Origin of the sequence: Macellibacteroides fermentans (assembly GCF_013409575.1) — a bacterium.
GTDB lineage: Bacteria > Bacteroidota > Bacteroidia > Bacteroidales > Tannerellaceae > Macellibacteroides > Macellibacteroides fermentans.
On sequence record NZ_JACCCY010000006.1, the window covers coordinates 1 to 57,671 of the forward strand.

General features: G+C 40.4%; 46 protein-coding genes and 1 pseudogene (1 of these 47 running past the window's edge). 21 read left to right on the plus strand and 26 right to left on the minus strand.

The window, feature by feature from the left end; genetic code table 11:
• Positions 1 to 90: 90 nt before the first annotated feature.
• The 4 genes from F5613_RS14930 to F5613_RS14945 are packed head-to-tail and all read right to left on the minus strand — an operon-like array spanning position 91 to position 2,533.
• On the minus strand, positions 91 to 840 hold the full coding sequence (locus F5613_RS14930) for a DUF4122 family protein (RefSeq protein WP_179400362.1): 750 nt from the start codon (positions 838 to 840) through the stop codon (positions 91 to 93).
• A 1-nt stretch (position 841) separates the two neighbouring features.
• On the minus strand, positions 842 to 1,291 hold the full coding sequence (locus F5613_RS14935; protein ID WP_179400363.1) for a DUF3408 domain-containing protein: 450 nt from the start codon (positions 1,289 to 1,291) through the stop codon (positions 842 to 844).
• 18 nt (positions 1,292 to 1,309) lie between these two features.
• Positions 1,310 to 1,774 (minus strand): DUF3408 domain-containing protein, encoded by a 465-nt coding sequence (locus F5613_RS14940; protein WP_179400364.1) that lies wholly within the window; start codon positions 1,772 to 1,774, stop codon positions 1,310 to 1,312.
• Positions 1,775 to 1,780: 6 nt separating this feature from the next.
• Positions 1,781 to 2,533: a ParA family protein gene (locus F5613_RS14945; RefSeq protein ID WP_179400365.1), complete on the minus strand. Its 753-nt coding sequence runs from the start codon at positions 2,531 to 2,533 to the stop codon at positions 1,781 to 1,783.
• A gap of 706 nt (positions 2,534 to 3,239) precedes the next feature.
• Here F5613_RS14945 and mobA point away from each other — a divergent pair.
• Both mobA and mobB read left to right on the plus strand, forming a co-directional pair.
• Positions 3,240 to 3,677: a conjugal transfer protein MobA gene (gene mobA / locus F5613_RS14950; RefSeq protein WP_179400366.1), complete on the plus strand. Its 438-nt coding sequence runs from the start codon at positions 3,240 to 3,242 to the stop codon at positions 3,675 to 3,677.
• On the plus strand, positions 3,662 to 4,924 hold the full coding sequence (gene mobB, locus F5613_RS14955; protein WP_179400367.1) for a conjugal transfer protein MobB: 1,263 nt from the start codon (positions 3,662 to 3,664) through the stop codon (positions 4,922 to 4,924). Before mobA ends, mobB begins: the two co-directional genes overlap by 16 nt.
• Positions 4,925 to 4,987: 63 nt before the next feature.
• On the opposite strand, the gene F5613_RS14960 is transcribed toward mobB, so the two are convergent.
• Genes F5613_RS14960 through F5613_RS14970 form a run of 3 tightly spaced genes read right to left on the minus strand, consistent with a single transcriptional unit; the run spans position 4,988 to position 9,303 of the window.
• On the minus strand, positions 4,988 to 5,821 hold the full coding sequence (locus F5613_RS14960) for a tetratricopeptide repeat protein (protein WP_129593957.1): 834 nt from the start codon (positions 5,819 to 5,821) through the stop codon (positions 4,988 to 4,990).
• Positions 5,822 to 5,840: 19 nt separating this feature from the next.
• A complete protein-coding gene (locus F5613_RS14965) occupies positions 5,841 to 7,526 on the minus strand; it encodes an ATP-dependent helicase (protein ID WP_129593956.1) in 1,686 nt (561 codons plus the stop codon).
• Positions 7,527 to 7,530: 4 nt separating this feature from the next.
• Entirely contained in the window at positions 7,531 to 9,303 is a 1,773-nt protein-coding gene (locus F5613_RS14970) for an ATP-dependent nuclease (protein ID WP_179400368.1), read from the minus strand.
• A gap of 214 nt (positions 9,304 to 9,517) precedes the next feature.
• Here F5613_RS14970 and mobC point away from each other — a divergent pair, with 214 nt between their 5' ends.
• The 7 genes and pseudogenes from mobC (at position 9,518) to F5613_RS15005 (ending at position 25,406) form a co-directional block, all read left to right on the plus strand.
• The gene (mobC, locus tag F5613_RS14975; RefSeq protein WP_179400369.1) at positions 9,518 to 11,527 is read left to right on the plus strand and encodes a conjugal transfer protein MobC; all 2,010 of its coding nucleotides are present in this window, start codon (positions 9,518 to 9,520) and stop codon (positions 11,525 to 11,527) included.
• A gap of 69 nt (positions 11,528 to 11,596) precedes the next feature.
• Positions 11,597 to 13,450, plus strand: coding sequence for a DUF6035 family protein (locus F5613_RS14980; RefSeq protein WP_179400370.1), 1,854 nt, complete (start codon positions 11,597 to 11,599; stop codon positions 13,448 to 13,450).
• 196 nt (positions 13,451 to 13,646) lie between these two features.
• Positions 13,647 to 15,296, plus strand: a pseudogene (locus F5613_RS14985) (IS1182 family transposase).
• Positions 15,297 to 15,480: 184 nt separating this feature from the next.
• Entirely contained in the window at positions 15,481 to 16,965 is a 1,485-nt protein-coding gene (locus F5613_RS14990; protein WP_179400371.1) for a DUF3945 domain-containing protein, read from the plus strand.
• 30 nt (positions 16,966 to 16,995) lie between these two features.
• Entirely contained in the window at positions 16,996 to 19,086 is a 2,091-nt protein-coding gene (gene topB, locus F5613_RS14995) for a type IA DNA topoisomerase (RefSeq protein ID WP_179400372.1), read from the plus strand.
• Between the two features lie 163 nt (positions 19,087 to 19,249).
• The gene (locus F5613_RS15000; RefSeq protein ID WP_179400373.1) at positions 19,250 to 19,696 is read left to right on the plus strand and encodes a DUF1896 family protein; all 447 of its coding nucleotides are present in this window, start codon (positions 19,250 to 19,252) and stop codon (positions 19,694 to 19,696) included.
• Positions 19,683 to 25,406, plus strand: a complete 5,724-nt coding sequence (locus tag F5613_RS15005) for an N-6 DNA methylase (RefSeq protein WP_179400374.1) — start codon at positions 19,683 to 19,685, stop codon at positions 25,404 to 25,406. Before F5613_RS15000 ends, F5613_RS15005 begins: the two co-directional genes overlap by 14 nt.
• Positions 25,407 to 25,444: 38 nt before the next feature.
• Here F5613_RS15005 and F5613_RS15010 read toward each other — a convergent pair whose 3' ends face one another.
• The 14 genes from F5613_RS15010 to F5613_RS15075 form a co-directional block, all read right to left on the minus strand.
• On the minus strand, positions 25,445 to 26,521 hold the full coding sequence (locus F5613_RS15010) for a nucleotidyl transferase AbiEii/AbiGii toxin family protein (RefSeq protein WP_179400375.1): 1,077 nt from the start codon (positions 26,519 to 26,521) through the stop codon (positions 25,445 to 25,447).
• 29 nt (positions 26,522 to 26,550) lie between these two features.
• Entirely contained in the window at positions 26,551 to 27,270 is a 720-nt protein-coding gene (locus F5613_RS15015) for a DUF6577 family protein (protein WP_179400376.1), read from the minus strand.
• A 163-nt stretch (positions 27,271 to 27,433) separates the two neighbouring features.
• On the minus strand, positions 27,434 to 27,748 hold the full coding sequence (locus F5613_RS15020; RefSeq protein WP_179400377.1) for a helix-turn-helix domain-containing protein: 315 nt from the start codon (positions 27,746 to 27,748) through the stop codon (positions 27,434 to 27,436).
• A gap of 14 nt (positions 27,749 to 27,762) precedes the next feature.
• Entirely contained in the window at positions 27,763 to 29,805 is a 2,043-nt protein-coding gene (locus F5613_RS15025) for an AAA family ATPase (protein ID WP_179400378.1), read from the minus strand.
• Positions 29,768 to 30,127, minus strand: a complete 360-nt coding sequence (locus F5613_RS15030) for a helix-turn-helix domain-containing protein (RefSeq protein ID WP_179400379.1) — start codon at positions 30,125 to 30,127, stop codon at positions 29,768 to 29,770. The genes F5613_RS15025 and F5613_RS15030 overlap by 38 nt, the downstream gene beginning before the upstream one ends.
• Positions 30,128 to 30,247: 120 nt before the next feature.
• Positions 30,248 to 30,616, minus strand: coding sequence for an RteC domain-containing protein (locus F5613_RS15035; protein WP_246303435.1), 369 nt, complete (start codon positions 30,614 to 30,616; stop codon positions 30,248 to 30,250).
• Between the two features lie 43 nt (positions 30,617 to 30,659).
• Positions 30,660 to 30,887, minus strand: coding sequence for a hypothetical protein (locus F5613_RS15040; RefSeq protein ID WP_246303436.1), 228 nt, complete (start codon positions 30,885 to 30,887; stop codon positions 30,660 to 30,662).
• Between the two features lie 75 nt (positions 30,888 to 30,962).
• Positions 30,963 to 34,016, minus strand: coding sequence for a type III restriction-modification system endonuclease (locus F5613_RS15045; RefSeq protein WP_218858949.1), 3,054 nt, complete (start codon positions 34,014 to 34,016; stop codon positions 30,963 to 30,965).
• Between the two features lie 14 nt (positions 34,017 to 34,030).
• A complete protein-coding gene (locus F5613_RS15050) occupies positions 34,031 to 35,899 on the minus strand; it encodes a site-specific DNA-methyltransferase (RefSeq protein ID WP_179400382.1) in 1,869 nt (622 codons plus the stop codon).
• Between the two features lie 2 nt (positions 35,900 to 35,901).
• The gene (locus F5613_RS15055; RefSeq protein ID WP_179398204.1) at positions 35,902 to 36,645 is read right to left on the minus strand and encodes a DUF4391 domain-containing protein; all 744 of its coding nucleotides are present in this window, start codon (positions 36,643 to 36,645) and stop codon (positions 35,902 to 35,904) included.
• Entirely contained in the window at positions 36,645 to 37,682 is a 1,038-nt protein-coding gene (locus tag F5613_RS15060) for a nucleotidyl transferase AbiEii/AbiGii toxin family protein (protein ID WP_246303299.1), read from the minus strand. The genes F5613_RS15055 and F5613_RS15060 overlap by 1 nt, the downstream gene beginning before the upstream one ends.
• Positions 37,634 to 38,251 (minus strand): DUF6088 family protein, encoded by a 618-nt coding sequence (locus tag F5613_RS15065; protein WP_179398205.1) that lies wholly within the window; start codon positions 38,249 to 38,251, stop codon positions 37,634 to 37,636. The genes F5613_RS15060 and F5613_RS15065 overlap by 49 nt, the downstream gene beginning before the upstream one ends.
• A gap of 59 nt (positions 38,252 to 38,310) precedes the next feature.
• The gene (locus F5613_RS15070; RefSeq protein ID WP_179398206.1) at positions 38,311 to 41,511 is read right to left on the minus strand and encodes a helicase-related protein; all 3,201 of its coding nucleotides are present in this window, start codon (positions 41,509 to 41,511) and stop codon (positions 38,311 to 38,313) included.
• Positions 41,512 to 41,524: 13 nt separating this feature from the next.
• Complete coding sequence (locus F5613_RS15075; protein WP_179398207.1) at positions 41,525 to 41,737, minus strand: helix-turn-helix transcriptional regulator; 213 nt, start codon at positions 41,735 to 41,737, stop codon at positions 41,525 to 41,527.
• 1,094 nt (positions 41,738 to 42,831) lie between these two features.
• Between F5613_RS15075 and F5613_RS15080 the strand changes: the two genes are divergently transcribed.
• Positions 42,832 to 43,077 carry a hypothetical protein gene (locus tag F5613_RS15080; RefSeq protein WP_068184918.1) on the plus strand — a complete coding sequence of 82 codons (246 nt, stop codon included), beginning with the start codon at positions 42,832 to 42,834 and terminating at the stop codon, positions 43,075 to 43,077.
• Between the two features lies 1 nt (position 43,078).
• Positions 43,079 to 43,390 carry a nitrous oxide-stimulated promoter family protein gene (locus tag F5613_RS15085; RefSeq protein WP_179400383.1) on the plus strand — a complete coding sequence of 104 codons (312 nt, stop codon included), beginning with the start codon at positions 43,079 to 43,081 and terminating at the stop codon, positions 43,388 to 43,390.
• A gap of 56 nt (positions 43,391 to 43,446) precedes the next feature.
• Here F5613_RS15085 and F5613_RS15090 read toward each other — a convergent pair whose 3' ends face one another.
• Positions 43,447 to 43,773, minus strand: a complete 327-nt coding sequence (locus F5613_RS15090) for a zinc ribbon domain-containing protein YjdM (protein WP_179400384.1) — start codon at positions 43,771 to 43,773, stop codon at positions 43,447 to 43,449.
• A 186-nt stretch (positions 43,774 to 43,959) separates the two neighbouring features.
• Here F5613_RS15090 and F5613_RS15095 point away from each other — a divergent pair, with 186 nt between their 5' ends.
• On the plus strand, positions 43,960 to 45,060 hold the full coding sequence (locus F5613_RS15095; protein WP_179400385.1) for a hypothetical protein: 1,101 nt from the start codon (positions 43,960 to 43,962) through the stop codon (positions 45,058 to 45,060).
• A gap of 306 nt (positions 45,061 to 45,366) precedes the next feature.
• Entirely contained in the window at positions 45,367 to 46,041 is a 675-nt protein-coding gene (locus tag F5613_RS15100; RefSeq protein WP_179400386.1) for a porin family protein, read from the plus strand.
• Between the two features lie 148 nt (positions 46,042 to 46,189).
• Here F5613_RS15100 and F5613_RS15105 read toward each other — a convergent pair whose 3' ends face one another.
• Positions 46,190 to 46,564, minus strand: a complete 375-nt coding sequence (locus F5613_RS15105) for a hypothetical protein (protein WP_179400387.1) — start codon at positions 46,562 to 46,564, stop codon at positions 46,190 to 46,192.
• A 166-nt stretch (positions 46,565 to 46,730) separates the two neighbouring features.
• Here F5613_RS15105 and F5613_RS15110 point away from each other — a divergent pair, with 166 nt between their 5' ends.
• From F5613_RS15110 to F5613_RS15130, 5 genes are all read left to right on the plus strand, one after another.
• On the plus strand, positions 46,731 to 47,357 hold the full coding sequence (locus tag F5613_RS15110; RefSeq protein WP_179400388.1) for a porin family protein: 627 nt from the start codon (positions 46,731 to 46,733) through the stop codon (positions 47,355 to 47,357).
• 360 nt (positions 47,358 to 47,717) lie between these two features.
• On the plus strand, positions 47,718 to 48,815 hold the full coding sequence (locus F5613_RS15115) for a DUF4848 domain-containing protein (RefSeq protein WP_179400389.1): 1,098 nt from the start codon (positions 47,718 to 47,720) through the stop codon (positions 48,813 to 48,815).
• Between the two features lie 45 nt (positions 48,816 to 48,860).
• Positions 48,861 to 49,493 (plus strand): porin family protein, encoded by a 633-nt coding sequence (locus F5613_RS15120; protein WP_179400390.1) that lies wholly within the window; start codon positions 48,861 to 48,863, stop codon positions 49,491 to 49,493.
• Positions 49,494 to 49,687: 194 nt separating this feature from the next.
• Positions 49,688 to 50,053, plus strand: a complete 366-nt coding sequence (locus F5613_RS15125) for a NifB/NifX family molybdenum-iron cluster-binding protein (RefSeq protein ID WP_179400391.1) — start codon at positions 49,688 to 49,690, stop codon at positions 50,051 to 50,053.
• A 13-nt stretch (positions 50,054 to 50,066) separates the two neighbouring features.
• The gene (locus F5613_RS15130) at positions 50,067 to 50,468 is read left to right on the plus strand and encodes an FKBP-type peptidyl-prolyl cis-trans isomerase (protein WP_179400392.1); all 402 of its coding nucleotides are present in this window, start codon (positions 50,067 to 50,069) and stop codon (positions 50,466 to 50,468) included.
• A 22-nt stretch (positions 50,469 to 50,490) separates the two neighbouring features.
• Here the strand turns inward: F5613_RS15130 and hemH are convergent, their stop codons facing one another.
• The 3 genes from hemH to F5613_RS15145 are packed head-to-tail and all read right to left on the minus strand — an operon-like array spanning position 50,491 to position 53,573.
• Positions 50,491 to 51,507, minus strand: a complete 1,017-nt coding sequence (gene hemH / locus F5613_RS15135; RefSeq protein ID WP_218858950.1) for a ferrochelatase — start codon at positions 51,505 to 51,507, stop codon at positions 50,491 to 50,493.
• Positions 51,508 to 51,542: 35 nt separating this feature from the next.
• Complete coding sequence (locus F5613_RS15140) at positions 51,543 to 52,310, minus strand: TIGR03915 family putative DNA repair protein (protein ID WP_179400393.1); 768 nt, start codon at positions 52,308 to 52,310, stop codon at positions 51,543 to 51,545.
• Positions 52,311 to 52,313: 3 nt separating this feature from the next.
• Complete coding sequence (locus tag F5613_RS15145) at positions 52,314 to 53,573, minus strand: putative DNA modification/repair radical SAM protein (RefSeq protein WP_179400394.1); 1,260 nt, start codon at positions 53,571 to 53,573, stop codon at positions 52,314 to 52,316.
• A gap of 246 nt (positions 53,574 to 53,819) precedes the next feature.
• Between F5613_RS15145 and F5613_RS15150 the strand changes: the two genes are divergently transcribed.
• From F5613_RS15150 to F5613_RS15160, 3 genes are all read left to right on the plus strand, one after another.
• Entirely contained in the window at positions 53,820 to 54,620 is an 801-nt protein-coding gene (locus F5613_RS15150; protein ID WP_179400395.1) for an ADP-ribosylglycohydrolase family protein, read from the plus strand.
• A gap of 92 nt (positions 54,621 to 54,712) precedes the next feature.
• Positions 54,713 to 56,776: a hybrid sensor histidine kinase/response regulator gene (locus F5613_RS15155; RefSeq protein WP_179400396.1), complete on the plus strand. Its 2,064-nt coding sequence runs from the start codon at positions 54,713 to 54,715 to the stop codon at positions 56,774 to 56,776.
• Between the two features lie 22 nt (positions 56,777 to 56,798).
• On the plus strand, positions 56,799 to 57,671 hold the 5' portion of the coding sequence (locus F5613_RS15160) for an iron-containing alcohol dehydrogenase (RefSeq protein ID WP_179400397.1). Its footprint extends 270 nt past the window's final position; the window shows 873 of its 1,143 coding nt (coding positions 1-873); its start codon is at positions 56,799 to 56,801; the stop codon falls past the right edge of the window.

A 57,671-nucleotide genomic window follows, 5' to 3' on the forward strand; every position in this document is an offset into this window, starting at 1 on the left:
CTATTGAATTTTTTAGTGGTGGCTATCGTCGTTAGCCGTAATCTCTTTCTTTCATCTTTTCTTCGTTTTACATTATTAATACTGTTCGCTCTATGCGAAATCTTTGATATTAAAGCTGTCGGGAGCTTTCTTTCCGCTTCCGGTAGTTCCGGCTTCCTTATCTTTCAATTCATAAAAAGCCGAAAGGCTCTCTGCCATGAGGTCGGAAACGATTTTCTTTGCATCGGGTTTACCTGAAACCACCTGTTCAAACATATCGGTCTGCCGTATATCCAACAGGGTATCGCCAGCCTTTTTCTTTTGTTCGGGAGTGGCTTCGTCGGTTTTATTTACTGTGCGAACCATATTTCCCAAATCATCAAACTGAACTCCTGAAGCAAGTGCGGCTTGTGCCGTGCCTTCGACTTCTTCTTCCTCGTTCTCCGGCTCATCTTCGTTGTCGTCCGCCCGTTCATATTCGAGCGGGACATCTATATCCATCGGCTCGTTATCTTCATCGGGCGGAGTGTCGGAAAATGTTTCGTCCAATTCTTCCTGCGGTACTTCTGCCGACGGTTTTACCTCGTTAGGCGGAACAAATGTATTGGGATTTCCTGTCGGATTTTCAGTTTTTGGCGAGCTGGCAGCAAGTGGCTCCGATTTGGCAGTAAGTGGCTTCGCTGCACTTAAATCGAACCTACTTTTTCCTACAATATCCGACTTCAATCGCCCTGTTTCTTGGATTGAAGAACCTTGTCCGACAATGTTCTTTCTTCGCCTTTTGCCTACTTTCAGTCGCAGAAGATAAATTCCGACGAAAAGGGCATACAGGATAACTACGGTTATAAATATCTTTTCCATCTTACTTATTGGGGCTTAAATAGTCATCGTCGCAACTCTTTTTGTATAGTTCTGAAATATCGTCTTGAAAGGTTTCAAAATGGTGCTTCAACACATTGTCTATGTAGCTAAAAATGGAAACTTCATTGTCGCCAATGGTCTTCACAATCTTTGAAATCCGATTGTGGTATTTTTGGCGGATAGCGACCTGTTTTCCGTTTCTTGTAGGTATGTTCGCATTTACAAGAAATCGTCTTTTATAGATGTCGGTAGATTTACGTTCTTCGCTTGGAATAACTATCATTTCTACTTCCTGTTCGCCCGGAACAACTTTTTCACTCTCGTTTTGTTTCACTTGTTTTCGGTGGCGTATTGCTTTGGGTATCATTACCGCAGCAAGCACCACGAGGCAACACACGATAAGACCTATCGTCATCGTGGTGTCATTGTAAAAAATCGGATTGGGTATCATACATTTGTTGTTTATGGATTAGAAAATTGATTCGTTATTTTTGTTGTACAGTTCCGTTATCTCATCCTGATAAGCGGCAAAATGTTGGGTCAGCACATTGTCAATGTAGCTGAACAAAGACACCTGATTTTTACTGATAACCTGAACTATCTTCGTTATCTTTTCGTGGTGTTCTTTGCGGATATAAACCGATTTTCCTGTACGTGCCGTAATCCCGACTTCCTGAATGAACAGGCTTTCGTAATCGGGCGATTTGCTTCGTTTGCGTTTCGGTTCTTCACGGGAAGTTTCTTCCTGAACGGTCGCAACGGGTTGTACCGTTTCTTCGGATTCTGCTTCCTGTTCCTGCTTTTTCTCGTATTCGGGAACTAATGCTCTGGGTATGGAACTCGGATTGTTTCGTCGTTCCTTATTTTTGAATGAGGATATGACAAAACTTGCGTCTATCTCATTCAAATTCACTTCTTCTTTCTTTTTTGCCATGACTGATTATTTTAGGGTTTCCAACATTTCATTTATCAGGGCATCGAGGTTGCTACCCCTTACCAGTGCTTTGTCCGCAGGGAATAGCGTAGAACGAAACAGGGCTTTGTGGTTTACCGATTGTTCTCGACGAAATCGCTTGCTGTCGGGCAGGAATGTTTTGAAAAGCGGGAAACCCAGTTTGTCAATCACATCCTCATATACTTCGTAGAGTTCCGTTTTTTCACGCCCATCGACAAGATTCCAAAGCAGGTACAATCCTTTGATTTTGGCTTTGCCCGGCGTAATCAGGGCATCATTGACCGTAATTACATATTGCAGGGTACTTTCCAATACCAAGCGGTCGGCGCTTATGGGAGCTATGATATAGTCCATAAGTGAAAGCGTATGTACCACCGCAGGATTGTTGATAGTTCCCGGCAGGTCGAAAAATACGAAGTCGGGCTTCAATTCTTCGATTACGTCCTGTGCATCTTCCATAGCGTTTTCGGGACTGCTCTCGATAACTTCGTAAGCCTTTTTCCCCAACGCGGAAAATTGCTCGTAAGCCATGAGTTTGTAATGCTCATCGTCCATTGTCATTTGCATATCACGCTCACGCATTTCTGCAATCGAATGTTGCGGAAAGTCGCAGTCAATCACGGCTACATTGTAGCCACGTACATAGTGCAGGTAGGAAGCTACCAACACCGTAAGAGTTGTTTTTCCGGCTCCGCCCTTTTGGGTGCTGAAAGCCACATTCAAAATTTTCTTTTCCATTGTCTGAAATTTTTAATTAATAAACATTGTTTGTATCTCTGGTCGGCTATACAGCTATCCGCCTGTTTAGCCATTCGTTTAATCATTTGTCTATCCGTTTATCCGTCCGCACGTTCGAGCGTTTGGCTGTTTAGCTGTTTGTCCGTCCCTCTGTTTAACCGTTGGAATGTTTAGCCGTTTAGCCAGCCGTTTGTTTGTTCAGCCATTTATTTGGCTCTATCTCCATACAGCCGACTGTATGTTTTTATATCCGTACAGCTATTCGTTGGGCTGTCCGTCTGTTTGTGCATACAGCCGTTTTTCTCTGCAAATAAAAACCTAAAATCTCGCCTGCACACTACTTTTTCACGAGGTGGCAGCAAGTGGCGTCGATTTGGCGGCAAGTGGCTTCTCTCGCTGGAATACAGCACGTTACTTTAGACTGTAACTTTGCAGCATGAAACGTCGGGAGGTATTCGACCGCCATTTTAGCTCGCTTGGCTCGCATTCATATCTGCCCCTGTTCAGGGCAGATTTTATTTGCGACATGGCAAATAGCAAGCTGTATTTTTTGCTGCACGGAAACCGTTTTGCTGCAAAAAATGCTTGCCCCACAAGGGGGACGCAAAACCTCCGAAGTCGGGTTGCTGATTGAATCATTTCGGGCAATGATTGTATGGCGTCGGATGCCGGAACGACGGATTGTAACACTAAAAAAATCCGACGTATGAATGAAAATGTGAAGAACTCCTCAAAAAAGGGAAAAGGGGGACGTCCCCCCAAGAATAACGCTGCCGCTTACCGATACTCGGTAAACTTCACGGCTACCGAACACGCCCGGTTTCTCTCCATGTTTGAGCAATCGGGAGTACAATCAATGGCACGTTTTATTGCTGCCCGTGTGTTCGGGGACGAGTTTCGGGTGGTAAAAATCGACCGTTCCGCTATGGAATACGTTACCAAACTCACTTCGCTTTACGCACAATTCCGTGCGGTGGGCGTGAATTACAACCAAGTTGTAAAGGAGTTGCACAGCAATTTTTCGGAGAAAAAAGCATTGGCTTTGCTCTATAAATTGGAAAAGGCAACCGTGGAACTGGCAGAAACGGGTAAGAAAATTCTGGAATTATCGGAAGAATTTAAGGAAAAATGGTTGCAAAAATAAATATCGGAAGCAACCTGTATGGTGCGTTGGCATACAATCAGGAGAAGGTGGACGAAGGTCTGGGGAAGATATTGGGAAGCAATCTGGTCTTTGAACCTGCCGACGGCCAGATCAATGTTGCAGAATGTATGAATGATTTTATGCAGTTTGTTCCGGCTCACTTTCGTACCGAAAAACCCGTTTTTCATGTATCACTCAATCCACATCCTGATGACCGCCTGACGGACGACCAACTGGCAGACATCGGACGGGAGTACATGGAGAAACTCGGATACGGCAATCAGCCTTATCTTATTTTCAAGCATGAAGACATCGGGCGGGAACACATACATATCGTTTCGCTCCGGGTGGATAGTGAGGGAAAGAAAATTGACGGTTACAAGGAACATGAGCGAAGCAAAGAGATAACCGAACAGTTGGAACGCAAGTATGACTTGCATCCTGCGGAGGGACAGAAACGCTCCGAAGGGTGGGAACTTTCGCCTGTCGATATTTCCAAAGGCGATTTGAAAAAGCAGATTGCTTCAGTTATCAAACCGCTGGCTTCGATGTACCATTTCCAGTCAATGGGCGAATACAAAGCCGTTCTTTCTCTGTATAATATAAATGTAGAGGAATTGAAAGGCGAAGCGAAAGGCAAACCATATCGGGGGTTGCTTTATTCGGCAATGGACAGCGAGGGTAACAAAGTCGGCAATCCGTTAAAATCTTCCATTTTCGGAAAGTCTGTCGGTTATGATGGACTTGAAAAACGTATGGAGAAATCGACCGAACGTATTAAAACCAAAAACCTGAAAGCACATACGTTAAAAGTGGTATCGGAAGCCAAACAGGGCAGCCAAAGTGAGAGCGAGTTCCGAGCGAAACTAAGGCAGCAGGGTATTGATGTTTTGTTCCGGCGGAATGACGAAGGACGTATTTATGGGGCAACATTTATCGACCATACCACTCGTACCGTTTTGAACGGTTCTCGGTTGGGCAAAGATTATTCCGCTAATGTATTCAATGGTTTGTACGGTGGGAATCAGCAGCAGATACAAGAGCCAATTCAAGATACCCGACTTTCCGATGTTTATAAAAATACCGAACAGTCAAGTAAGCACTATGAAAGTAGCCACAGTTCGGATAACGTAACAGGTGGGCTTTTCTCAATTCTTACTCCGGAGCCGGAGAATTATCCGAAAGATGATATGCCATTGCCACGCCGCAAGAAAAAGAAGAAACGGAGGTATGGGAGGCAGATGTAGTCGAAAATTAAAATTGCCCCGAAAGTTCATGTGGAATTATCAGGGCAAAACTATGGTTCTTTCTTATTTTATAGAACTGAAAAAGGCTTTAACTCGTTTGTCTGTTAATAAAGACTTATTGTTTTTCCAATATTCATATGCCTCTTGAATGGAACCCATAGGAATGCCTGCGTCAAAATACGGCTCGCCGGGAATCCTGAAAGGAAGAGGAGCAACGTGTTTACTCTTTGTGATTTCTTCGGGAACGAACTTATTTCGCTTTATTGCTTCCGCCAAAAGAGATTTCAATTTGCCATTCTCATTGTTTATGATTGCAAGCAGTAATCTTCCATAAACAAATTCAATACCCCAATCATCCTTATGCTTTCTCAATAATTTGGCAGCTGTTTCATAGTCTTTCAGAGCGAAATAACATTCCAATAACAAATATCTCACGCCTTGATGGTCATCTTCATTATAACCAAGTATTTCGGAATAGAGCAGTATTGCTTCCTCATATTGTTTTCTGTCCTGATGCTCCATTCCTAAAATGTGGCAAGACCGTAAAAATGGACGATTATCCAAGTTACTCCAACGTAGCTTATGTTTGGATTGCTTCAATTCTTTTGGGAAACACGATTTTCCGATAAGGTATGATTTTTCTGCTGTCAAGAAACTTTCAAAAGACTTTTTCTGATTCTTGAATGCAATGCTTAAATGATTGTAAGCGTCGATATGATATGGGTGCTTCTTGATAATTTTCTTGAAAATCTGCTCTGCCTCCACATCATTATAGTCTAACAACTCAACACCCTCATAATATTCATTATACGTTTCCTCATTGTCAATGGAGGGCGGAAATACAAATTCCCATTCGCTTTCGTGGAAATTGACTACCTTTGGTTTTTGCGCTACCATATTTGTTTTTATTTATATTTCAATTACGAACCAACTTATTTTCCCAAGCATTTTTGTTATCATCATTGGGAACTGCAATAACTAAGATTTTGCTTGGTCGTGTCATTCCAACGTATGCGATTCTTAATTCTTCGCTTGCCGAAATTGATATATTTTTATTGAGTAGTGTTTTATATGCACTACCAATGCCTTTAGTCTTTAATATTAAAAGAACAGCTTCAAATGTTTCTCCTTTCACACTATGCACCGTGCCATATCTGTAATTTTTCTCAATAATCTGTTTGTCTTCATTTAAAAATAATTGGGGAAACGAAAGGCGTAAGCCGTCTTTATGAACACGTAATTCAAAACCACAATTATTTTCTTTTAGAGCCTTGTTTGCTGCATCAACCCACTCTCCAATAGAAATATTTGTTCGAGGAAGCAGATTTATAAAAGCATGGATTTGGCTTTTAAAGGTAACAAATCCCATTTGAGCAATTGCATCATTAATATCATCCTCTGAACAATAAGATAAATTGCTCAAGGTTTTCAATAAGATTCGCTCCAATATTTTAAAGCCGTCTTTGAAACGCCCGTTATCATATAGGAATTTTCCTCTTGCAAATTCTCGCGTATGACTATCTACCCATACATTAGTACCAAAAGTAATTTCAGGAATGCCAAGAATTTCATTAACGATGCTTTTACTTCGATAAATTATCGCGGTAGATTCTTTAGACACATTGATTCCCTGTTGCTGGCATTCATCAATAAAGTCAGATACTATCTGAGGCAAATTGCTGTTATATGTAATTACTTTAGGTCGATGAGCAAATTCCCGGACTTGCTCGTTTACAGAAACAGAAGCATCACTCAAAGAAGAAATTCCAAAAGTGAAACCACAGATATTTTGCGAACTTCTTCGGTTTTCATTCAGTATAATGGAGTTTTCCCATTCGTCATATTTTTGAGTGAGTAATTCCGGTCTTGCGTCATTCCATTCAAAAATAGCTTGGTCTGGATCGCCGACAAGCATTATTTCACTCAATCCGTTTTCAATGAGTATATCAATTATTTTCATCTGAATATCAGATGTGTCTTGGGCTTCATCTACTATCAAATAAGGAAATCTGACGGCAATAGCTTTGGCGATTTGAGGATATTTTTCAAGGATTTTCATCGCAAAAAAGTTTGCATCATTTTGTGTGGCATACCCCGCTTTATTATAGCGCTTCTTTGCTCCTGTAATATATTTGTTTTGCTGCCAATTAGCATTCATTTTTGTTGCTTGAATGGCATACATACTACCATCAATAGCGTAACTTATATTGTCAAATAGAGTGCTACTAAAGTCTTTTCCACTCCAAGTCCCATGAGGTTCACCAACTAAAATAGGCCTTCCTTTACATCCTAAGATTAAATGCCCAAAGGGAAGGAAAATGTATTTGTTTACAAAGCTGTCGATAGTCCCAAGAAAATGGGGATATGCGATTTTACTAATACTAAATTTCTCGTTGCACTTTTTCTCTATTTCTTGCCATGCAACATTTGTAAAAGAAAGCACGGCTATTCCCTCATGTCTCTTTTTCCAATCATGGATTAATCGAGCTAATCTTGCACCTACACAATAAGTTTTTCCACTACCCGGACAGGCTCTCACAACAAATTTTCCTGATTTGTTGAATACAATTTCTCGTTGACTATCTGATAGCGTTCTAAACATTCGATTATTCTCCTTTCGTAGCGTATTTTATAGCATTTTGGAGATATGTAGGCACAACAAACGCATTTCTCGCATTTTCGTCCGAAGCCAATTTCACAGCCAATCTATGTGCTAATTCTGATTTTGCCTTATTTGAGATAACTTTCTCTAAGAAATTTGTCGCATGAATTTTTACGTCAGCATTTTCAATAATTCTACCCGCTGCGACAGGATGCATTTCCTTGAATATTTCTATGAGAATATCTTTGTTTCCTGCAATGAAAAGTTCAAATTCAAATGTTTGTTCTGCCAAAAACACTTTTAGATTCTTTCTTTCAAGTTCACTGGCTACCTTTGCTCTTGAAGCAATTTCGTCCGTTTCTTTATCTCTATCATCATCGGTAATCAAAGAGCATCTTGTTTTCAAATTTTTGTCATTATCATCATTGTTAAACAAATTAGCAAAATGAGAGAATGCGACACCATTTAAATTGACTAATTCAACTCCAGCACTTTCGATATCGTACTTTCCATTCTCTTCCATAATTTTGCTAAAAATCGGTAGAAGTAATGATTCCGAAATACCCTCAACTAAAATCACCCCATTAGAAAAGAATAGTTGCGACTTTGTTACATCTAAGAATTTATGCAAGTATTTTCGGTTATCTCCTGACAAGCCTGATTTGTCAAGAGATAAGGCAGACACTTTATTATCCTGATTCTGCAAAACCACAACGGACTTCAAATCTGACTTTGCTGTGATTGTCGGAGAGTGTGATGATATGAATATTTGAAATCCTTGCTCCGTATCAAGTTTATTCAGGTATTTAAAGAAAAGATTTTGTAGTTGCGGGTGTAGATGGGCTTCGGGTTCTTCTATAAGTAGGGCTGCATAACTTTCCTTGTTGAGTTCTTTTCGTTGTTTCAAATCCCCTAAAACAGTAGCTGTATAAATTAGGTTGTTATATCCAAGTCCGTTTTGATATAGTTCGAAATGCTTCTGCTTTGATGAATCGCCTTCAAGCAATTCATCAGTGTAGATAGGCATTTGAATTTTTAGATTATCTACTAATCGGTTAAAATCAAATGGGAGAAACAAAATTTCAACTTGCTGTTGTTTGCTCGCAAAGCTCGTTTCTCTCAAATGTTCGTTTATTTTTTCTTTCCCTTTGCCAATGTGTTGTGTCCAATCAGTATCACTATCAACTGCTTCACGAACCTTTTTTGCAATCTCTTTTTTCTTTTCTTTATCGGTTTCAGCGTTCGGATCAATTTGAATATTGGCATATAATTGCCCTAAACGGTTTCCCCTGATTGGGCGCAAATGATTTTCTGCATCTCGTAATGCGTCCAAATGAACATGATACAAAAGAAATAAGATCTCTGGAGCGATTGCCTGTCCTTCATTTGTTCCTCCCCATACCTTATACCTGATTCTTTCCTCTTCATCAAGATAATAGCGGAAATGTAATTGCAAATCCTGTGTCCCGTCTTCTTGAACACTCAATAAATCGTTGAACCAACCCGCTTCAGCTGGGTCTTCTATTTTAAAATGCAAGTGAAATTCTATATCGTTTAGGGTATCACTTATTTCGGTTTTTTCTATATGAAAGTCAGGATACGAGATATAAATGTCCCTTTTCTGATTACCGTAACTTAAACAGATGCGTAAAGCGTCAATAATCGCCGTTTTACTGGAGTTGTTTTCTCCGATAAGTACGTTTAGCCCTTTGCTAAAGTGAAGAGCTAAATCGGCAATTCCCCTAAAGTTTTTTATAATGAACTTTTCTATATACATAGTTTTATTGATGCTTATAAGTTGTTGATTATTCGTTAAACTTTAACACATCTGCAAAGATAAGGTATTTTATAGTATTCGGGGTTAATTTTCATATAGACAAGTGCCACAAGCAGCCAAACCGAAGCCACATACTGCCACCTAAAGCAAAACTGCATAAAACCTCACATATCCCCTATACTTTCGCTTCTTAAACAATTTAATTTTTAAGAAAATGCAACAAGAAGACGATTTAAGAGGACTTGCTAAAGTCATGGAGTTTATGCGGGCAATCAGTATTTTGTTCGTGGTTATGAACATATACTGGTTTTGCTATTATGCCATTCGAGAATGGGGAATCAACATCGGAGTAGTAGATAAGATACTCCTGAACTTCGACCGCACCGCTGGACTTTTCGGCTGTATCATTTACACCAAAATATTCGCCGTTGTTTTCCTTGCCCTGTCGTGCTTTGGAACAAAGGGCGTGAAAGAGGAAAAAATCACTTGGCCGAAAATTTATGTTTTTCTGACAATCGGTTTTATCCTGTTCTTTATGAACTGGTGGATACTCGACCTGCCATTACCCGCAGCAGCAATAACGGGGTTTTATGTTCTTACAATGACAACAGGTTATCTGTTCCTGTTGGTTGGAGGATTATGGATGAGCCGATTGCTGAAGAACAATCTTATGGACGACGTTTTCAATATGGAGAACGAATCGTTTATGCAGGAAACACGGCTATTACAGAGCGAATATTCCGTGAATTTGCCAACTAAGTTTTGGTATAAAAAGAAGCAATGGAAAGGTTGGATAAACGTAGTAAATCCGTTTAGAGCGAGCATTGTATTGGGAACGCCGGGTAGTGGTAAATCATACGCCGTTGTCAATCAATACATAAAACAACAGATTGAAAAAGGATTTTCAATGTACGTGTATGATTTCAAATTCCCAGACCTTTCCACAATAGCCTACAATCACTTGCTTAATAATCAATTAGGCTATAAAAAAGTGCCGACTTTCTTTGTGATTAACTTCGATGATCCGAGCCATTCGCACCGTTGCAACCCTATCAATCCGTCTTTCATGGAAGACATATCGGACGCATACGAATCGAGTTATACCATCATGCTCAATCTCAATAAAACGTGGGTGCAGAAACAGGGCGACTTCTTTGTAGAATCGCCGATTATCCTATTTGCTTCGATTATTTGGTATCTGCGTATATATAAAGAAGGGAAATTTTGTACATTCCCACATGCGATTGAATTCCTAAATAAAAGATACGAAGATATTTTCCCGATTTTGACTTCCTATCCCGAACTCGAAAACTATCTGAGTCCATTTATGGACGCATGGCTCGGTGGTGCAGCCGACCAATTAATGGGACAGATAGCGAGTGCTAAAATTCCGCTTTCGAGAATGATTTCGCCACAACTGTATTGGATAATGAGCGGGGACGAATTTACGCTTGATATAAACAATCCTGATGACCCGAAAGTGTTGGTGGTCGGTAACAATCCCGATAGACAAAATATTTACGGTGCAGCTCTCGGACTTTATAATTCACGCATTGTGAAACTTATAAACAAGAAAGGACAGCTAAAAAGTTCGGTCGTGATTGACGAGCTACCGACCATTTATTTCAAAGGCTTGGATAATCTGATTGCGACCGCCCGAAGCAATAAAGTAGCAGTATTATTGGGTTTTCAGGATTTCTCACAATTAACAAGGGATTACGGCGATAAAGAAGCCAAAGTCGTAATGAATACTGTTGGCAATATTTTCAGCGGTCAGGTGGTTGGAGATACTGCCAAAACGCTTTCCGACCGCTTCGGGAAAGTCTTACAGAAACGTCAGTCAATGACTATCAACCGCAACGATAAATCAACCTCTATCAGTACCCAAATGGATAGTCTTATTCCTGCTTCCAAAATCTCCAATCTGACACAGGGTATGTTCGTCGGTGCGATTGCCGATAATTTTGACGAGCGTATTGAGCAGAAGATTTTCCATTGCGAAATAGTGGTGGATAATGCGAAAGTCGCTGCCGAAACGAAGGCGTATCAATCCATTCCTGTGATTACCGACTTTACGGACGAAAACGGAGTTAATCGAATGAAAGATATGATTAAGGAAAATTACGACCGAATCAAAGCCGAAACCAAACAGATTGTTGCAGAGGAATTACAACGTATTAAAGACGACCCTGCATTGGTTCATTTGTTGCAGCAAGGGGAATAAAATCAGGTCTTAACTTTCTTATAAGGCGGAATAAAATCGTACCTTTGCAGCATTCAGATATTATATATATTGAACAATTTTAAAGATATACGAACAGTTGAAGATATTCTCAATTTAGAAACGGGCGAGAATATCAGTGCTTCCGCATTGCTTGGCAATATGGATAGCGATGATATTGTACTGCTAAGAAGGAAACTGCGTACTGCTAACAGAGAAGGAAAACCTATACTGGTTTGTGCCGAATGCTCAACCAAGTTAGAATTGAGATGCAATAAATTGAGTCGCGAAAGTAGAGGGAAAGATTTCTATTTCTTCAAGCATTATAAAGACGTTAATGAATGTTCCATTAAAACAAACTCTCGATTGCCTGTGGGTGTATTATTGGCTCGAAAATATGAAAATGTAAAAGAGAGCATTCCACATATAGATTTAAAGAATAGATTAGGATATATCATTGAACAATTTCATTCACCAAAACAAATCAGCATTGATGATAAATTTTACTTTGACAAGTCAGGTAATGGAGAAAGACGAAAACCAGACGTTTACGCTATTATTGATGATAAAGAATATGCATTTGAGATACAGTTGAACACAACGTTTCTTAGTGTAATTGAAGAAAGGGAGGTATTTTATGAAAGAAATGATGTTTCTATTCTATGGATTTTCAAGCATTTTCCTTTAGAAGATGGGCTTCAACGATTAACCCAAAAAGACATATACGTTCCTAATAGACTAAATGCTTTTGTGTTGGACGACGAAATGCTCGACTTATCTATTAAAGAAAAGGAATTACATTTAAGAGTTTACTATAAGACTTTTCATGTTGACGGGTGGGAAATTTACAGCCAGTGGGATACAGATGTTGCTACAATCAAGGATTTAAAATATGCTGAAAATTTCAAGCCCTTTTTCTATGATTCTTTTGCAGATAAAGAATATGCAAAACAAGAGTTGAAACAAAAAGAAGAAGAGTATAGATTAGAACAACGAAGAATTCAACGTATTCAACGACAGGAAGAGGAGCGATTGGCTGAGCAGGAACGAATAAAGCAACTTAAAGTATCAAGATGTAAAAGACTAATTAATTTTATACAATCTGATATTGACTGTTTAGAAGAAAAGCAATCTGAATTATTGATAGATAAAAAACAATTAGAGAATAAAGTTGACGAGCTTCAAATCAAGAATGAAGAAATATCTCAAATACAAAATGATATAATTGAAGTTGTGGAGAAAATGTACAACTATCTAAAAAAATATAACAATAAAGCATGGAGATATGACTCTAATCCCTTATATCGACATTGTGATATTTCTTCTATCAAAGACAAATACGAAGATCAAATAAGAGGATTCGAGAATGCCAAAAATGAAATTCAAACCAAATTAAGAACAGAAATTATTCCAAAAAAAACATTTATAAATGAATTTTTAACCTGCGATATTGGTGGAATAATATACTCTATAATTACGCCTGATAAAAAATATGAATGGCTTGTGGAAAAATTCCCAGGAGAAATTAAAGTGATAGGAACAAAGGATTTAGGTACGATATTCGCGGATAGTTGCATTAAAGATATTCCTAATGTTTCTTTTTTTCGTTGGAGCATTGGAATTAAAAATAACCAAAATACATTCTTAATGGATATGTCTTCAAGAAAAGCAGACACCATTTCTAAAGAAACGGAATTGAACAAACAACTTGATAAAATATCACACGACGAAAACAATTGTATTGCCGAATTAAAAAATGACACTATCAAATTATTAAACGACGAACAGAGCAAAAATACAGCTTTGATGAAAGAATGTAAAGATAAGGCAAATACAACTATGAACGCTCTTTTGGACAGTTCGGCAAGGACAGAGATTCTTATAAACAGGCTAAATATATGTCAGCAATACATGTATAACTTCTAAAAAAATAGTTCCAGTTTAGTCTGGTAATATTTAAAAAATATATTCTCTTGAAATAGAATTGGGAGTAATGAGGCTGTCTCAAAAGGGAGGCAGTCTCTTTTTTTTTTTTGCAATTTCATATAAAATATTCTTCCAAAAATTTTCTATTTTTACAATTTATTTGTATCTTTATGACTGTATATCAAACATATAAGATATGTCAAAACCAATATTTAAGTCATACAATCAAGGTCAAATAAGCCTGTTTCCCGCCAGTTTAGATGAGAAAATTCCACAAGACTCACCTGTACGCACAATCAATCAAATAGTTGACAATCTGGATATCACCAACGTATTCGATACTTATAAAGGTGGCGGCACCAGTGCATACCATCCCCGGATGATGCTTAAAGTGATATTATACAGCTACTTGAACAATATTTATTCGTGCCGTAAAATCGAACAGGCACTTTTAGATAGAGTTAGTTTTATGTGGTTAGCAAGCAATCAAACCCCTGATCACAATACGATTAATCGCTTTCGATCTTCTCATTTAAAGAATACGATACATCAGATCTTTACCCAGGTGGTGGTCATGCTGGTGGATATGGGCTATTTAAGTTTGGATGTGATTTATGTGGACGGGACTAAATTAGAATCACGTGCCAACCGTTATACTTTTGTATGGCGCAAATCTGTAGAAAAGAACAAAGCAAAGTTAGAAGCAAAAATCCGTAAAGTACTGGAAATGGTCGAAGAGGGTATTGCACAGGACAATCAACCGGACGATGAGCCTCCTACACCCATCAACAGTTAAGAATTAAAAAAACGGATTGCTCAGATAAATCAGGAGAACCGCTCGAAAGAAGAGAAAAAATCAATAAAAACGCTTGAAGATAAGTATTTGCCAAAACTTGAGGAATACGAAAAACACCTCAAAACGTTAGGCAGCCGAAATAGTTATTCTAAAACCGATCCGGATGCCACCTTTATGCGAATGAAGGAGGATCACATGATGAACGGTCAACTCAAACCGGCTTACAATGTTCAGATAGGAACAGAAAACCAGTTCTTTACTCATTATGATTTTTACCCTAATCCTACAGACACACTTACTTTTATTCCCTTTGTCAATGGGTTCAGCGAACGTTACGGTCTTCTTCCTGCCAAAACAGTAGCCGATTCGGGTTACGGCAGCGAGGAAAATTATGAGTTTATGGAAACAAATGAAATTGAACCGTTTGTAAAATACAACTATTTTCACAAGGAGCAGAAGAGGTCATTCAAAAACAATGGTTTTCTTGTTCAAAACCTGTATTACAATGCTCACGAGGATTACTTTGTGTGTCCCATGGGCCAACACATGGAAAAAACCGGAACTACGGAGAGAAAAACTGATAACGGATATATCTCGAAAATAAGTGTTTATGAGGCAAAAAACTGTCAGGATTGTCCACTGAGGTGTTTGTGCCACAAAGCGAAAGAAAATCGCAGGATAGAAGTTAACCATAATCTAAACCGACATAAGCACAAAGTCAGGGAGCTGCTAAACTCTGAGGAAGGGCTTTTACACAGAAGCCGAAGACCCATAGAGCCTGAGGCGGTATTTGGTCAGACTAAATCCAATAAACACTACAACCGGTTCAGGCATTTTGATAAAGACAAAGTTATGATGGACTTTGCTATATTTGCTATTGCATTCAATTTGGGGAAAATGTATCGAAAAACTGAAAATATCAACAAAAACACACCCAAAACCGTAAAAAACACTCAATTATGTGTTTTGATCTTTTTTGTGGTTCAGTACACAAAAAAAAGTGCTGAATTTACAAGAAATGATTTCTCAAATCCTGAAATTGCAGCATAAGAAAAAAAAAGAAAGAAGCTGCCCTTATGGGACAGCCTCATTACTATTTATTGCTTTCAACGCCACACATTACCAAACCGAAGCCACACACTACCACCTCACTAAAAACCAACCGCTAACACGCTGATTAATTCTACTTTTATTCTGCATTAATAGTGATGCAGAACAAAAAACAGTTTTAATCATGGATGAAAAATTAAATCCGAAAGACAAGGTTCTCCTTATGCGGGATGAAGGGGAAGGCAACAAACTCAAAGTTGTAAAAGGTATTGACAAGAAAGGAAAAATCAATGCCATTGATCCCATGAAGGCGAAAAATACCGATTTTCTAAAAATCGACAAACACGCCGACCCAATCGAAAACTTTTTCAAGAACTTCCTCAATCAAGCCAAAAATCCCTCGCATACGGGATTTTATGCTGTTACGGTTGATATGCTTGACAAAATACTGCATATCCAGGAAGAAGATTTGCAAAAGCACCGTATCAATCCGAAAGATTACCTGAACAACGAGCAGGAGCAATCTTCCAAACAATCAGAAAACAAAGTATCAACCACCGAAAAAGAGAAAAAAATGGAAACAACAACCGAACAGAAAACCGAATTTAAGCAATTCGACACAAGCCGTATCCATGAAAGCGAGTATCAAAAGTACGGCATCAACCCTGAAAATTTGGAAGGCGAACTCAAAGCGATGAGTTACGGCTATAAATCCCCGCATTTGGTAGATATTAACCCCAATATTGACGGAGTGGACTATCCGATGAAAGCCCGCCTGTCATTGGAAGAACAACCCGACGGAAGCCTGAAATTCATTCCGCATCCCCTTCAGCAACAGGTCGATTTGGATAAACCGTTTCAAGGAATTATGCTGCCAAATGATGTGAAAGAAAACCTGTTGGCAACAGGCAATGCCGGTCGTGTCGTAGAATTACAACCCAACGGCGAAAAAATACCGTCGTTGGTATCTATCGACAAACTGACCAACCGTTTGGAAGCCGTACCCCTTGACAAACTGACCGTTTCTCAAAACCTCAAAGGTGCGGAACTATCTCCCGAACAGCAACAGGCGCTCAAAGAGGGGAAGAAAGTATTGGTCGAAGAAATGACCTCTAAGAGTACTATCGGCACGGAGAACCCCCGAAAGTTCGATGCTTACGTTCAGTTCAACGCTGCCAAAGGTGGATACGATTTTTCTTACGACGGATTGGACCGTAATAAGTATAGACAAGAGAACAAACGTGAACAAAGTCAAAGTCAAAGTCAAAACGATGACCAGCAGAATAAAGTCCGTATTCCCAAAAAACTCTTAGGAGTAGATTTGGACGATAAACAACAAAACTCACTCCGTGAAGGTAAATCGGTCTATGTGCAGGGAATGTTGAAAGACGAAAAAGGCGAACCTTTTAACGCATACGTGAAAGTAAATCAGGAAAAAGGCAAACTTGACTTTTTCAAATGGAATCCCGATAGAGCCAAAAAGCAGGGAGCAGACATTAAAGTAGCCGAAGGAAACAAAACACAGGTGGCTGTTAATTCGCAAGGAAAAACCAATGAAGCGACCAAACATTCCAAAGAGCCCTTGAAACAAGGTCAGCAGCAACCGACCGAAAATCAGCAACAGAACAATCGACGAACTGTAAAGAAAAATACAGGACATAAAATGTAAAATCAACCACTAAAAAAATCCACATCAAAAATGAAAGTAATAATTGCAGAAAAACCAAGCGTAGCCCGTGATATAGCGGCTATCGTTGGTGCGAGTAACCGCAAGGACGGTTATTTGGAAGGTAACGGATATTGTGTTGCATGGGCATTCGGCCACCTCGTTGGATTGGCGATGCCGCAGGATTATGGTATCACAGGATTTCAGGCTGAAAACCTACCGATACTTCCGTCAGAATTTAAGTTGCTGCCCCGTCAAGTAAAGGACGGCAAGGAATACAAGCCCGATCCGGGAACGATGAAGCAACTAAAAGTTATCCGAGAACTATTCAATAAATGCGAGCGTATCGTGGTTGCAACCGATGCGGGTCGCGAAGGAGAGCTAATATTCAGATACATTTATAGTTATTTGGAGTGTAATAAACCTTTCGACCGTCTTTGGATAAGTTCGCTTACCGACCAAGCTATACGAAAAGGGCTGGAAAATCTTCGTCCGGGAAAAGAATATGACAACTTGTACGGTTCCGCCAAAGCACGCAGCCAAGCCGATTGGATTGTTGGAATAAACGCTTCGCAAGCCCTTTCCATATCAGCCGGACACGGCGTATGGTCGTTAGGCAGGGTACAAACGCCCACACTTGCGATGATATGCAGCCGATACCTCGAAAACAAGGAGTTCAAACCACAAACTTATTTTCAATTCAGATTGCACACAGCAAAAGATGAAATCCAATTTGCTGTAATTTCTACCGAACGGTACAATACGAAACAGGATGCAGACACAATCTTAGAGCGTATCCGCTCGTCAGAATCAGTCCGCATCGTCAATATGGAAACGAAACAAGGACGTCAGGAACCGACATTACTTTATGACCTGACCACCTTGCAGAAAGAAGCCAATAGCCGGCACGGTTTTTCGGCAGATAAAACCCTGTCGGTGGCACAATCGCTTTATGAAGCCAAGCTCATTTCTTATCCGAGAACCGGAAGCCGTTATATTTCCGATGACGTTTTTGCTGAAATACCGGCCCTAATCAGTATGCTTTCTAATCATTCTTCATTCGGCAACTATGCAAAAACATTGTCGGAAGCAAGTCTGAACAGGCGTTCAGTAAACGACAAGAAAGTTACCGACCACCACGCCCTGATAATTACCGAAAATACGCCGAAAGATATTTCAGCCGACCAGTGTATTATCTATGATATGATTGCTGCCCGGCTATTGGAAGCCTTTTCGGGTAAATGTACCAAAGAAAACACAAACGTTTCTTTGGATGCTGCGGGCGTTCCGTTTTCGGTTAAAGGCAGTGTTGTCCTTATTCCGGGTTGGAGAGCGGTATTGAATGCACCCGATGATGAGAAAGGCGAAGATGATGTTTCTACACTTCCTTTCTTATCCAATGGCGACGTACTTCCTATTAACGGAACGGATTTATTGGAGAAACAAACCAATCCCCGTCCGTTACACACGGAAAGCAGTCTATTGTCTTCAATGGAAACCTGCGGCAAAGATCTGACCGATGAAGCTGAGCGGGAAGCCATTAAAGAATCGGGTATCGGTACACCTGCTACACGAGCAAGTATTATTGAAACCTTATTTTCACGTGAGTATATCATAAGGGAGAAAAAATCCCTTGTGCCGACCAACAAAGGATTGGTGGTGTATTTAGCTGTCCGTGATAAAAAGATTGCGGATATCGGTATGACGGGCGAATGGGAAAGTGCCCTGAATGAGATAGCTTCGGGAGAAATGAATGCAGATACTTTCCACAGGGGGATTGCAGTGTATGCCGCGCAGATTACCACCGAACTGTTGGGAAGTAAAATTGAAGGCGGCAATACAAAAGAAAGTTGTCCGTGTCCCAAATGTAAAAACGGTCAGATCGTTTTCTACCCAAAAGTAGCCAAGTGTAATAACGAAGATTGCGGATTGACTGTGTTCCGGAACAAGTCGGGCAAGGACCTGACCGATGGACAACTGAAAGACCTGCTCACCAAAGGGAAAACAGGCATTATCAAAGGTTTTAAGAGCAAAAAAAATAAGTTTTTTGATGCTGCTATCGCTTTTGACGAAGCCTATAAAACAGTTTTTGAATTTCCTCCGAGAAACAAAAAACGGAAATAAAAGTAGTATCTTTACCGCTAAGAAAGTTCATACAGCCACAAGTTTGACGAGAAATTGTTGGATATGTACTGTTGGATTTTTTTAGTGGTGGCACTGGGGAGGGATACCCCGGTGCCTTTTGCATATCTACATCAACAATTTTACCACTAAAAAATTCATCAGTATGAAATACAATTCAAACTTAGAGCCTGCGGAAATGTCCTACTTCCGCCTTAATTTACTATCCTTTTTACGTGATTCCCACCCCGACAAAGCCAACGACCTTTCCTTTATTGCAGGACGTGGGGATATGGCAGCCGAAGCGTACAGCGAAGCCGTAAAAAGTGGTTTAGACCATATTCAGACAGCCGAAATTGCCAACGAAACCTTATTCAAAGGTTTGCATTTCTCTCCTTACAATGTGATTGTTGAAATTCTTTGGAACGAGTTCTTCGACGAAGTTTCTCCCAATGAAGCCCAAGCAAAGGCAAAAGAACTATTGCCCGAATGTCAAGCGGTATTTTCCAACTACAACCTGAATGATGATTTTGCCGAGACGACAGAGTACCAGTCGCTCTATACGGAGCTTGTCGGCACAATCCTGATTTTGCTCGAAAATGAGTTACAATAAGCGAACTCATTTGCGTCAGAACATTGATGCTGTCAAGTTGGCGTTAAGGCTCGACAAGGAACAGAAGAGAGCAACTCCCGAAGAGCGGGAAATACTCGCCAACTATTCAGGTTTCGGAGGAATTAAGGCAATTCTTAATCCTGCGGAAAAGCCCGAAGATATTGAGCGGTGGTCTAAATCCGAAATCGAGCTTTTTCCCTTAGTGCAGGAACTTCACGAGGTACTCCGTGAAAGTTCTCCCACACCGGAAGTTTACAAACGCTATGTCAGTTCCTTGAAAAGCTCTATCCTAACGGCATTTTATACGCCGAAGCCTGTTATTAACGCGTTGGCGGATGCCTTAAAAGATAGCGGTATCACACCGACTCGCTTCTTAGAACCCAGTGCCGGCACAGGTGCTTTTATTGCCTCTTTCAAAGAAATCGCACCCGAAGCCAAAGTAACCGGATTTGAAAAGGATTTGCTTACGGGAAAAATCCTCTCACACCTTTACCCGCAAGATAAAGTGCGGATTGAGGGTTACGAGAAAATGGAAGGACGTTACGCACAGCATTTTGATGTGATAGCATCCAATATTCCATTTGGCGATATTGCCGTATTTGACCCGCTGTTATCCACCCACGAGATACCGGCGGTCAAACAATCGACACAGGCTATCCACAACTACTTTTTTACCAAAAGCGTTATGACGGCAAGAGAGGGCGGAATAATCGCCTTTATCACTTCACAGGGCGTTCTTAATTCAGAGCAAAACAAGCCGATACGTGAATACCTGATGAGCACCTGCGATGTGGTTTCGGCTGTCCGCTTACCGAACAACCTCTTTACCGACCACGCCGGAACTGATGTCGGCAGCGATTTGATTATCCTGCAACGCAACAGTCAAAATACGGAATTGAACCAACGACAGCAGAATTTTATCGAATCCCGCAAGTTGTCAAACGATATTTCCATCAATAACCTGTTTCGTGATTTCGACAGGGTGGTGCAGACCGGTTCAAAGATAGATACCGACCCTTATGGCAAACCTGCCATTGTCTTTACACACGAGGGTGGAGTGGACGGTATTGCCAAAGACCTGCGTAAAATGCTGGATGAAGATTTTTCCCAACATTTGGATTTACAACGATACCAAAACTTTGCACAAGATGCTTCGGAACAAATAAAGTCTTTGCCCACCGAAGAAATAGAGTTGAAACCTGAATCAGAAGAAGCCGTATATGCCAACGACCTCAATCCCCTTTGGCAAACAGATGAGCTTGATCCTTTTTGGGAAGCACTTGAAGAACATTGGTTTTCTGATGAAAATATGCTTTCACAGAATACAAGAGAAACTGTTTCCATAGAACAATCGGTAAAAAATGAATCTGAAAAGCAAACCCTAAACAAGCCAACTTCGGGATTTGCAACTACTCTTTTCGATATGGACAACCCTGCCATTAAAAAAGAGCCGACTCCGGAGACAAAACCGAAGCCTGTTACAGAGCAACCATTAATTACGCTCTATGACCTCTTCGGATTTACCCAAGAGGAACGCAGTCAGGCAAATAAACCAAGAAAACGGAGCAAGAAGCCTCAAAAGCAGGAAAGCAAACCACAAGAACTTCCTTTTATGGATTGGCGGGAAGAATTGCAGTATGAAGCCACTCAAAAGAGGGAACAATTGCAACAGGAAACAGCACAAGCTTATCCCGTATTCGATGCCCGTCGGGAAGAACAATTGGAAAACCTTCGGGCGGAAGCTGAACGGGAACAACAAGAGCGTTTGAAACCTGTCCCTTTCCAACCGGAAGATATTCCATCCCATTACAGGGAAGGCACATTGGTAACGGACAATAACAACCGTATCGGTTATTTACGTGATTTGAACGGATTTCAGCCGATGTTCCATCCGCTTCAGCTCACCGGAACACAGCAGGCGAAAGCATCCCTTTACATCGAAATACGGGATACTTATCACCACCTGTACAGCAACGAAGCAACAAGGTTGGAAGCAAATCCCGCCTTGCGTGAAATGCTCAACAGGCTTTATGATGATTTTACCCGCCGTTTCGGAAACATAAACGACGCGAAAAACCTGAGCCTTATTAAAATGGATGCCGGAGGAACGGAAATTTTGTCCCTTGAACGCTATGTCAACGGCAAAGCTGTCAAAGCCGATATTTTCCAACAACCGGTTGCTTTTAATCCAAACGAAATAACTTCTGCCGATAACGCACGGGAAGCCCTGACCGCTTCGCTCAACAAATACGCGACTGTTGATCTTGACTATATGGCAGGGCTTACAGGCGGCACTTCGGAAGAGATTTTATACGAACTAAAAGGGCAGGTATTCTTCAACCCGATGATCGGTGCTTATGAAATCGCGGACAAATTCATAAGTGGCAATGTAATTTCCAAAGCCGAACACGTCGAACGCTATCTGGACAATCATCCCGATAATGAATCCGCAAAAGAATCCCTCACAGCACTTCGGGAAGCAACGCCCCGTCCGATATCCTTTGAGGATTTGGACTTCAATTTTGGAGAACGATGGATTCCGACAGGTATTTACAGCAAGTATGCTTCGTACTTGTTCGATACCGATGTGTCGGTACACTATGCACAAAGCCGGGATGAATACAGTCTGAAAGCCGACCATAAGAATATCAAGATTTGGGATCAATACGCTGTCAGGGCACAAAGTCGGAGTTATGACGGGATTGCGTTGATGAAGCACGCTTTGCACAATACCTCTCCCGATATTACCAAGAAAGTACGAAAATTGGTTGACGGAGAAATGCAAGACGTTAAAGTGAGAGATTCGGAATCCATCCAACTTGCCAATTCCAAGATTGACGAGATACGCAACGGTTTTACCGAATGGTTGGGCGAACAGTCGCAGGAGTTCAAAGACCGGTTGGCGGATAAATACAACCGCACGTTCAACTGCTTCGTTCGTCCCGATTACGACGGCAGTCATCAGGAGTTTCCCGGATTGGACTTGAAGGGTTTAGGTATCCCCGACCTGTACAAGAGCCAAAAAGATGCGGTTTGGATGGATAAACTCAATGGAGGGGGCATCATCGACCACGAGGTGGGCGGTGGAAAAACCCTGATAATGTGCGTAAGCGCCTACGAGAAAAAACGGTTGGGATTAGTTAACAAACCCCTCATTATGGCTCTCAAAGCCAATGTACACGAGATAGCCCAAACTTTCTGTACGGCTTATCCCAATGCAAAGGTACTGTATCCGGGTAAGGAAGATTTTACCCCTGCAAAACGGGCGAAGATCTTCAACGAAATGAAGAACAACAACTGGGATGCTATCATTTTGACGCACGAACAATTTGGTATGATCCCCCAGTCGCCCGAGATACAGCAACGCATTTTACAGGCGGAACTCGATTCGGTCGAAGAAAATTTGGAAGTATTAAGGGCACAGGGCAAGGAGATTTCCCGTGCAATGGAGAAAGGTCTGGTTAAACGACAACTTAATCTTGAAGCCAAGTTAAATACGATCGCTTATCAGATTGAAAACCGGAAAGATGATACAGTCGATTTTCGTTTAATGGGCATCGACCATTTGTACGTTGATGAGAGCCACCGTTTCAAGAACCTGACCTTTACCACCCGTCACGATAGAGTGGCAGGATTGGGAAATGCCGAAGGTTCTCAACGTGCCTTAAATATGCTGTTCGCCTTGCGTACCATTCAGGACAGGACGGGAAAGGATTTGGGAGCGACTTTCCTTTCAGGTACAACCATTTCCAATTCACTGACGGAGTTATACTTGCTTTTCAAGTATCTCCGGCCAAACGAACTGGAACGGCAGAACATAAATACGTTCGATGCCTGGGCGGCTATTTTTGCCAAAAAGTCGATAGACTATGAATTTTCGGTTACGAACGAGATTGTACAGAAAGAACGCTTCCGGTATTTTATCAAAGTACCCGAATTGGCGGCTTTTTATGCCGAAATTACGGATTATCGCTCCGCCGAAGATATCGGAATCGACCGGCCTGTCAAGAATGAAATCCTGCACAATATTCCACCTACGCCCGACCAACAGGAATTTATTCAGAAGTTGGTAGAGTTTGCCAAGACAGGCAAAGGCGAAGTATTGGGACGTGCTCCGCTATCGGAAAGCGAAGAAAAAGCAAAGATGCTGATCGCGACGGACTATGCCCGCAAAATGTCGCTCGATATGCGGTTGATTGACCCCGTAAAGTACGGCGACCATATAGATAACAAGGCTTCACACGTTGCTAAGATGGTATCGGATTACTATACCAAATTCAAGGATCACAAGGCTACACAGTTTGTTTTCTCTGATTTGGGGACCTACAAACCCGGAGAATGGAATCCCTGTTCCGAGATAAAGCGTAAACTGATGGATGACTACGGAATCCCCGCTCACGAAATACGCTTTATTCAGGAGGCAAAAACGGACAAGGCTCGCAAAACAATGATAAAAGATATGAACGAGGGCAAGATCCGTGTGTTGTTTGGCTCTACCGAAATGTTGGGAACAGGTGTAAATGCCCAAAAACGATGCGTTGCCATTCACCATTTGGATGCGCCTTGGCGACCGTCCGACCTTGAACAGCGAGACGGTCGGGGCATTCGTAAAGGTAATGATATTGCCAAACTGTATGCCGGCAATAAAGTGGATGTACTGATTTACGCCGTTGAAAAATCATTGGACGCTTATAAATTCGGTTTGTTGCATAATAAGCAGCTTTTCATCCGCCAGTTGAAAAACAACTCAATGGGTAGCCGTACCATTGACGAAGGCAGCATGGACGAAAAAGGCGGAATGAACTTTTCTGAATACGTGGCTATCCTTTCAGGTAATACCGAGTTACTCGAAAAAGCACGGCTGGAGAAGAAGATCGCTTCCCTTGAATCGGAACGACAGGCGTTTACCAGAGGTAAATCATCATCCCGCCATAAGTTGGAAGGTATTATGTCCGATGTGGAGAAAAATGACGGTATAATTAGCCGTATTTCCAAAGATATGGAAGCATTCAATTCCCGTGTTCAGTTTCAATCGGATGGCGTTACCCGCCTGAATCCTGTTTTATTGGACGGTTTGCAGGAAAGTAATCCGAAAGAGGTTGGAATAAAATTAAATGAGATAGCCGACAAAGCCCGGACTCACGGAGCACACGATAAAATCGGTACACTTTATGGTTTTGATTTATTGGTAAAATCCGAAACGAGTAATAAAGACGGTTTTGATGTGATACAAAACCGCTTTTTTGCCAAAGGGGAAGGAGGTATTCTTTACAATTACAATCACGGTTATATTGCTTCTGACCCGAAGACAGCAGCACTGAATTTTCTGAATGCCCTTGATACGATGCCTAAATTGTTGGAGAAATACCAATCGGATAATGAGAAATTGCAAAAGGATATTCCCGTTCTCAAAGAAGTCGTCGAAGCCACTTGGCGGAAAGAACCGGAACTGAAAGTGCTGAAAGATGACCTGATTAAATTAGACCGTGAAATCCAACTCTCGCTCAAACCAATCGAGGAGAGCGTACAGAACGATGCCGTTTCGATAAATAGTGCAAACCAGCCTACTGCCTCTGTCCGGGACACTCCTTTACCCAACAATTTACAGGGAGTGAAAGACATTATGGGTGACAGGCTTTTAATTGCATCGGTGGGGGGTAGTCCGCCGAAAGTGGAGAAGAAAGATACATCTAAGGCATTCAAGCTTTAATAGAAATGGCGATTGAACATATCCAATCGCCACTTTTATTATTTTTTTTCTGTGCTTGAAGTTATTTCAGATAACTGGTATAGGTAGAAGAACGCTTCTGGATTTGATTTTTTAAATTTATTAAATTTGGTACTTGTCGGTTCTTTTATCAGCCAATCTTTCATTTCTTGTATTTTTTCAGCATCGAATTTCTTTATATCCGTTTGTCCATATTTTATTACGGTAGCCATATATGCCACTTTTGCCGCATAAGTAATTGCCTTTTCAAGATGAAACACTTCCGAGTAAATAAAGCCCTTTACTTGCAATATACCTTTGGAGAGAATAGCGAAATCCGCCTTACCGTGATTACCCCGCAAACATATCTCTAATGAATTATCAATAATATCATCGAGTACGTCTGAAACCGTACAAATATTTTCCCTGTATTGTATTTCCGTTTCGGCAAATGATGAAAATACAGAAGAAACTATCTCCGCATTATCTGCATGGTCGCACAAGCAACCTATATCATACATTTGCTTGATAATTTCCATACCCATTTCTTTTTCGCCCTTCTTATAGGGTATGCCTGTTGTATTGGGAGCAAAGGCAGTCAGTTTGTCGCCCAGTATGTTGTTGAAATCAGGAACTCTTACTTGTGTTGCTGTTCCGTCTAATTTCACAAACAAACTATCTATAGGAACTTCAACCACATTTTGATAGTTTATTTTTTCTTTCAGAATATCCAGTAATACATAAGATTCTTTTTCTTCAATAACCGAATGGAAATACAGTTTATAATGTACTTTGTCTATTTTGGCTTTTGCCTTACGTGGGTGTTCTTCAAATCGAGTGAACCCATATTCTTTACAGATTTCGTCTAATATACTATCGAATTTCGCTTCTTTTTCGGGTACAATAATATCAATATCTATGGATAACCGTTTGCTCGAACGGAATAATAACATTAAAGCAGTTCCCCCTTTGAAAACAAAATCCAAATTAGATTTTGCAAGACCTTCTAAAAGCATTAAAGCTCTCACTACTTTTTCGACAAGTATTTTATCTTTTGCCTTTGTGGATTTTGTTATTGCTTCAATCCACTCTTTTGATGCGTTTTCTGATTTTATCATATTTTCAAATTTACGTCAATTTATGACGATTATTGACGATTTATAGTTTTCAAGATATCCTCTATTTCCCTTCTCTTATTTTTACGCCCTGCATATCTAAGCATCGTGTTTTGATTGATCGTGTATTTCTCAAAAGCAGTGCGTATAATCGTATATATTTCGTTTCCTTGAAAAGATATTAGTTCTTTATCCGTTGCTAAATCCACCAACATTTTTTCGAGAGTAGCCACATAGCAGTTTTTCACCTTTTGTGTAGGAGAATCCGATATCAAAGGACGAATAATAATTGTGTCGCTGAAATCCGATATATCTCCATAAAGATTACTAATCAGCATCACTTTTGAATATTGCTCTTTCAAAGCATAATATACAGCATCTAACGCATCTTTCTCTACATCCACAAATAGAATGTTGAAATTGATAAGATGTTGCGAGAAATAATTAACGTGGGACAATTCCCACTGGCAATAGTTGGCAAATGGAAAATTTTTGTTTATAAACTGGCTAATGCTTTTTTTCTTATGGGTAATTTCTGGAACAAATATTTCTGTTTTACCTAAACGGTATAACCCTTTGCCCACCCTTTGAAGTACTCCTTCCTGAACAAGAGCATACACACGCCAATTCACAGTTGTTTTAGGAATAGAGGGTTCTTCCTTCCTATAAAAAGCATCAATATCTTTTAATTCAATGATATTTTTGCTGCCAAACTCTTTTTGCAGCTTGTCGATATTTGTTATTTTACTCATATATGCTACTTTAATTCTCTGCAAAGGTAATCAAATTTACGTCAATAAATAGTTTTTTTTGACGTAAATTTGAAAAGACAAAACCCGTGCCTGTCATCACGACGGTACGGGTTTCTGTCAAACTGAAATTTCTAAAAATGAATGTATTGAAATTAAACAGCCCTCACGGGTTTTCCGTAGGCTTCCTGCCATTCCGTTTTTTATTGAAATTTTCTCTGATGAACGTATGTACATCACTCTCTTTATAGTAGGTCTTTTGGTAAACCGTCTGAAAAGGCAGTTCGCCTGTACTGCGATAGCGTTGCAGCGTTCGCTTACTTATATGGAGAAGCTGACACAAATCCTGATTGTCAAGCAATAGTTCTCCGTCTAACATATTCCTACGTTTACTCATTTTATCAAGGGTTTTATCCTGTTTGTCGAAGCGGTACATGACTCGTTCCATCCATGCTTCAAAGTCTTCTCTGCTGATATACATAATTGTTCAAGTGTTTAGAAGATATGCCCTATCATAAAGTAATTCTGATTGGACGGATCTTTTATGATTATTTCTTTTTCTCGCATATACTTAATGTAGCTTTTGGCGGTACGTTCCTTTACATCCATTGTTTGCTGGATGCGGTCGCACAGGTCGATATAAGTCAAGTGCTTTTGTACGCCAAATATCTCACGGGCAACTGTCGCCAGCTCCTTTTCTTTTCGCTTTTCCTTTTCCTCTCGTGGCTTTTCACCGATATAAATGTGCATTCCCAGTTCCTTATCCCAAGAGAACTGCATCAAAGGAACGTCGAGCGGGCTGCCGTCCCGTACTTTGAGTGCCTTAACCACCGATACCGACGGCTCGCTGTCGAGTTCGATACTCACGATTGCAGCCGCTTTACGTTGCAGTTCCGAGCCTAAATGTCCGCGAAGTTTCAACCCGTTTGGTACATAATGAAGTACGCAAACAATGCAGGTGCGGTATATTCCTGCCAAACGATATAACTCATCCACAATGCGAATACTTTCCGCTTCGTCATTGGCAGATAATACCAAATCGGCAATACCGTCAATTACAACCAATCGGATACCCTCATATTCGTAATGATATTTGTCCATACTTTGAACTATGGCTTGCAGTCGTTCTTTTCGGGACATTCCCGTAAGGGAGAACGCCCGTAGTTCTTCAGGTTTCTCGTTCAGTTTGGCACGTTTCAAAAGGTTGGAAACATTCTTGAATAGTTGTACTTCGGATTGTTCGGTATCATAAAGCAAAACTGCTTTGCCGTCGGAATTATCACGGACATTCACGCCCAACGTATCAATAGTGCGATTGTCTTTGATTATCGAACCTGCAATCAGGGCGGCAACATAGTTGCTTTTGCCGGTCCCTTCTCCGCCAGTAATGCAAAGAATATTACCCTGCGTTCCCAATGGTACGTCGCCAGCCGAGATTACTTCTTCGGCTTTGGCAGGAGGATTGTTGAAATCAATTTCACAGGATTTAAGCATGGTCATTGTTTCGTTATATAGATTGTCAAGAAAATCAATGAATAGTTGGCGGAACTCCTTTCGGCTGTTGCCTTTAGTGAAATAGTCGGTTATATCTTTCTCCCTTTTTTCGCCCGAAAGCGGTAACACAAGACGTTTAACACCATATTCTGTCAATGCTTTTTCGTGTTTGATTGCGGCTTCTAGTCCTGTTTTATCCACGTCGTAGAGTAGGACGATATGTTTGAAGCGAAATGTAAGTTTGTAGATTATTCCTGTCGGAATGGTCGAAGTTTCGCTGTTGAAGCAAATCGCATGAAAGCCGTGAGCGGCAAGAGTCATCACATCCTTTTCTCCCCCCGTGATGAACAGCGTATCTCCTTTGGCAGGTAATTGTTCCAGACCGAAACAGTAGCTTTCCCCGATATTACCTCCATATAAAAAACGAATTTCAGAGAACGGACGGTATATTTTTACATACCGTTTTCCCATATAACCGAAAATTGGTTCGTTCTCTGATGAAGTATAGTAAAAAGGCTTATTGTCCTTATTTTCGCTTCTAAACTCTTTCAGGGATACGGCTCTGTATAGTTTCAGTATTTCGGGAGTGATACCTGACCTTAACCAAAAGTCCAGTTCCTTTTGAGTAAACTTCTGTTGTGTGATATTATAGGGTTTGATTTTGGGTAGTTCCGGGATCGTCGAATTATTCTTTTGTGGAACTGACTGCGGAATATGAGTTGCATAGTCCGAACTATCCAATCCCAATGACATCTCCCTGTTTATGGTTTTCAGAATTTCAACGAAGTCCGCTCCATCGTTGCAATGCAAACCTTTCAACTTGCCAACGAAGAAAAAGCAATCGCCGCTATACTCATCGTTTCCAAAGTCTTTTATCTTGTAAACACTATTTCGACGGTCAAAATATACATTACATGAAGCTTTACGGTCTTCGTACAAAGGATTGAGGAAATTCCGCCCCGTTTTCCATTGCACAGGAATATAGTGTTTGAATACATCCAAACCGCTATTTGTCCGTCTTAACAGTTCGTCTTTGTTGAGCATGGAGTTGATAATTGTTTATAAGGTCATTCATACATTCGTCGGTACTGCGGATTCTCTTTTCTGAGAGCATTCGCTTAACTTCTGCAATGGTGTAATATGATTTGCCGGATATGATAGAGTAGGAAATTAGCCGTTTAGTGCGTAAACGTTGAAGTGTTCGTTCGCTAATTTTGAGGAAGGTGCATACTTCGTAACTGTCCACCCACATTTCGTCTGGATTGACAGTATCATCGTCCTGATGATCGATGACGAACTTGGCTATCGCATTAATTTTAGATACCAGTTCTTTGTATGCTTGGCTGTCTATTGTAATGACTTCCATATTTGCAACTTATTGATTTGTTGCAAAGGTCGGGGAAAGGATAATACAAAAACAGGGGGAGTAGTTAACTACTCCCCGAAGTTTAGAATATAATACTCAGTAATTCAGACAAATAAAAAATCATTCTTTTTCATTTTGTTTCAAAAGGTTGATTTTTCGACCTCGTTCCAAACTCCCTTTGAGGAAATCTAATGATTTTGTCAGGTTGCAAGATTTTCGGTTATATACCTCTGCCTGCTTATCGTATATACTTCCGAAGTTGCAATTGAAAACATATTCAAAAGCTCTTGCCAGTTGCACCAAAGATGCAGGTTTACCGTTTCGGTTCTTTATTTCTTTTGAAAGAAAAATGCTTATCACTAATTCCGCCAACCCGATAATTCCCAGTCCTTTTGCTTTGGGGATTACATAGAGTTCCGACTTAAACGATAGTTCTTCTGTTAGAGAAAATCTTTCCGGGTATTGTATCTTTAGTTTTAGCAATTCCATTTCAGAATGTAGAAAGCTCAAAGCCTTTCGGATGTAATTAAACTTAATCATATCCCCCCCCCGACTCGTAAAGTGATGATGTTTTTATTGAATCTATCTCGATACGGGAGTGATTCAATAGACGAAACACTTTCGAGTAATCTGCCTCTGAGTTGCTTGTTTCTGTAATCTGCTTAACAAAAGATTCATACGAAGTTTGAATTTCTTTGTTCGATACTTGCGAAGGTTCAGACAATAGTCTGAAAAACTCCTTGGTTTTTAAATCATTCATAGACATAATTTTTTAATGTTAGACGTTATGTGATAGACATACAAAGTCTTTCTTATGCCTGTATATAATCCTCAATTAAGAGGTGATCTTCCCCTGCAATGTATCAAATGTATCTGCTAATTCTAATTTTATTCCGGTTTCAAGGGCAGCGAAGTGTTTCTTGCCACAGGTTATTTTTGCTCTCTCGGTTGGTTTTATAGCGTCTTCAAACAAACCGCCCTTAGTCTCTACAACAAAATAAAGTTTCTGTTCGTTACCATCATCCCAAACAAGTGCCCAGTCGGGATTGTAGGCTCCCAATGGCGTATCAATCTTAAACCAGGAGGGTAGTTTGGTAAACACCTTAACATTATCGGAGCTTTCAAATCGTTGTGCCATACTGCGCTCTGTTTCCGAATCATAAATCACATAATCGTAGGGTGATTTGTTACTTTCCAGTAAGTTGCTGCTTAGATAACCTTGCAGCTCTTTGTTTTCAAACAGTTCCTGACACCACATATCCTTATCTATCCGCTTGTATTTGATGCCATCAACCAATAAGAGGCGCATCTCGTTACGGATGATATCAATAACCGATTCGATAAAGGCTTGCGGATTTTTCTTAAATGCTTCCAAGCGTTTGCTTCCGGTCAAGATGGAAACGATAGATTGCCGGGTCAATCCGGTCTCGTTTTGCAAGTAGGTAACAATATCCGGCAGTACCGAAACCGTATCGTCCATAATCCGTGTCGATTCACGCGGTGTATCTTCTCCTTCATGAACACCGCCTTCTGTTATAGCTAATTTTACCTTACGGGTAACAAAACGTCCTCTGCCTACAACCACTTCCTCGAATATTCGTTGAGCGCATTGCGTTATCAACTTGTCAGAATCAATCTTTACAGAGTAAGTCGTTTTGTATTTTATCCGATCCCACAGATTTTTGAAATCTTCGTTGTTGATAAAGAACTCTTTCCTAAACGTTACCCGACGTGCATCATCCCGATTTTTAATGTTCATGAAGTTTCCGCTGATACGCTTCAAGATTTTCAGAATCGGCATTTTTATATAATCGAACTCTTCGGGAATAACGACCCGGTTATCACGCAAGTCTATTTTTAACTTTTCCTGTACTTTGGCGGCAAATTCTTTGCTCTTCCGATTGATAACCTCTTCTTTTACATAGCCTTTCTCTACAAAATAGTCGTACAGACGTACAGATTTTTCTTCGTTCAGATAAATCGCCTTATCATTTTCTGCACCTACTTCGATACGGGCAAAAGAGTGTTTGTGCAGGTAACCGAACTTGATTCCGGTATCTTCCTCTATCTCATTCTGCAAGGCTTTAGCAAACTCTTCATAACTTTCGTTTGCCATGACCGTCAGTGTGTTTACTTCAAAACCTTTTACCCGCTCACCCTCCTGATTGACACACAAGCGAAGTCCCCGCCCAATCTCTTGCCGTTTCTTTATCTCTTTGGTTGTTTCGTTGAGCGTACAGATTTGGAACACATTCGGATTGTCCCAACCCTCACGCAAGGCGGAGTGGGAGAAAATAAAGCGTAGTGGCGTTTCGAAGCTCAACAACCGCTCCTTATCGCGCATAATCAAATTGAAAGCATCATCGTCTTTAGCCGTTTTCCCGGAGGTGTCTACAAAACGTTCGAACTTATCTCTCCTGTTTGATGCTTTACTTTGCTTATCCACGGAGAAATAACCATCGTGAATTTGGCTTACCTCCACATCCCGGTCTTTCAGCTCCTTGAACAAGGATCGATATTTCGCTTTCTGTATCAAACTGTTGTATTCCTCTTCGAAGATGCGGGCATACTTGCCGTTTTGGCGGTTTCCCTCCGCATCGTACTCCCGGTAGTTTGCCACCTTGTCGATAAAGAACAGGCTCAGCACTTTTATTCCTTGCGGATTGAGCACTATTTCTTTGTCAAGATGCGCCTCGATGGTCATGCGTATTTGCTCTCGCTTCAGCAGGTCGTCACTCAAACTCCCCGAGACAACGCCTTGTTCTATAATCTGATCATTGCTTGTAAACGACATATTCCAGCGTTCGTTTTCGTACCAAATATCTTCCACGATATACCCTTCGTATTGTTCACGCCGGGTTATATCAAATAGATCCTGACCTTGTTTTACCCACGCTTTCTTGCGGTCAACTTTTCCTTTGTTTTGAAAGTCCAATTCCACTTGCGCTTTAATACCGGCTTTGTTATCCACTTTCACCAAGTCAATATATGCATCATTTTGGAAACCTTCCACAGTGGCAGTCGCCACTTCAATCTGTTTGACCAATTTCAATTCGTAAGCATCTACCGAGTCGAGCTTATACATCATGTTGTAGGGCGTGCGGTGTGTGGCAGAATAACGCAAACAGCAGAGCGGATTGAGCGCAGCGATAGCTTCTTTGGCTTTGTCGGTATTATCCACACTTTGCGGTTCGTCGATAATCACTATCGGATTCGTTTCTTTAATCAGGTCGATGGGTTTGTAGCCCAACTTATCGTTGTAACGGTGGATAATGTTTGACTTGCTGTTTTCATCTTCACTTTCAAAACTTTTGCGGAATGCATCGATGTTGATCACCATAATTTGAATACTGTCACCCGTGGCAAACGACCGTACTTGCTCCAATTTGGCAGCATCGTACACAAAATAATCGTACACCACATTCTCGTATTCGCCTTTGAAGTGTTCTTTGGTGATCTGTAAGGATTTGTATGTACCCTCTTTGATGGCGATGCTCGGCACTACAATGATAAATTTGGTAAAACCGTAACGCTTATTGAGTTCAAAGATCGTTTTCAGATAGACGTAGGTTTTACCTGTACCGGTCTCCATTTCTACAGAGAAGTTCATTCCCTCTTTCTTGAAACTCTCGGTCGTCGATTGCGGCACGCCGTTGCGCAATTGGATACGCTGCATATTGGCAAGCATATCCTCCTCGATCATCTTTATGGAGTTTCCGATACCGATGGTCGCACGTTGAAATAGCAAACTTTCTTCGCCCTTGATGGGCGTGATAGAGAAGTTGCTTTGGAAAATCTCTTCGCCTTCAAAGATGTCGCAGATACTATTTACTGCGTCGTCCTGATATTCGAGGTGACTCTCGAATTTTAATGTCATATTTTTAGCCATACTGCGTCCTCTTTTTAAACGGTTGCCACATTCGTAATGCCGTGCTGTTTCAGGATCAGCAGCGTATTGGTTTTCACTTCGTCCGAACCATTAAATCCGGCTTCTTTGAATACCACCCGACAATTGGCATCTACACCTTCGGGGCTAACTGCTTTGTAGAGTTTTCCGATGCCTTCGGCAACTGTTGTGGATAGGTTATCTGCCAAGCAAACTATCAACGACCCGGCTCCCATTTCGTAGACTGTTTTTCCATCTATGGTGTGACGATTAATCTTTTCGGTCAGTTCTATGCCGTACTTGATCAATATCTCGTATAACAGATCGTCTTCGCTTCTATCCGTTTTGATATTGAACAGAGAGTTATTAAGCGCTGTTTCCAGATTATCGGGATTGCTATCCCAAGCATTGATATTGGAACTGTCGAGTTTGAAGACTTTAAAACCGGTATCGAGTTTCTTTGGTTCTTCAGTGAACAACCCTTCTTTCTCGACTTTCGCTTTTTGTTCTTCGAGTATCTTTTTACCGGCACGGCGAATGCGTTCTTTGGCTATTTCGGGAATGGTGGCATAACCAGCTTTCCGAGCTTCGCTCTCTTCGGGTGTTGGTTCGGGTATTTGTACACAGATGTATTTGCGGTTGCCTCCGTCTTCGGCATTGAGTTGCATCACCGCATGGGCGGTAGTGGCGGAGCCGGAGAAGAAGTCGAGAATGAGAGAGTCTTTCGCTGAACCTATATTTAAAAGATATTTTAGTAAGCTTATAGGTTTAGGAAAATCAAACAATCGTTGCTCTAATAATGCTTCAACTTCTAAACTCGCTCGTTGATTTGTTCCATATTCGATTCCCCAAAAATCATTGGGTATTTGTCCTTGACTTTCGGAAAGATAAATTTTCCCATAAGGCTGTTCGTCTCCTCCGCTTGTCCAGTAGATTCCATCTTCGGCATCAAGTTTTTGAAAATCTTCTTTTTTAATCATCCAAGGTCCATTAAGAATATTACCACTTTTTGTTTTTACTTCAAAATAATGACGACCTCGAGTTTTGTGAAATAAAATATCTCTACGGAACAAGCCTTTTTTGTCTTCATAACGATATTCATTCTTTGCCTTTTCAGATAATGGTAACTTTCCAACAGATACATTACTACCTGATTTAGCATAACAAGCAATATATTCTTTTACTTTTGCTATGTTTCCAATATTAGATTGATTGTCTGTCCTTCTCCAAGCGATCTGAAATACAAAATTCTCCTCCCCCATAATCTCATCACAAACCTTCCTCAAATTCGCTACTTCATTATCATCAATGGAGATAAATATCACCCCATCCTCTGTCAGCAGGTTGCGTGCCAATTTCAACCGTGGATACATCATATTGAGCCAGTTGGAGTGGTAGCGTCCGTCGCTTTCGGTATTGGTAGATAGTTTCTTGTCCTGCCCCGTTAGCTCGAGGTAGTTTTTCATATTATCCTTGTAGTTGTCTTTATATACAAAGTCTTTTCCTGTATTGTAGGGCGGATCGATGTAAATCATCTTTACACGGCTGTGGTAGCTCTTTTGCAGCAGCTTTAACACCTCCAGGTTGTCGCCTTCAATGTAGAGATTGTCGGTCGTATCCCAATCCACGCTCTCTTCGGGGCAAGGGCGCAGTGTGCCGGTGCTTCGCTTTTGTGCTTCACGGCGTGCGTTGGCTTTGCCGGCCCAATTGAGTGCAAAACGCTCTTCGGCTGTATCAGCATAATTACCCAACAAGTCGTTGAGGGCTTCAAAATCGACCTTTCCCTCTTTGATAACTTCGGGGAAAATCTGTTTGAGTTGTTCCAGATTTTGTGCAACCAAGTCGGCACTTTTGCTCTCGGCTTGCGGTATGTTTGTCTTTTGCATAGCTATATCAATTGATTTTTCAATATTTTTTCTTGTTGTTGTAACTCTTTCAGTTTTGTTGTCAGCTTTAAACGGAGGTTGAATTGCGTTTCCGCTTTTACTTCAGCGGTTATTCGTTTTTGTTCCATGCGGTTGGTATTTAACTGTTCCAGCAAGACACGGTATTGCTCTGTTTTCTGCCTGTCGCTTTCGAGATAGATACCTGCCTCGTCGGAAACTGCCAGCATCAACAGGCGGTTTGCCAAGGCTTCGAATAGTTCTTTCAGTGAATTACAGCGGATGCGTGTTATATCTAACGAAGGCAACCAAGCACGGATAATGCTATCGTCGCCTTCAGGTACAAAGAAACGGGTTATTTGATGTTCTTCCATCACCCGCCTTGTTTTATCCGCCTGATTGATTCGTTTTACGCACCAATTCACACAAAAACTTTCGCCACAATGAATCACTAAAAACATCGGAGCAGGAAAGGCTTTCTGTACCATGGTAGCTACCGGCATCGCTTTAGCCGGATTCTTGATACTTGCTTCGGCAATGGTGATTTGGTCGTAAGCCTGTTCATCATCCATGTATGCAGCCAATCCAATGGTGCGGGTCTGCAATAAACCTTTCATCGTGAGCTTTTCTATCTCTTCACGCAACAATCGTTTTTCCCCGGAAGACAAAGGCGCTTTCTCGGCAAAAAGTTTTTTGCTGATAGGCGTATTGATTAATGCCCCGGACGGTATGTTGAAGTACTCTATCATTATAGGTTGATTTTTCTTATCCTGCCGGTAAGCTCTTCCATCCTCTCGATAATTTTATCGAATGTTTTTTTCTCTTTATCATAAATGAAACTCTCTTTCATGTTTTCGTAATCTTTTCTCCAACTCCCCATCAAGTGGTCGGGAGGACAAATCCGGATCTGAACAGGTTCGTGTGTTGTATAGTCAACATCCTTTATGCTGTTGAACTTTTGACGATGACTGACAACGGCTTTGTATAAGTCCGTATCTTGCAACGCTGATTGAGCGAAAGAGCTATCCATCATCTTTTCCAAATCGTATAAATGTCTTGACATCCTATCCGTGCGTGGATTTTCCTTTTGATACTCCTCGTGCAACAAGAATATTTTTTCCAAAAAGGTACGTTCCGGTAATACGGACTTAAAAAGTGACTTTATTTCGCTATCAATTTCAGGAAACCGGGAATGGATAAGCGTTGCAATTTCTCGATTTTCAAACGGCTCGTCAAGAGACATGGCACTGAACTCAATCTTGACAACCGGAAGGAGGTAATCTATTTTAGTCGGAAGAATACTTTTGTATTTTACTTCTACTAAAGTTACCATATCGCTACTGTTTTTTGTAACAAGCTCAATTTTATAACCTGTTATTCCTTCTGAAGAAAGTATACCATCTAACTCGGGGAGCAACTTCTCTTCTATGTAATGGAAAGCTTCTCGGCGAATTTTTGTTCGTTGCTGATTGGTTTCTTCAGGTAGATCGAAAAACGAACGACTTATAGTCAAATCTATATCTTCACTGAAGCGACTAATCAATCCCCACGCTTTACTGAGGGAAGTTCCGCCCTTGAATTGCAGAAAATCCGCCCACGAAGATTTTGACAATGCTGCCAAAATGGCCGTTACCCACCAATCCTTTTCAATTGCCTGTTCTGCTGAAATTTTTCTGGCCACTGCTGTTTGTTGTAGCAAAACCATTTTTTCATCTTCGCTATAATTCAGCCAAATACTCATTCTGTTACTGTTTTTATGATTGGTAATAGCAATTCTTTCATCCATACCGGCGACAGGTATAAATCGTGCATCATTGTTGCTCGCTCTTCGGCATCACTCTCCGAAAGAAGCTTACTTATTTTGTCCTTTATTTCGTCCGTTACCTGATTTTCTCCAAGTTCTTTTAGTGCAATAATTATCAATGGCAGAAGCTTACCCTTGAATTGAAAGTTTTTCTGAACAACATTTTTGAAAATAATATTTCTTTCGCCAACTTGCACTTTTCGCTTAGCTCCGTTGGTAATATATACGGCGTTCATCGGTACTTGAGTAGAAAAGCCCAAAATATTTAAGGCAGTATCACCGGTTGGCATAATCTGAGCCCTGTCTCGTTCGGCTATTTTGTGGGCAATTTGGTCAATCGTAGGGTGCAGAACACCAAATTGCGTTTTTATGGGATTCATATAGATGCCGGTTGCCACACGAACAATGATGCCTTCATTTTGCAGACGGGATAACGTTCGGGTAACAAGGCTATCATTATTTAAATCTTCAAAATCACGCACAGTGAACAAGTCGCCTTTCTTAAAGCGAGTTACTCGATCTCTAACTTTTTGTGAAATATTCTCTTCCATTATTAAACCCCAATAATATTGTCCGAAATATTCGGTAGATTTCGGACAAAGATAAAGAATTATTTCCGCTTGACAACAACAAATGCCACAATATCAAAATCGCTTTGTGAGGTAACCCCTTCGGCATTGAGCGAAACTAATTCTGTAGAGAAAAACGAAGCAGCACCTACCTCTTGCGATTTACCGATAACGCTCTCAATGGCTAACTGAAAAGCGGACGAATAGGCTTTCATATTGGCATAGTTCTTTGTCTCTCTTTTCAGTTGTTGCGCTAACTCTGCCAGCACTTCCGTTTTGCCCTGACACAGTTTTTTCAGGTAATCCAGACAACGTTTTCCCTGCATATAGCCTAAAACCGTTTCTCCATCTTCGCCCATATACACCAAATAATAGGGAGCCAACAGACTTTGGCCTTTTTGTTGTACAGAGCTACGCATACAGAAAATAGTGCCGGGCGGTATATCTTCATCGTCTATTTCGACCACGGTATGGACGCCCAACGGAATATCCTGCAAATCGGCAAGGTGGTTTTTCTCGTATTCCATAATATCCATTCGGAAATCGTTCATGTTGGTGTCTGTAATGGTTATTCCTCCTTGAATGTCTTCCAAATCGAGTACTGTACTTTGGAGTTGCTCCAACTGTTTACGACGATATTCCAAATCGGTCATTTCGTCGTTTTCGTTCATCTCTATGAGATTCTCCTCTCCGGTAGCGGAAATATCGAGTAAGACCATCTTCCCTTTCACCCGGCTCTCTAAGTTGATATATTCATTCAGCTCCATATTCGGCCAGAAATTGACCAACTGGATTTGTTCATTCTTGGAGCCTAAGCGGTCGATACGACCGAAACGTTGAATGATACGCACCGGATTCCAATGAATATCATAGTTTACCAAATAGTCACAATCTTGCAGGTTTTGTCCTTCCGAAATACAATCGGTGGCAATGAGCAGGTCTATCTCTCTTTTGACATTCGGATAGGTTTTATCACGCTCTTTTGAATAAGGCGAGAAATGAGTAAGCAGTTCGTTCATCTCTTTCCTTTCTATATCAGGGAAGTTTGTTTTATTTGTCCCGCTTCCTTTTATCAAAGCGGTAAATAAGCCATATTCATCCAATATCCATTCTGACAATTCTTGATAAAGATAGGTAGCCGTATCCGCAAAAGCGGTAAAAACAATGACTTTTTTATTGTCTTCGTTGATCGGGTTTTCTATTTTGCGGGCGATGACCTCTTTCAGTCGTGTCAGTTTTTCATCACGAGCAGCCGATATGGTGGCGGCACTCTCCATTAGCTTTGTAAGTGTATCGCGGTCGTATTCTAACTCTTGTCGCCATTTTACCAAATCAATATCTTGAAGTAATACTTTTACCTTGTTGCCAATCAAATAATCACTTTCATCCTCTTCTATATCAACATTATCTATGGTAATGGATTTATCCGACAATTCGGATATATGTTCTATCTTGTATAAATTTTGATTGACTTGCTCTAATAGCGCTTTTACACTCAGATAAAAAGAATAAATGGAACTCTCCATCCGTTTCAGGTAATTCACCCGCATAAGGTCAACTAAGTTCTTTTCCCGGTCGGACTGCGTAAAAACACTTCCCGTACTCAACTGATAGTCATATTTTGCCGCATATTCCGCTTTTTTCTCCTCTTTCAGTGAAGATACGGGCGAGTAATTTGCCAGATTCAGCTTCCGAATAGCATTGTTGATGTTACGTAACGAAGGAAACAGTTGTTCACTGTCGATATCGGTTTTTTCGTTTATCGGTCTCAGACGGGTCGGAAACCTTCCCACATCCGCCGAATCGTAATATTTCACGATATGCTTGCGTGAACGGGCGATAGTAAGCATGTCCAATAGTTTGAAATAACGATTATCCAACCGGTCGAACAACTCGTTTATATTCCGATCCGAATATTTTGCCCAATCGGAAAACTGCCGCTGCGCCAGCTTCATTACGTTGGATATATTATCTATGCCCTCTTCTTCGAATACGCTGTCGTCGCCTTCCGTGATAAACGATATTTGGTTTTTGAGATCATTCATCCGGTTGTTCACCGGTGTCGCCGAAAGCATCAACAGTTTTGTTTTTACACCCTTTTTGATGACTTCATTCATCATTCGGGCATAACGGGTCATTTCGCCTTTAGAGGGATAATTATTCCGGAAATTGTGTGATTCGTCAATGACCACCAAGTCGTAGTTTGCCCAATTGATAGCGGCAAGGTCTATATCGCCCGACTTTCCACGAAGACGGGTTAAGTCGGTGTGACATAATACATCGTAGTTGAAACGGTCGTTGATAAGAATGTTGCGTTTGTCATTCTGTGTATAAACCGTCCAGTTGTCGCGCAATTTTTTGGGACAAAGAACAAGCACCCGGTCGTTTCGCAATTCATAATATTTGATAACGGCAAGTGCCTCAAAGGTTTTACCCAGCCCCACACTATCAGCTATGATACAACCGCCATACTTCTCTATCTTCTCAATGGCTCCCATTACTCCATCTTGCTGAAATTTGTAGAGCTTTTTCCAAATCTCCTTTTCCTTAAAGCCGGTCTTGGATTTAAAGATCTTATCGTCGGCAAAGTCAACGATAGAGTAGTGGAACAGATGGTGCAATATCATGTAATAGACTGAATCGGGAGAATAATCCCTATATCCCTTTTTCAGTTCTTCAATAGCCAATTTTGTGATCTCCTTAGTCAGGGTTGAGTCCGTCCAAGTCTGATCATATATCTGTTTGAGTTGGACAACTTCATTATTCCCGTCTTGTAAAATATGTTGCTGCGGATTTTTAGCGCCGATAAAACCTAAGGTGTCTGCACTGAAATCTGCCATCCCTGAATGAATCACACAACCTTCATTCTCTTTTTCAACAAAAATCAACTTAAATCCAAAAGCATTGGGAACTTTAAGCGCACGGATGCGGCTTCTTTCAAGGATACGGCTGCACTCTTCGGCTGCCGTTCTCAACAGCAGTTGTCTTTTAAGCTCTCCCTCCTCAGTCGCACCCCAAAATGAATTATCCATCGCAATGGAGACTCCATTTGCTTTATTTGTTTGCGGATTGGTCAAAAGTAAAATGTTTAGCCCCTTGACATGTTTCATCTTTTCACGCAAAAGATAAAAAGCATAGATGCTGAACATCCCGGTACTAATAGAGACAATCGTGCTATTGTCTATTCTCTGTGATAATTCATTCTCGACCGTCCGGCCTTGCTTGTTATCTAATATCTTCATGCTTCGGCAGGTATTACTCTTTAGTCGTATTAAATAACACTCTCACATCCACATCCAATGCTTCCGCTATAAGCCCGAACACCTCTACCGAGGGCTGCGCTTTGTTAGAACACCATCGGGATATGGTTGTTTCATTTTTAGCTATTCTCTCCGCAAGCCAGCGATTGGTTTTGCCTTTTTCAGCTAAAACGACCTTAATTCTATTTGTGACTTTTCTCTCTGACATACTTGTCTTATTTAGTCAAACATTTGATGTTATTAGATGCAAATATAGCGTTTTTATTTAAACTAAATCGTATAACATTCAATTTATCATACAATCATAGGACAAGGCTGCATTAGTGCAAGGTGCAAGTATCTATATATAGATAAACTTGCACCTTGCACCAATATTAAGATATTGTGATTCAGAATAGTTGTTGATTCAAAAATAAGTTGTAACTTTGAACCTGAGTTTTATGCAGACAAATTGCGGACAATAGTAGCCAGAACTGCCAAAATAAAGAGCAGAAATGGGAACTAACCTAATTTGTACCCCATAGAGATCTTTGAGAAGATAATTCACTGAATATTAACGGTCTGATGTATTAAGTTCATAATCCGTCCGGACCGCCAACGGAAAGGTCTTGATAATGTAAATTATCAAGACCTTTTTTCTTTTTATGCACAATCGCATTTCTTATTTTGGATCAACCCCAAGAATCCACTCCATCTACTTTCAATTTTACACATTAACTTTCTCTACGAAACTTGAATTTGCAAAAATGAACTGTCATCTGTCATTTTATGTGCCGAAACCCTTTGTGTACCTGTGTTTCGGGTATGACAGATGTCTTGTGACAGATACAGATCATCTGTCATCCATCATTAATTTCAAGGCGGATTTTGGGGAAATGCCTGGAGTTTCTGTATAACGATGGACGATTAGACTACTTTATCAGTTTAATACTTCATAAAGTGCCTGCACAAATAGGCAGTAGTAGTCCGCTTCTAACGATGAAGTATCTGTAACACGTATACAAACTATTCCAAAGACTTAAGGCAACTATTCGTTTGACAGCTGTTCAACGCAAAGTCAACAATTGTATACCTTGCGTTCAACATATGTCAAACGCAAAGTACACAATTGTCAAACGAATAGTTGTTCGTACTCAAAAAATTAGAATCCCTAAGGATACGCACTAGTAGATAGAGAGGTTGAGGTTAGCTTTCCGCTAGCCGCGATATTCGGAATCATTATTAAAATAACAAAAAACGTCCGGTTAAAGCGAATGTTTTTGTAATTTTGGATTTCAACAACCAAGCAAAATAGAAACGAATATGAAAGTATCAATTGAAATAAGCTATTACCCACTTTTGGAAGATTATAAACCTACCATCAAGAAATTTATTGCAGCATTGGAAGCTAATCCGGCTATTACTGTAAAACCGAACAGCATGTCCACCCATATTTTTGGAGAATTCGACCAAACCATGTCGGCCGTAACCCAATGTATAAAGGATGCCTTCGAAGTGCCCAGCAGTATATTTGTACTTAAGGTAATGAATCTGGACCGGAATAAATAAAATGTCTTCTCCCAAAATAGAAAGAGAAAAGAGGACGGCCGAGTTGATGATACGGCTGTATTGCCGTAAAAAGGAAAAGAACCAAGAGCTTTGCGATTCATGCAAAGCCTTGATGGAATATGCCTTTGCCCGGCTGGACAGATGCCCATTCGGCGAAAATAAAACGGCTTGTAAACAGTGTACGGTACATTGTTACAAGCCGCAAATGCGCGAAAAGATGAAACAGGTGATGCGTTATGCCGGTCCCCGGATGTTACTCTACTCTCCCGGAGCAGCATTAAGGCATATGATAGAGTCATTGTTCTCAAAATAATGAAGCCCCAAAGTGTATTTAGTACACCCCGGGGCTTTTATTTGGATTGTGATGCATCATTTTTTTAGAAAGCAAGTCTTAAGGACAATGCTGCTTCCGTCGATCTTGCAATCTACTTCTTCCGGATTTTCTGTAAGTCGTATGCTTTTCACTTTGGTTCCACGCTTGATAACCATGGACGAACCTTTTACTTTTAAATCTTTGATAACCGTAACCGAGTCGCCATCCTCCAAAAGGGCGCCGTTGCTGTCTTTTGCAACTTCAACGTGTTCCTGCACATCATTTTCAGACCATTCATAACTACAATCCGGACAAACATTGGTTGTGCCATCAAAATAGGTGTTGTCCATGTTGCACTTCGGACAGTTGGAAATTTCACTCATAATTCTAATTTTAAAATGAGCGGCAAAGATAGGGATATTACTTCTTACCTTTTAGGTAAAATGAGGCATAGTGTTAATTCTTTTTAATTATCTTCGCTGCCAGTTTACATTTTAAGGTTTCGAACATCTATATATGTATAAGAACAATATGATTTATTTCTTTTATTCACATAATACAAAAGAGATATGAAAAAGTTTAAGACAATTGCAATAATCGCTGTATTTACATTTATTGTATCAGGATTTACAGCGTGTATGTCGCCATATTATACAACAGACGAACAGGTGGTTTATGATAATCCAGACTGGGCGCCTCCTTATTATAGTGGCGTAAGGTATTATTATATTCCCGATATTGAGGTTTATTATGATCTGGGTGAACGAGTGTTTATTTACCTCGATAATGGTTATTGGCGTTACTCACGTATTCTTCCGGGAATGTATGCCGGATTTAACCTGCGTGATTGTTATTCCATCGCCTTGAATGTAAGGGTGTATGAGCCTTGGAAACATCATCAGTATTATGTATCCAACTATCCACGTTATTACTATAGAGATTATTACGACAGAAGTAATATTCCTTACGTAAGAGGATATAACGAAAATACGAGAAGTGCGTTTTTCTGGAAGAACAACGAACGTAATCGTGCCCGCGATTGGAACGACGAAAGCATACGTAACGGCCGTGAGTTTAAATATTCGAAAGAGGATAAGGCCCGACAGATTAAACCTACTCAGCCCGCAAGATCTTCCAGATCGGCAGGTAATTCCAATTCGAATGTGAATCGTCAGCAAGACAATCGGAACGGGAATGCGAATGTAACAAATCCACGTCCGTCCGGAAACGTAAACGACCGTTCAACAACGCCCAACCGCTCAAGCAGAAGTGGTAACAATACAATTGAACGTAATAATGCTACGGATCGTTCCAATGTAGGAGGTGCAAGCGAAACGAATCGTTCCAATTCAAACAACCGGAGCAATAACGATGATCGTTCAGGTTCTGTAAACAGATCTAATGAGAATCAGAACAGACAAAATAATGCTTCGGAAGCTGTTAAGGATTCGCAACATACCAATTATTACGGACGTCAGATTGGTCAGCCTGTAAAGGTGGAACGTCAGATGAGGAAAGAAGAACAGAACGTTACCCGGAGCGAATCAAACAACAGTAGTCGCAGTTCACGCAGCAGTGTAAGTAACAGTTCTCGTAGTAATACAGAAACGAAAAGCACCGAAAGCAAAACTTCTACGGAAACAAAACGTACAGAAGTAAGACGCAGATAATAAAGAAGGGCGCTATATTTCCTTCTCGTAATAACAAAAAGGGTAAGTCAAGATTTTGACTACCCTTTTTTATTCCCCAAAAAGGGATGTAGTAATTTGTTTTTATCTTTTATGATGTTAGTTTGCCTATTTAGCTTCAAAAAACTTTGTTATTAGTCGGAATTCGTTGAATTATTAATTAGCTATATTTGTGTTTTATTAATTAATAATAACTGAATAAGTTTGCACTATAATATAAAAAACTCGTTCTTCGCTAACATAAGGATTATGTAAAATGTTAATCATTAAACACTTAATTTTCTAACAATGAGAAAAAGTATATTATGTGTAATTTTAGGATGTTTCTTTAGTATTTTATGCCACGGCCAAGTTTCGTTTGGAGTTAATGCATCTATAACTTCATCAACCCTTTCTGAAAATTTTGCTAATAGTAAAACAGGTATACAGATTGGTGTGCTATGCAATTACGAGTTAAATGAAGACTTAACTCTTTTAAGCGGACTGGGATACGTGGTTAAAGGTGTTAACGGATTGTGGAGCGACTTGAACTATTCTCAGCAGTTGAAAATGTTCGATGTCCAACTATCATATCTGGAACTTCCACTATCCATAGGATATAAAATTCCTATTGGGAACAATATCAGGCTAATTCCTAATGTAGGTATTTTTCTTTCGTATGGTTTACATGGTCATAGTGAGATTAAATCCATAAATTTTGAAGCAGAAGAGGTATTTCGGTTTGCAGATAACAGCTGGAATCCATTTAAAGACGAAAAGTTTAATGATTGGGCGCAAACGACTGTAACAGCCTTCGAAAGTTGGGATTATGGAGTACGTTCCGGATTAAATATTGAAGCCGGTAATATTATTTGCCACGGAGCATATGATTTAGGATTCAATAAGGTGTGGAATGGTTATGGAAAAATGGGCAATGCCTTAAAAAGCCGAAGTCTTATAATCGGAATTGGCTATAAGTTCTAAATAAGGTGCCTTAATTTTGATAGCTATGATATAAAGTAAGGTTGCAAGAAAGATGGATTACACATCCAGAATCTTGCAACCTTAATTATTATAAAACATTCTCAATTAATAGTAAAGCTTTAAATGCAATTTGCCAGATACATACATGCTAATTTGAAAACCGAACTATCCCAATATTATTTTTGTCAAATTCGATGTAAGTAGTATTATCCTTCATAATTTGAAATCCAGTTTTTCCGTAAAATGCTGAACTTGAATATGGTTTTAGAATATAATTACCTACATTTAATGGAATTTCGATATCAACTCTGTTATCCATAGACACTTCGTATATCGGAGTGGTTTCATTATCAATGGAATAGACCGAAAGTATAATATCTGGATGTTTATTAGTAAATGAAATGTTCACACGTCCATTTTGTTTTAAGTCATCTTCTTTCAAACAACTAAAACAGATAGAAAAAAAGAGAAAAAATAATAAAACTTTTACTGCGCTTAGATTAAAAAATAATTTTGTTTTCATAATTATCCATATTTTTGTTAGTTGGTTATAGTAATTTGATAGTTCCAAATATACGAAATAATTAATGATAATTAATTTGTATTGTATATATTTGCAGCAACATGATATTTATCATTGAATCGTATACGTATTTAATACCAATTAATAATTATCTTAACATTGTGCTATGAAAAAGAAATTAATTACTACTTTACTATTGCTTTTAGTTTGTTTGTCTGGATATAGCCAAATATCATGGAATGCAAAAGCCGGAGTAAATATTAGCAATACTATTAACTCAGGCGACGTGGACTTTAAGCCCGGTTACCAGTTTGGTGTTGGAATGGACTATTATTTCAATGACCATTGGGGAATTCAACCTTCACTCATGCTGATATCCAAAGGCTATAAAATTAAAGGAGATTATCCTCCTTTTATAAATAAATCCGAGCAGCTGAAATCGTATGATATTACTGACAATAAAGTATATGTTGAATTACCCCTGTTGCTGACTTACAGATTTAATGTTTCAGGGAAATATAAACTTATATTTAGTGGAGGTGGGTATGTTGGTTATGGAATTGCCGGAAAGACAAAAAATACTGCAACTCTATTGAATGGATCAATAAGAAAGGAAAAGATGGACTCATTTTCTGAGGGTGTAGAAAAGTTTGATACAGGTCTTGCTGCCGGAGCAACTTTAGAATATAAGGAGAAATATTCTATCGGCATAAGCAGTGATTTCGGACTACAATCTACCCAGTCAACGTTTAAGAACCGGACTTACGGTCTGACTTTTGGCTACAGATTCTAAATAAATTCCTGTATTGTTGAAATTTATGCAGGTGTAGAATAGTTATTTTCTGTTGTATTTTGATACCTTGGGAAATATATTTCGTTATGGTTATTGCACGTTACTCTTCTTTTGAAGTATTATTTACTACATAATCGACCCTTTCTGGTTAACTTATCTTTGCGTTTAAAGTGTTAAGAGTTAATAATGATGAATATTGTATATAATAATTAAAAAATTAAAGATAATCAATTTATATTTTATAGATTTGTGACGATATATATATATACGTGCACGCTAACTTATTTATCACTGGAAAATGCAATATAAAGCACAGACCTTTTATCAATGAATTTATGTATTATTAATCCCTATTTAAAAATGAAAAAAAGCATTGTTTATCAAATTAAATTTTTTATTACTCTATTTTTGTTAACTCTTTTTTCTTGTAACAATGAATCTGATATTATAGATTCAAAGGAACAACAAATTAAGGATTACGAATTAGTATCATTAAAAGATTATTCAACTCTGACCAAAACCTTTAAATCTCAAGATAAGCAAGACCCGTTTATTCTTAAATTTAAAGATGAAGCTTCGTTTGAAAGGACCCTGAAACAACTTCAACAAATGACTTATGAGGAAAGAATACTGTGGATGCAAAATCTGGAAGGGTTTAATTCACTTCAAGATGTTTTTGAACAAGCATTGTCAGACTTTGACAATGTAGATGAAACGGAATCTTCATATATGGCTTTTAAACAAAAATATGAACAATACTTATATTTTCCTATGTATAAGGAGGATATGGGCTTCTATTTGCCGACAATAGAAGAGGAAAAAGCGATTCTCGCAAATTTAAATGGCTTAGTTATTGTTGGGGAAGAAATAAGAAATTTAAAAAATATTTTTAACTATTCGGATCTTCAAACAACAGGAAAAGCATATTATGATTTAAATAATTCGATGAATTTAAAGGCCATTGCATTGGTTAATTCAAGCACCGTTTCTGATTTTATTGGTGATGAAGTTGATTCAGGATGGTTTTATGATTCTGATGGAGATAGAAAATTGAGGTTTAAATTTGGGCGTAAAAGTAATAAACAAAATATAAATCCAATTCCTCCTTCTACGTCTGGGTTTAATTTCAGAATGTATTTAAAGCTAGAAATTTCTTTCAGAAAAAAAACTTGGCTTGGATGGGCAAATTACAAGAGTGAAACAAATACTAATATGAAGTTTTTTATTGAAGGTAGAGAATTTACATATAATTTTCATAAAAAAGCAGATTCATCACATGATTGGCTTGATAGTAATCCACTCCCTTGGGGAATAACAGGTAATTATGATAATGGAAAGCCGATTTATATTACTCCTCCTATTAGCGCTGAGTTTAGAACTGAATTTAGAGCTTTTGATGGAACACCAGTCATCGTATGGACTTGTTATCTGCCTGAAGCAACTTTTGTTGAATTTTAGCAGGAATAGGCATTAGACAATAATTATAATTTTATATTTTGAACAATGAAAAAGAAATTAATTACTACTTTACTATTGCTTTTAGTTTGTTTGTCTGGATATAGCCAAATATCATGGAATGCAAAAGCCGGAATAAATATCAGCAATATTATTAACTGGGGGGATGTGGACTTCAAACCCGGATATCAGGTTGGTGTTGGAATGGATTATTATTTCAATGACCATTGGGGGGTTCAACCTTCACTCTTACTAATATCTAAGGGCTATAAAGATAAAGGAGATTATTATTTCCCTCCTTTTATGGAAAACTCAGAGAAGCTGAAGTCGTACAATATTACAGACAATAAAGTATATGTTGAATTACCTCTGCTGCTGACTTACAGATTTAATGTTTCAGAGAAATTAAAACTTATCTTCAGTGGCGGAGGGTATATTGCTTACGGCATTACTGGGAAGTTCAAAAATACGAATACACTACTGGATGGATCAAAGAGAAAGGATAAGGTGGATTCATTTTCTGCCGGAGTAGAAAAATTTGATACTGGTCTTGCTGCCGGAGCAGCTTTGGAATACAATGACAAATATTCTATCGGTCTCTCCAGTGATTTTGGCCTAAAATCAACTCAAGCAAGATTTAAGAACCGGACCTATGGTTTGAGTTTCGGCTACAGATTCTAAATAAATTCCTGTTTAATTGATATTTGGATTAGCATTAAAAAGATGTTCCCCGTTGTATATTGATACGACGGGGAATGTTTTTTATGTGATTAATATGAACAAGTGTTCAAAACTATTTTTATCTTTGCTGCCATAAAAGACCTTCATTTATCTGTGGAGGAACAATTTTATAGTATTATTTAAACGTAGCAAGTATGAAAATAGCAGTGCCGGTAAAGGATAATAACCAGATAGATGCGCACTTTGGACATTGTGCTTTTTATCAGATTTATGAGATTTCGTCTAATCAGGTTGTCTCTGTAACAAAGATGGATTCACCACAAGGTTGTGGATGTAAGTCGAATATCGCCGAGGTGTTTGAGCGGGAGGGGGTTAAGCTAATGATTGCCGGAGGTATAGGCGATGGCGCTATCCAAAAACTGAATACGCATGGAATTTCTGTTGTCCGCAATTGTACAGGTGATGTAACCGAATTGGTTACCCGGTATCTGGATGGCGACTTGAAGGATGGTGGTCATACTTGCGATGCACATGCGGAGGGGCATACTTGCAATCATTAATCATAATTTATCTATGAGTTTAAAATATATGGAATATAAGGAGGCGAATATCCTGTTTCTGAAAGAGAATCTGAAGGAGGAAGGTGTCGAGGTGCTGCCTTGCGGGGTACAATATAAAGTGTTGGTAAAGGGTAAAGGAACAATCCCTACCGCCAAAAGCATGGTGCAGGTACATTATAAGGGTACCTTAATTAACGGTAAGGAGTTTGATAACTCTTTTAAAAGAAACAGACCGGAATCTTTCCGTGTAAATGAGGTGATAAAGGGTTGGCAGGAGGCTCTTAAAGTGATGCCTGCCGGTTCTCGCTGGATACTTTATATTCCCTGCGAACTGGGGTATGGATCCATGCCGGATCCAATTATCAAACCCTATTCTACCCTTATTTTTGAAGTAGAGTTGCTAGCCGTTAAATAGTAGGCAGTTATTAAATGGATGTTTAAAGGTGGGATGCCAGAATTTGCTTAAGTGCATCCACCCAAGGATCGGAGTCATTCAGACTCTCCACCAAAGTGAGCTGTTCTCCTCCGGCAGCCATGAATTCTTTTTTGTATTCGTGTCCGATCTCGTCGGTTGTTTCAAGACAGTCGGCCGTAAATGAGGGAGCTACCACAAGCAGACGTTTTACTCCTTTTTGGGCAAGCATGTTCAATGTTTTATCGGTAAAAGGCTGCATCCAGTTATTGGAAAGACGTGACTGAAAAGCAGTGGTAAACTTGTCGCCCTGCAGGTTTAGTTTTTCAACAAGCAGACGGGTGGTTTCGTAGCAGGCTGCCTTGTAACAGAATTGTCCGTGGGGAGGCATTGCCTTCTCGCATTCACATTGGGCGGAAGGGATGCCCGGGTGACTTTTATCATTGTGATTGTTTGGCAGTCCGTGGTAGCTGAATAGTACAAAGTCGTACGTATTTGGCTGGTATGCGGCTATACGTTGAGCAAATGCGTCCACAAAGGCCGGGTGGTTGTAAAACTGATTGATAAAATGCACGTGCGGTATGGTGTTCCATTTCCCGATCTCTTCCATTACGGCCTGCGAGGCTGTACCACTGGTTGATGAGGCATATTGGGGAAACATCGGCAATACGATTAACCGGGTGTAACCTCCTTCTTTAATGCTTTCGGCAGCCTTGCGGATAGAGGGCTCCTGATAACGCATACCCACAAACACATCGGCTTGACACTCCAGACTTTTTTGTAGTTTTTCCTGCAGTCGGATGGTATTGGTCAGCAACGGAGATCCTTCGTCGGTCCACAATCTTTGATAGAGTTTGGCCGATTTGGGCGCACGAAAGGGCACGATGATGAGGTTGACCAGTATCTTTCTTGCCAGCCAGGGCAGATCTATCACCCGCGGATCGTTCAGAAATTGAAACAGGTAGCGGCGCACAGCTTGTACGGAGGGGTTGTTGGGGGTGCCAACGTTTACGAGCAATAGGGCTGTTTTATCTTTTAGCATGATTATTCGGTTGGGATTTATGCAAAGTTACTATTTTATCCTTGCTTTTCGGTCAGGTATTTCCAGAATCTTACAGGCATGTGCTGCTTGTGAAGCCTTGGATTGATCCGTTCCTTTATGGCGATGGCTTTAAAATAGGCCTTCCAAAGATTCTGAAAAAGTTTTTCATCTTCGGCCATTAATTTATCGTTCAGAATTCCCGAAAGAAGATGCTCTTCCATCCTGTCGAAACGTACTTCCCGAACTTCCTGAAGGTCGTAGTAGCAACCGTAGGCACGCTTCAAATCGTAGATAAGCCACTTCTGATCGGCAAAACGGTCTTTAAAGTGACCAACAACCAGCGGAAGTACATTATACAGCGGTTCCATTGCCCCGAAAAAGGTGCCGTCTTCTGCTTTCTGGAATCGTATAAATTCGATCATCCGGTGTTTCTCATGACTTACTTTTCGCCATACCTTGGATACTTCCAATACATCGGGGTCGCCAAAGTTCAGCTCGATAGACGACGGGGAGTTAAATGCTTTTTTGATGTAACGAAACAACAGGAGGTCCACGTCCGCCAATTCGGAAAGCCAGCATACGGTGAGGCAATGGAGGGCGGTAGCCGAAAGTTTCTTCTGTAATCCCTTCCATACCCGTTCTACCTTCGTATCGTCTGTGCAGATGGTCACAACTTCATCGCAAAACAATGGAAGAGCTTCACCTTCGGCAAGTAGTAATTCGGGAAACGATTTGCGGGCAAAGGCATCGAATACAGCGGTAAGCAGACCGTCGAATGTTTTATCGTAAACGTAGATTACCATAACTTATTCTTCGAACTGGATCACTTGCTGACGATCGTCGGTCTTCCTGCCGGGTTTTCTGGATAATAAACTGCGCACCGAAAGGGGCGACAGCTCGTTGATGGTTCGTACGGGCAGTTCGTTACAGGTAATGAAATACTGTGCCTTTTTCATTACGATACCCATTTTCTTGAGTTGCGAAGCTCCCAATCGTCCATATCTGCGGGATACCAGAATAAGTTTAGCCGATTTTACACCTATACCGGGTACACGCAGCAGCATTTCATAGTCGGCCCGGTTGATATCTACCGGAAAGGCCTGTGGATTACGCAATGCCCAGGATAACTTGGGGTCTACTTCCAGATCCAGATCCGGATAGGCATCATTTACAATCTCGTCTACCTTGAATTGATAGAACCGAAGCAACCAGTCCGCCTGATACAACCGGTTCTCGCGTACAAGGGGTGCCTGTTTAAGTACAGGTAAGCGGTTGTCGTAGGTATTTACGGGAATGTAGCCCGAATAATAGACCCTTTTCATGGACGGACGCTGGTATAAGGCCGATGAAAGTTGCAGGATGTCTTTGTCTGTTTCGGCAGTAGCTCCTACAATCATCTGGGTGCTTTGTCCGGCCGGAGCAAAACGTGGGGCGTATCTGTACTTTTTACGCTCTTCGGCGCTTTCCAAAACTCCTTGCTGGATATAGCTCATGGGTTTGAATACACTCTGGAAGTCCTTCTCGGGAGCAAGTAACTGCAGACTCTTCTCATTGGGTATTTCTATATTTACACTGAGGCGGTCGGCATACAGGCCGGCCTCGTTTACCAGTTCCCTGCTGGCCCCGGGGATACTCTTCAGGTGGATGTAGCCGTTAAAGCGATGAACCAACCTGAGGTCTTTTGCCACACGGACCAGCCGCTCCATGGTATAATCGGGATTGCGCACCACTCCGGAGCTTAGAAAAAGCCCTTCGATGTAATTACGCCGGTAGAATTCGATGGTGAGGTTTACCAGTTCGGTTACGGAGAAAGTAGCCCGCTTCAAATCGTTGCTTCTCCGGTTGATGCAGTAGGCACAATCGTAGATGCAATGGTTCGTAAGCATAATCTTAAGCAGGGAAATGCATCGGCCGTCTTCGGCAAAACTATGGCAGATACCCCATCCGGCCGCATTCCCTATCCCCCCTTTCTGGTTGGAACGGGTGGTGCCGCTTGAAGAGCAGGATACATCGTACTTGGCTGATTCTGCCAGAATTTTAAGCTTGTCAATTACACTTTCGTCCATATAGATTGATCCGGATATAAATGGTCTGTCCGTATACCTTACAAAAATAAGGATTTTTCTTCTTTCCGGATGCTTCCCCAGGGAAAATGTTGCTGCCGATACTGCCTTCCTTTAGTGAAATAATGCAAAAATACCTTCGCTAATCTAAATTTTATCTCTCTTTTTTTTATTATTTTCTTTTATGAATTGTTTATATAAGTATAGGGTTGAACATATTTAGCATCAATGGATTAAGTTTGATTAGTCATGATAGGAGCAATTACAGGCGATATCGTGGGGTCGCGGTTTGAATTTAATAATCACAAGGGAACTGATTTCGAGTTATTTGAAAAAGGGTGTGATTATACAGACGATACTATATGTACTGTTGCTGTGGCCGATTGGTTGATCAGAAGGAGGGAAGGTCCGGTTAGTCTGGCTTCTGTTATGCAAAGATGGTGCCGCCGCTTTCCGTATCCTACAGGTGCTTATGGTGCAAGTTTCTTTCGCTGGATATGGGACGAATCCCCCGAACCGTATTATAGTTTCGGAAATGGATCGGCCATGAGGGTGTCTCCTGTCGGCTGGTGTTTTGATTCCTTAAGCGAAACCATAAACATGGCTACCGAATCGGCCTGCATCACCCACAATCATCCGGAGGGTATTAAAGGTGCCCAGGCTGTGGCAGCAGCTATATACCTGGCGAGGACGGGGCGTACGAAGCAAGAAATTAAATATTATATTGAATCATCCTTTGGATACAATTTGAATCATTCTTGTAAACAATTGCGCATCTATTACCAGTTTAACGAAACCTGCCAGCATACTGTTCCGGAGGCATTGGTGGCTTTTCTGGAAAGTTCAGATTATGAAGATGCGGTTCGTCTGGCTGTATCCCTGGGTGGAGATTCCGATACACTGGCCTGTATAACAGGGGGAGTGGCCGAGGCTTTTTACGGTTTGCCGTTGCGCATAAAAATAAAAACGCTAAGTTATCTGCCCGAAAAAATAAAGAAAACTGTTGAGGTATTCTATACCGAATTTATAGAACCGAAACAGAAAGGATAAGAAATCGAAATGTTTTCTGTATTATTGATGGTTGTTTTGATTTTCTTATCTTTGTGAAAACTCAATTTGATACACCTCATATATACCTTACTATGTCTGAAATAGAAGAAGAAAATAGACTTAATGATTTGCTTGCTGTACTCAATGCCGGTTATTGGGAGGCCAATCTTACCGGTAAATCTTGTTATTTTTCGGAGTTGCTGTGTAAGATATTCCGGATGAAGAGTCCGTATATCACTTTCAGGGAACTTTCGGCTTATTTTAACGACGATTACATTGTGTTGTTTCAGAATCTGATAGCCTCGCTTCTCAACGATGAAATTCATGAGTTGTTATTACCTCCCACTTATTTTAATAAATATGTGGCTACGGGACTTAATGGGAGATTGATCCGGACCGGACTGATAAGACGGACTGTTTTGGAGGATGGTAGTGTAAAATGTTTCGGATACCTTCAGCTTATTGATAAAAGGGATGCGGAACACAGGGTGTTGAAGTTGGAGAATAAAATGAACAGTCTTATAAATCAGCTGAATTCCCTTTCGGTTTCTTTGCAGAATTTTCTGACAAAGCATGATCCGTTGGCTGTTACGGAAGATATTATGAGGAAGGTGCTTAATAACTTTAATGGAAGCCGCGTATATATTTTTCAATTTAACGAGGATGCTTCCCTGCAGAGTTGTACCCACGAAGTTGTATCAGAAGGCGTTTCGTCCGAGATAAATTGGCTCCAGAATATTCCTACCATAGATACTCGTTGGCTTTTTGAAGAATTGTCATCGGGCAGGCCGGTAATATTGAACTCGCTGGATGATATTCCTGCACAAGGAGAAGTAGAACGGAACATGCTGGAAAGTCAGGATATACGCTCCATGATGCTCGCTCCCATGTATTCTGGAAAACGTATGATCGGCTATATGGGGATTGATCTGGTGTGTGTACCCCGGAAGTGGACCAACGAAGATTATCTTTGGCTGCTGTCTTTGGCCAATATCATTGCGATCTGTACAGAATTGTATAATCAGAAAAAGCAATCGGATGAGGATAAGAAATATGCCGAAAACAACGACCGGTTAAAGTCGGCCTTCCTGGCAAATATGAGTCACGAAATACGTACACCTCTGAACTCTATTATTGGTTTTTCCGAACTTTTGGCCGAAACGGATGATGCCGAAGAGAAAAAGGAATATGCTTCCATTATCCAGAGCAGCAATAACCTGTTGCTGCAGCTTATCAATGATATAATCGATATTTCGAAGATTGAGTCCAATAGACTTGACTTTATCTATTCGGATGTGGATGTAAATGCCATTCTGAAGGAGTTGACTGCCGATCTGAAGTTAAGATTGAAAGATAAGGATATTGAAGTTTGTCTTGAATTGGGATTGCCTGATTGTACAGTCTATTCGGAAAGGAACCGGTTGATGCAGGTGATTGTTAATTTGTTATCCAATGCCGCTAAGTTTACTGAACAAGGTAAGATTACTATCGGTTATATACTCCGGGACGGAATGTTGGAATTCTTTGTTCAGGATACGGGGATGGGGATACCCAAAGATAAACAATCCCAGCTTTTCGGACGTTTTAAGAAACTGAACAGTGTGGCTCAAGGCTCCGGATTGGGTTTGTTTATATCCAAAACGGTCGTGGAGAGATTGGGAGGGACCATTCAGGCGGAATCGGAAGAGGGTGCGGGGTCTGTTTTTCGTTTCAGCATCCCGTATAAAGTGAGTAAAACATCTTCTGCTAAACGGAAAGCAACCAATCCGGTTATAGTTAAAAAGGATGTACTTTCTGATAAACCGATATTGCTGGTGGCTGAAGATACGCTTCCCAATTACAAACTTATCGAGGCGATGCTGCGCAAAGAGTATGAGTTGGTACATGCAAAAAATGGATTGGAGGCGGTTACCCTTTTTAAGGAGAAACATCCGGCATTGGTTCTTATGGATATCAAAATGCCCGAAATGGATGGGATAGAGGCATTGAAGGGTATACGGGATCTTTCGCCCGATTTTCCTGTGATTGCTGTAACTGCCTATGCCTTTGAAGAGAATATTCGTGAGATAGTGAATAATGGGTTCAATGATTACCTCATAAAGCCGATCCGTTGTTCCACGTTGAAGGAAAAATTGGATGCGATATTACACAATTAAAAATAATATATAATCGAAGCATATGAATAATTTTAGTTTTCAGAATCCTACCCGCCTGATTTTTGGCGATGGAATGATTGCCTCTTTATCAAAGGAAATACCTGCAGGAAAGAAGATTATGGTAACCTTTGGTGGTGGCAGCGTGAAAAAGAATGGTGTGTACGATCAGGTAATCAAGGCATTGGAAGGTCGGATTGTTACCGAATTCTGGGGTATTGAAGCGAATCCAACGATCGAAACCCTGCGTAAAGCTATCGCATTGGGTAAAGAGAAACAGATTGATTTCTTGCTCGCCGTTGGTGGTGGATCGGTATTGGACGGAACGAAACTGATCTCTTCGGGATTGTTGTACGACGGAGATGCCTGGGATCTGGTAAAAAAAGGGTATTATCCGGAATCGGTGCCCATGGGGACGGTGCTTACATTGCCGGCTACTGGTTCCGAGATGAACAGCGGGGCGGTTATTTCAAGGATTGAAACCCATGAAAAGTATCCGTTTTACAGCAATTATCCTGTATTTTCAATCCTGGATCCGAAGGTTACGTTTACATTACCCGATTTCCAGATTGCATGTGGTATTGCAGATACGTTTGTGCACGTAATGGAACAGTATATGACTTCGCCAGGACAGTCGCGTCTGATGGATCGCTGGGCCGAGAGTATTCTTGCCTCTCTGATTGAGATTGCCCCAAAGATTAAGGAAAATAAGACGAATTACGACCTGATGGCCGACTTTATGTTGTGTGCAACCATGGCGTTGAATGGTTTTATCTCGATGGGGGTTAACAACGACTGGGCTACCCATATGATAGGTCACGAACTTACGGCATTGCACGGTCTTACCCACGGTGCTACATTGGTGATTGTTTTACCCGGAACATTGCGTGTGCTGGCG

Bases quoted from the DNA above. Each gene is read 5' to 3' on its own strand.
- F5613_RS14930 (WP_179400362.1), bottom strand. From the start codon at position 840: ATGGAAAAGATATTTATAACCGTAGTTATCCTGTATGCCCTTTTCGTC.
- F5613_RS14935 (WP_179400363.1), bottom strand. From the start codon at position 1,291: ATGATACCCAATCCGATTTTTTACAATGACACCACGATGACGATAGGT.
- F5613_RS14940 (WP_179400364.1), bottom strand. From the start codon at position 1,774: ATGGCAAAAAAGAAAGAAGAAGTGAATTTGAATGAGATAGACGCAAGT.
- F5613_RS14945 (WP_179400365.1), bottom strand. From the start codon at position 2,533: ATGGAAAAGAAAATTTTGAATGTGGCTTTCAGCACCCAAAAGGGCGGA.
- mobA (WP_179400366.1), top strand. From the start codon at position 3,240: ATGAATGAAAATGTGAAGAACTCCTCAAAAAAGGGAAAAGGGGGACGT.
- mobB (WP_179400367.1), top strand. From the start codon at position 3,662: ATGGTTGCAAAAATAAATATCGGAAGCAACCTGTATGGTGCGTTGGCA.
- F5613_RS14960 (WP_129593957.1), bottom strand. From the start codon at position 5,821: ATGGTAGCGCAAAAACCAAAGGTAGTCAATTTCCACGAAAGCGAATGG.
- F5613_RS14965 (WP_129593956.1), bottom strand. From the start codon at position 7,526: ATGTTTAGAACGCTATCAGATAGTCAACGAGAAATTGTATTCAACAAA.
- F5613_RS14970 (WP_179400368.1), bottom strand. From the start codon at position 9,303: ATGTATATAGAAAAGTTCATTATAAAAAACTTTAGGGGAATTGCCGAT.
- mobC (WP_179400369.1), top strand. From the start codon at position 9,518: ATGCAACAAGAAGACGATTTAAGAGGACTTGCTAAAGTCATGGAGTTT.
- F5613_RS14990 (WP_179400371.1), top strand. From the start codon at position 15,481: ATGGATGAAAAATTAAATCCGAAAGACAAGGTTCTCCTTATGCGGGAT.
- topB (WP_179400372.1), top strand. From the start codon at position 16,996: ATGAAAGTAATAATTGCAGAAAAACCAAGCGTAGCCCGTGATATAGCG.
- F5613_RS15000 (WP_179400373.1), top strand. From the start codon at position 19,250: ATGAAATACAATTCAAACTTAGAGCCTGCGGAAATGTCCTACTTCCGC.
- F5613_RS15005 (WP_179400374.1), top strand. From the start codon at position 19,683: ATGAGTTACAATAAGCGAACTCATTTGCGTCAGAACATTGATGCTGTC.
- F5613_RS15010 (WP_179400375.1), bottom strand. From the start codon at position 26,521: ATGATAAAATCAGAAAACGCATCAAAAGAGTGGATTGAAGCAATAACA.
- F5613_RS15015 (WP_179400376.1), bottom strand. From the start codon at position 27,270: ATGAGTAAAATAACAAATATCGACAAGCTGCAAAAAGAGTTTGGCAGC.
- F5613_RS15020 (WP_179400377.1), bottom strand. From the start codon at position 27,748: ATGTATATCAGCAGAGAAGACTTTGAAGCATGGATGGAACGAGTCATG.
- F5613_RS15025 (WP_179400378.1), bottom strand. From the start codon at position 29,805: ATGCTCAACAAAGACGAACTGTTAAGACGGACAAATAGCGGTTTGGAT.
- F5613_RS15030 (WP_179400379.1), bottom strand. From the start codon at position 30,127: ATGGAAGTCATTACAATAGACAGCCAAGCATACAAAGAACTGGTATCT.
- F5613_RS15035 (WP_246303435.1), bottom strand. From the start codon at position 30,616: ATGGAATTGCTAAAACTAAAGATACAATACCCGGAAAGATTTTCTCTA.
- F5613_RS15040 (WP_246303436.1), bottom strand. From the start codon at position 30,887: ATGAATGATTTAAAAACCAAGGAGTTTTTCAGACTATTGTCTGAACCT.
- F5613_RS15045 (WP_218858949.1), bottom strand. From the start codon at position 34,016: ATGGCTAAAAATATGACATTAAAATTCGAGAGTCACCTCGAATATCAG.
- F5613_RS15050 (WP_179400382.1), bottom strand. From the start codon at position 35,899: ATGCAAAAGACAAACATACCGCAAGCCGAGAGCAAAAGTGCCGACTTG.
- F5613_RS15055 (WP_179398204.1), bottom strand. From the start codon at position 36,645: ATGATAGAGTACTTCAACATACCGTCCGGGGCATTAATCAATACGCCT.
- F5613_RS15060 (WP_246303299.1), bottom strand. From the start codon at position 37,682: ATGGATGAAAGAATTGCTATTACCAATCATAAAAACAGTAACAGAATG.
- F5613_RS15065 (WP_179398205.1), bottom strand. From the start codon at position 38,251: ATGGAAGAGAATATTTCACAAAAAGTTAGAGATCGAGTAACTCGCTTT.
- F5613_RS15070 (WP_179398206.1), bottom strand. From the start codon at position 41,511: ATGAAGATATTAGATAACAAGCAAGGCCGGACGGTCGAGAATGAATTA.
- F5613_RS15075 (WP_179398207.1), bottom strand. From the start codon at position 41,737: ATGTCAGAGAGAAAAGTCACAAATAGAATTAAGGTCGTTTTAGCTGAA.
- F5613_RS15080 (WP_068184918.1), top strand. From the start codon at position 42,832: ATGAAAGTATCAATTGAAATAAGCTATTACCCACTTTTGGAAGATTAT.
- F5613_RS15085 (WP_179400383.1), top strand. From the start codon at position 43,079: ATGTCTTCTCCCAAAATAGAAAGAGAAAAGAGGACGGCCGAGTTGATG.
- F5613_RS15090 (WP_179400384.1), bottom strand. From the start codon at position 43,773: ATGAGTGAAATTTCCAACTGTCCGAAGTGCAACATGGACAACACCTAT.
- F5613_RS15095 (WP_179400385.1), top strand. From the start codon at position 43,960: ATGAAAAAGTTTAAGACAATTGCAATAATCGCTGTATTTACATTTATT.
- F5613_RS15100 (WP_179400386.1), top strand. From the start codon at position 45,367: ATGAGAAAAAGTATATTATGTGTAATTTTAGGATGTTTCTTTAGTATT.
- F5613_RS15105 (WP_179400387.1), bottom strand. From the start codon at position 46,564: ATGAAAACAAAATTATTTTTTAATCTAAGCGCAGTAAAAGTTTTATTA.
- F5613_RS15110 (WP_179400388.1), top strand. From the start codon at position 46,731: ATGAAAAAGAAATTAATTACTACTTTACTATTGCTTTTAGTTTGTTTG.
- F5613_RS15115 (WP_179400389.1), top strand. From the start codon at position 47,718: ATGAAAAAAAGCATTGTTTATCAAATTAAATTTTTTATTACTCTATTT.
- F5613_RS15120 (WP_179400390.1), top strand. From the start codon at position 48,861: ATGAAAAAGAAATTAATTACTACTTTACTATTGCTTTTAGTTTGTTTG.
- F5613_RS15125 (WP_179400391.1), top strand. From the start codon at position 49,688: ATGAAAATAGCAGTGCCGGTAAAGGATAATAACCAGATAGATGCGCAC.
- F5613_RS15130 (WP_179400392.1), top strand. From the start codon at position 50,067: ATGAGTTTAAAATATATGGAATATAAGGAGGCGAATATCCTGTTTCTG.
- hemH (WP_218858950.1), bottom strand. From the start codon at position 51,507: ATGCTAAAAGATAAAACAGCCCTATTGCTCGTAAACGTTGGCACCCCC.
- F5613_RS15140 (WP_179400393.1), bottom strand. From the start codon at position 52,310: ATGGTAATCTACGTTTACGATAAAACATTCGACGGTCTGCTTACCGCT.
- F5613_RS15145 (WP_179400394.1), bottom strand. From the start codon at position 53,573: ATGGACGAAAGTGTAATTGACAAGCTTAAAATTCTGGCAGAATCAGCC.
- F5613_RS15150 (WP_179400395.1), top strand. From the start codon at position 53,820: ATGATAGGAGCAATTACAGGCGATATCGTGGGGTCGCGGTTTGAATTT.
- F5613_RS15155 (WP_179400396.1), top strand. From the start codon at position 54,713: ATGTCTGAAATAGAAGAAGAAAATAGACTTAATGATTTGCTTGCTGTA.